47 protein-coding genes and 2 pseudogenes (2 of these 49 running past the window's edge) are annotated in these 57671 nt (G+C 59.1%); 26 read left to right on the forward strand and 23 right to left on the reverse strand.

Features of this window, described 5'->3' with window-relative positions; translation table 11 throughout:
* Positions 1 to 754, forward strand: partial view of an electron transfer flavoprotein subunit beta gene (etfB, locus tag H7698_RS08190; RefSeq protein WP_194691082.1) — the 3' portion only. It extends 17 nt beyond the left edge of the window; 754 of the gene's 771 nt are visible here — the last part of the coding sequence; its start codon lies off the left edge, out of view; the stop codon is at positions 752 to 754.
* A 753-nt stretch (positions 755 to 1507) separates the two neighbouring features.
* Here etfB and gbcA read toward each other — a convergent pair.
* Positions 1508 to 2803 carry a glycine-betaine demethylase subunit GbcA gene (gene gbcA / locus H7698_RS08195; RefSeq protein ID WP_162436194.1) on the reverse strand — a complete coding sequence of 432 codons (1296 nt, stop codon included), beginning with the start codon at positions 2801 to 2803 and terminating at the stop codon, positions 1508 to 1510.
* A gap of 281 nt (positions 2804 to 3084) precedes the next feature.
* Here gbcA and gbcB point away from each other — a divergent pair, with 281 nt between their 5' ends.
* The gene (gene gbcB / locus H7698_RS08200) at positions 3085 to 4185 is read left to right on the forward strand and encodes a glycine-betaine demethylase subunit GbcB (RefSeq protein WP_162436195.1); all 1101 of its coding nucleotides are present in this window, start codon (positions 3085 to 3087) and stop codon (positions 4183 to 4185) included.
* A 124-nt stretch (positions 4186 to 4309) separates the two neighbouring features.
* Here gbcB and H7698_RS08205 read toward each other — a convergent pair whose 3' ends face one another.
* Together H7698_RS08205 and H7698_RS08210 are read right to left on the reverse strand one after the other, a co-directional pair.
* Positions 4310 to 5134: an SDR family oxidoreductase gene (locus H7698_RS08205; protein ID WP_194691083.1), complete on the reverse strand. Its 825-nt coding sequence runs from the start codon at positions 5132 to 5134 to the stop codon at positions 4310 to 4312.
* A 253-nt stretch (positions 5135 to 5387) separates the two neighbouring features.
* Positions 5388 to 6428: a threonine aldolase family protein gene (locus H7698_RS08210; protein WP_162436197.1), complete on the reverse strand. Its 1041-nt coding sequence runs from the start codon at positions 6426 to 6428 to the stop codon at positions 5388 to 5390.
* Positions 6429 to 6559: 131 nt separating this feature from the next.
* On the opposite strand from H7698_RS08210, the gene H7698_RS08215 reads away from it, so the two are divergent.
* The 8 genes from H7698_RS08215 (at position 6560) to fdhA (ending at position 16692) form a co-directional block, all read left to right on the forward strand.
* Positions 6560 to 7276, forward strand: a complete 717-nt coding sequence (locus tag H7698_RS08215) for a TraX family protein (RefSeq protein ID WP_194691084.1) — start codon at positions 6560 to 6562, stop codon at positions 7274 to 7276.
* Positions 7277 to 7580: 304 nt separating this feature from the next.
* Positions 7581 to 8834 (forward strand): serine hydroxymethyltransferase, encoded by a 1254-nt coding sequence (glyA, locus tag H7698_RS08220; RefSeq protein ID WP_162436199.1) that lies wholly within the window; start codon positions 7581 to 7583, stop codon positions 8832 to 8834.
* A gap of 23 nt (positions 8835 to 8857) precedes the next feature.
* Positions 8858 to 10108 (forward strand): sarcosine oxidase subunit beta, encoded by a 1251-nt coding sequence (locus H7698_RS08225; protein WP_007947735.1) that lies wholly within the window; start codon positions 8858 to 8860, stop codon positions 10106 to 10108.
* 14 nt (positions 10109 to 10122) lie between these two features.
* Positions 10123 to 10452 (forward strand): sarcosine oxidase subunit delta, encoded by a 330-nt coding sequence (locus H7698_RS08230; RefSeq protein ID WP_162436200.1) that lies wholly within the window; start codon positions 10123 to 10125, stop codon positions 10450 to 10452.
* On the forward strand, positions 10449 to 13466 hold the full coding sequence (locus H7698_RS08235) for a sarcosine oxidase subunit alpha (protein WP_194691085.1): 3018 nt from the start codon (positions 10449 to 10451) through the stop codon (positions 13464 to 13466). The genes H7698_RS08230 and H7698_RS08235 overlap by 4 nt, the downstream gene beginning before the upstream one ends.
* Before the next feature lie 129 nt (positions 13467 to 13595).
* On the forward strand, positions 13596 to 14228 hold the full coding sequence (locus tag H7698_RS08240) for a sarcosine oxidase subunit gamma (RefSeq protein WP_194691086.1): 633 nt from the start codon (positions 13596 to 13598) through the stop codon (positions 14226 to 14228).
* 202 nt (positions 14229 to 14430) lie between these two features.
* On the forward strand, positions 14431 to 15288 hold the full coding sequence (purU, locus tag H7698_RS08245) for a formyltetrahydrofolate deformylase (protein ID WP_194691087.1): 858 nt from the start codon (positions 14431 to 14433) through the stop codon (positions 15286 to 15288).
* A gap of 204 nt (positions 15289 to 15492) precedes the next feature.
* On the forward strand, positions 15493 to 16692 hold the full coding sequence (gene fdhA / locus H7698_RS08250) for a formaldehyde dehydrogenase, glutathione-independent (RefSeq protein ID WP_007947729.1): 1200 nt from the start codon (positions 15493 to 15495) through the stop codon (positions 16690 to 16692).
* Positions 16693 to 16735: 43 nt separating this feature from the next.
* Here the strand turns inward: fdhA and H7698_RS08255 are convergent, their stop codons facing one another.
* A complete protein-coding gene (locus tag H7698_RS08255) occupies positions 16736 to 17872 on the reverse strand; it encodes an RHS repeat-associated core domain-containing protein (RefSeq protein WP_194691088.1) in 1137 nt (378 codons plus the stop codon).
* A 44-nt stretch (positions 17873 to 17916) separates the two neighbouring features.
* The gene (locus H7698_RS08260; protein ID WP_194691089.1) at positions 17917 to 18894 is read right to left on the reverse strand and encodes an RHS repeat-associated core domain-containing protein; all 978 of its coding nucleotides are present in this window, start codon (positions 18892 to 18894) and stop codon (positions 17917 to 17919) included.
* A gap of 294 nt (positions 18895 to 19188) precedes the next feature.
* Here H7698_RS08260 and H7698_RS08265 point away from each other — a divergent pair, with 294 nt between their 5' ends.
* Complete coding sequence (locus H7698_RS08265; protein WP_194691090.1) at positions 19189 to 19743, forward strand: DUF2780 domain-containing protein; 555 nt, start codon at positions 19189 to 19191, stop codon at positions 19741 to 19743.
* A gap of 1 nt (position 19744) precedes the next feature.
* Here the strand turns inward: H7698_RS08265 and H7698_RS08270 are convergent, their stop codons facing one another.
* A complete protein-coding gene (locus H7698_RS08270; protein ID WP_194691091.1) occupies positions 19745 to 20632 on the reverse strand; it encodes an acyltransferase in 888 nt (295 codons plus the stop codon).
* A 208-nt stretch (positions 20633 to 20840) separates the two neighbouring features.
* Between H7698_RS08270 and rloA2 the strand changes: the two genes are divergently transcribed.
* On the forward strand, positions 20841 to 21347 hold the full coding sequence (rloA2, locus tag H7698_RS08275; protein WP_162436209.1) for a retropepsin-like aspartic peptidase RloA2: 507 nt from the start codon (positions 20841 to 20843) through the stop codon (positions 21345 to 21347).
* A gap of 8 nt (positions 21348 to 21355) precedes the next feature.
* Here rloA2 and H7698_RS31325 read toward each other — a convergent pair.
* Positions 21356 to 22183 (reverse strand): annotated as a pseudogene (locus tag H7698_RS31325) (RHS repeat-associated core domain-containing protein); the annotation flags it as partial.
* A 615-nt stretch (positions 22184 to 22798) separates the two neighbouring features.
* Positions 22799 to 23119: pseudogene (locus H7698_RS08285) on the reverse strand (RHS repeat-associated core domain-containing protein); the annotation flags it as partial.
* Between the two features lie 172 nt (positions 23120 to 23291).
* Between H7698_RS08285 and creB the strand changes: the two are divergent.
* The 3 genes from creB to creD all read left to right on the forward strand — a co-directional run bounded on the left by creB (position 23292) and on the right by creD (position 26959).
* Entirely contained in the window at positions 23292 to 23972 is a 681-nt protein-coding gene (gene creB, locus H7698_RS08290; RefSeq protein WP_194691092.1) for a two-component system response regulator CreB, read from the forward strand.
* On the forward strand, positions 23972 to 25390 hold the full coding sequence (gene creC, locus H7698_RS08295) for a two-component system sensor histidine kinase CreC (RefSeq protein WP_194691093.1): 1419 nt from the start codon (positions 23972 to 23974) through the stop codon (positions 25388 to 25390). The genes creB and creC overlap by 1 nt, the downstream gene beginning before the upstream one ends.
* 198 nt (positions 25391 to 25588) lie before the next feature.
* Positions 25589 to 26959 carry a cell envelope integrity protein CreD gene (gene creD / locus H7698_RS08300; protein WP_194691094.1) on the forward strand — a complete coding sequence of 457 codons (1371 nt, stop codon included), beginning with the start codon at positions 25589 to 25591 and terminating at the stop codon, positions 26957 to 26959.
* A 257-nt stretch (positions 26960 to 27216) separates the two neighbouring features.
* Here the strand turns inward: creD and H7698_RS08305 are convergent, their stop codons facing one another.
* Positions 27217 to 28287: an RHS repeat-associated core domain-containing protein gene (locus H7698_RS08305; RefSeq protein ID WP_194691095.1), complete on the reverse strand. Its 1071-nt coding sequence runs from the start codon at positions 28285 to 28287 to the stop codon at positions 27217 to 27219.
* A gap of 525 nt (positions 28288 to 28812) precedes the next feature.
* Here H7698_RS08305 and H7698_RS08310 point away from each other — a divergent pair.
* Entirely contained in the window at positions 28813 to 29163 is a 351-nt protein-coding gene (locus H7698_RS08310) for a DUF6124 family protein (protein WP_194691096.1), read from the forward strand.
* Between the two features lie 326 nt (positions 29164 to 29489).
* On the opposite strand, the gene H7698_RS08315 is transcribed toward H7698_RS08310, so the two are convergent.
* The 8 genes from H7698_RS08315 to H7698_RS08350 all read right to left on the reverse strand — a co-directional run bounded on the left by H7698_RS08315 (position 29490) and on the right by H7698_RS08350 (position 39119).
* Positions 29490 to 30119, reverse strand: coding sequence for a glutathione S-transferase (locus H7698_RS08315; RefSeq protein ID WP_194691097.1), 630 nt, complete (start codon positions 30117 to 30119; stop codon positions 29490 to 29492).
* A gap of 377 nt (positions 30120 to 30496) precedes the next feature.
* Entirely contained in the window at positions 30497 to 30676 is a 180-nt protein-coding gene (locus tag H7698_RS08320) for a hypothetical protein (protein WP_194691098.1), read from the reverse strand.
* Positions 30673 to 31803 carry a PepSY-associated TM helix domain-containing protein gene (locus H7698_RS08325; protein WP_162436218.1) on the reverse strand — a complete coding sequence of 377 codons (1131 nt, stop codon included), beginning with the start codon at positions 31801 to 31803 and terminating at the stop codon, positions 30673 to 30675. Before H7698_RS08325 ends, H7698_RS08320 begins: the two co-directional genes overlap by 4 nt.
* Before the next feature lie 72 nt (positions 31804 to 31875).
* On the reverse strand, positions 31876 to 34305 hold the full coding sequence (locus H7698_RS08330) for a TonB-dependent siderophore receptor (RefSeq protein WP_194691099.1): 2430 nt from the start codon (positions 34303 to 34305) through the stop codon (positions 31876 to 31878).
* 378 nt (positions 34306 to 34683) lie between these two features.
* Positions 34684 to 35655 (reverse strand): FecR domain-containing protein, encoded by a 972-nt coding sequence (locus tag H7698_RS08335; RefSeq protein ID WP_194691100.1) that lies wholly within the window; start codon positions 35653 to 35655, stop codon positions 34684 to 34686.
* Complete coding sequence (locus H7698_RS08340; RefSeq protein WP_162436221.1) at positions 35652 to 36170, reverse strand: RNA polymerase sigma factor; 519 nt, start codon at positions 36168 to 36170, stop codon at positions 35652 to 35654. The genes H7698_RS08335 and H7698_RS08340 overlap by 4 nt, the downstream gene beginning before the upstream one ends.
* 304 nt (positions 36171 to 36474) lie before the next feature.
* Positions 36475 to 37182 (reverse strand): 3'-5' exonuclease, encoded by a 708-nt coding sequence (locus H7698_RS08345; RefSeq protein ID WP_194691101.1) that lies wholly within the window; start codon positions 37180 to 37182, stop codon positions 36475 to 36477.
* Positions 37179 to 39119 (reverse strand): putative nucleotidyltransferase substrate binding domain-containing protein, encoded by a 1941-nt coding sequence (locus H7698_RS08350; RefSeq protein WP_194691102.1) that lies wholly within the window; start codon positions 39117 to 39119, stop codon positions 37179 to 37181. Before H7698_RS08350 ends, H7698_RS08345 begins: the two co-directional genes overlap by 4 nt.
* A 253-nt stretch (positions 39120 to 39372) precedes the next feature.
* Here H7698_RS08350 and H7698_RS08355 point away from each other — a divergent pair, with 253 nt between their 5' ends.
* Positions 39373 to 39819 carry a response regulator gene (locus H7698_RS08355; RefSeq protein WP_162436224.1) on the forward strand — a complete coding sequence of 149 codons (447 nt, stop codon included), beginning with the start codon at positions 39373 to 39375 and terminating at the stop codon, positions 39817 to 39819.
* 223 nt (positions 39820 to 40042) lie between these two features.
* Here H7698_RS08355 and H7698_RS08360 read toward each other — a convergent pair whose 3' ends face one another.
* Positions 40043 to 42220 (reverse strand): malate synthase G, encoded by a 2178-nt coding sequence (locus tag H7698_RS08360; RefSeq protein WP_194691103.1) that lies wholly within the window; start codon positions 42218 to 42220, stop codon positions 40043 to 40045.
* Positions 42221 to 42755: 535 nt separating this feature from the next.
* Between H7698_RS08360 and H7698_RS08365 the strand changes: the two genes are divergently transcribed.
* Positions 42756 to 43274 carry a glycine cleavage system protein R gene (locus H7698_RS08365; protein WP_123410579.1) on the forward strand — a complete coding sequence of 173 codons (519 nt, stop codon included), beginning with the start codon at positions 42756 to 42758 and terminating at the stop codon, positions 43272 to 43274.
* Between the two features lie 229 nt (positions 43275 to 43503).
* Here H7698_RS08365 and rarD read toward each other — a convergent pair whose 3' ends face one another.
* From rarD to H7698_RS08390, 5 genes are all read right to left on the reverse strand, one after another.
* Positions 43504 to 44391, reverse strand: coding sequence for an EamA family transporter RarD (rarD, locus tag H7698_RS08370; RefSeq protein WP_194691104.1), 888 nt, complete (start codon positions 44389 to 44391; stop codon positions 43504 to 43506).
* 203 nt (positions 44392 to 44594) lie between these two features.
* Positions 44595 to 45569 (reverse strand): serine/threonine protein kinase, encoded by a 975-nt coding sequence (locus tag H7698_RS08375; protein WP_194691105.1) that lies wholly within the window; start codon positions 45567 to 45569, stop codon positions 44595 to 44597.
* Between the two features lie 197 nt (positions 45570 to 45766).
* Positions 45767 to 47668 carry a PhoX family protein gene (locus H7698_RS08380; protein ID WP_194691106.1) on the reverse strand — a complete coding sequence of 634 codons (1902 nt, stop codon included), beginning with the start codon at positions 47666 to 47668 and terminating at the stop codon, positions 45767 to 45769.
* A 224-nt stretch (positions 47669 to 47892) separates the two neighbouring features.
* Positions 47893 to 48657, reverse strand: a complete 765-nt coding sequence (locus H7698_RS08385) for a TOBE domain-containing protein (protein ID WP_194691107.1) — start codon at positions 48655 to 48657, stop codon at positions 47893 to 47895.
* 182 nt (positions 48658 to 48839) lie between these two features.
* Entirely contained in the window at positions 48840 to 49580 is a 741-nt protein-coding gene (locus H7698_RS08390; RefSeq protein WP_194691108.1) for a ComF family protein, read from the reverse strand.
* Positions 49581 to 49672: 92 nt separating this feature from the next.
* On the opposite strand from H7698_RS08390, the gene bioB reads away from it, so the two are divergent.
* The 8 genes from bioB to H7698_RS08430 form a co-directional block, all read left to right on the forward strand.
* Complete coding sequence (gene bioB / locus H7698_RS08395; RefSeq protein WP_194691109.1) at positions 49673 to 50728, forward strand: biotin synthase BioB; 1056 nt, start codon at positions 49673 to 49675, stop codon at positions 50726 to 50728.
* 170 nt (positions 50729 to 50898) lie between these two features.
* Positions 50899 to 52077 carry an 8-amino-7-oxononanoate synthase gene (gene bioF / locus H7698_RS08400; protein WP_194691110.1) on the forward strand — a complete coding sequence of 393 codons (1179 nt, stop codon included), beginning with the start codon at positions 50899 to 50901 and terminating at the stop codon, positions 52075 to 52077.
* A complete protein-coding gene (locus H7698_RS08405; RefSeq protein ID WP_194691111.1) occupies positions 52070 to 52801 on the forward strand; it encodes an alpha/beta fold hydrolase in 732 nt (243 codons plus the stop codon). Before bioF ends, H7698_RS08405 begins: the two co-directional genes overlap by 8 nt.
* A complete protein-coding gene (gene bioC / locus H7698_RS08410) occupies positions 52794 to 53606 on the forward strand; it encodes a malonyl-ACP O-methyltransferase BioC (RefSeq protein WP_194691112.1) in 813 nt (270 codons plus the stop codon). The genes H7698_RS08405 and bioC overlap by 8 nt, the downstream gene beginning before the upstream one ends.
* Positions 53603 to 54283 carry a dethiobiotin synthase gene (gene bioD, locus H7698_RS08415; RefSeq protein WP_162436234.1) on the forward strand — a complete coding sequence of 227 codons (681 nt, stop codon included), beginning with the start codon at positions 53603 to 53605 and terminating at the stop codon, positions 54281 to 54283. Before bioC ends, bioD begins: the two co-directional genes overlap by 4 nt.
* A 107-nt stretch (positions 54284 to 54390) precedes the next feature.
* Positions 54391 to 54687, forward strand: a complete 297-nt coding sequence (locus H7698_RS08420; protein ID WP_162436235.1) for a pyrroloquinoline quinone biosynthesis protein PqqE — start codon at positions 54391 to 54393, stop codon at positions 54685 to 54687.
* A 278-nt stretch (positions 54688 to 54965) separates the two neighbouring features.
* Positions 54966 to 56771 (forward strand): phenylacyl-CoA dehydrogenase, encoded by a 1806-nt coding sequence (locus tag H7698_RS08425; RefSeq protein WP_162436236.1) that lies wholly within the window; start codon positions 54966 to 54968, stop codon positions 56769 to 56771.
* Positions 56772 to 57111: 340 nt separating this feature from the next.
* On the forward strand, positions 57112 to 57671 hold the 5' portion of the coding sequence (locus tag H7698_RS08430; protein WP_162436237.1) for a GGDEF domain-containing protein. The gene runs 730 nt beyond the window's last position; only the first 560 of its 1290 coding nucleotides appear in the window; it begins with the start codon at positions 57112 to 57114; the stop codon falls past the right edge of the window.

The following is a 57671-nucleotide window of genomic DNA, read 5'->3' on the forward strand; positions in this document are numbered from 1 at the left end:
CAGCCTGGTGTCCATCGGCGCCCACCCGACCTCCGGCCGGCCACGTCGCGCCGAACAGGATGCGCGAGCGGTGGAGCTGGGTCTGCAACTCGCTGGGGATAACCTGCAAGTGCTGCATGCCGGTGACGTCGCCGAGCCTGCGCTGCGTGCGTATCTGGGCATGGGGCTGGACCAGTTGCATGTCCTGGAACAGCCGTTGGGTGCCGACGCGTTGCCGGCGTTAACTGCCTATTTGCGGGAGGCTGGCGCGCAAGTCGTTCTGACCGGCAGCCAGGCGGAAACCGGCGAAGGCTCCGGCATGTTGCCGTTCCTGCTGGCCGAGAATCTGGGTTGGCCGCTGGTGGTGGGGCTGGCTCAGGTGGAATCCATCGACGGGGGTTCGGCACTTGTTCTGCAGGCGCTGCCCCGTGGTCAGCGTCGTCGCTTGAAAGTGCGTTTGCCGTTTCTGGCGACTGTGGATAACGCTGCGCCCAAACCTCGGCAAAGTGCTTACGGGCCAGCGCGCCGGGGTGTTCTGCAGGCCGATGATGTCGAAGTGATCGACGATGAACTGCTCGCGGTCGCTACCCTGCAACCGGCGAAATCAAGGCCGAAACGCTTGAAGGTGATCAAGGCCAAGAGCGGCGCCGACCGGATGAAGGCTGCAACGGCCAAGGCCAGTGGTGGCGGTGGCCAAGTGCTTAAAGGTGTGACCGCACAAGCGGGTGCCGAGGCGATCCTCAAGCTGCTGATCGAAGAAGGCGTGGTTCGCTAACCCTCCACCGACATTAAAGCTGGCGAGGACTGCGTCCTCGAACGCCGCCTCGCGGGCTCGGCAGCTGCTACAGGATCGGGTTTCCAGTTGGGGTTTACCTACGCCCTATAAACCGCTTCTGTGGATAACGCTGCCTCACTTCCCCACACTTACCCCCGATCTCTGTTGGCGCTTCTGTGGATAAGATGTTCGCTGTCTGCTGGAGGCTATATAAACAAGGGGTTACAGGCTTTTGATTAAAAAACAACCAATCAGCCTGTTTAGGTGTGAAATCTCGTTGAAAGCCTGATGTATTAAGGGTTTTAGCGGTTTTCCACAGTGCCCGCATAGTTGCCCCCAAAGTCTGTTGGCGCTTCTGTGGATAAGGTGTTTGCGGTCGTCTACAGGCCACGTCATGTGTGGCTTTCAGGGTTGTGATCAAAAAATAATCAATCGCCGTTCAAAACCGTAAATGTTAATAAGTCACGGATTTTCTTCGGATTGTGTGGAGAAAGTTTCAGGCAGATGCACACTTGTCCCCATTAGCTGTGGGTGGAGGTGTGGATAACTTGTTCGTGGAAGGCTGCGAGGTGCGGTGCGTATAGGCCTGAACGGAATAGGTCATATTTCGTACAGTTCTACAGAGTGGTAGGTTGTCGGGAAGTGAGGTGTGGGCAGGTAAGCCGCCATCGCGAGCAGGCTCACTCCTACAGGGGACCTTTGGCATACCGAAGATCAAATGTAGGAGTGAGCCTGCTCGCGATGCTTTTGCCGTTAACCTTGAACCGGTACTCCCTTGAGGTAAGGCGCAGGCTCTGCCCCCAGATTGCTCAGCAACCGTTCGCTGTACCAATCCACGAAGTTCACCACGCCAAACTCGTAGGTCTTCGAATAAGGCCCAGGCTGATAGGCCGTGGAGTTGATCCCGCGCTGGTTTTCTTCGGCCAGACGGCGGTCCTGGTCGTTGGTTGCATCCCAGACCTGACGCATGCGGTCGACGTCGTAATCCACGCCTTCAACGGCGTCCTTGTGCACGACCCACTTGGTCGTGACCATGGTTTCCTGAGCGCTGATCGGCCACACCGTGAAGACGATGATGTGATCGCCCATGCAGTGGTTCCACGAGTGCGGCAAATGCAGGATGCGCATCGAGCCCAAATCCGGGTTCTTGATGCGGCCCATGAGTTTGGCGCAGCCCTGTTTGCCGTCCAGGGTCATCGACACGGTGCCTTTAAGCAGCGGCATGCGCACGATGCGGTTACGCAGGCCGAAGCTGGCGTGGGCGTAAGGAATCTTCTCGGCTTCCCAGGCAGCGGAAGAAGCAGCGACGTGGTCCTTGAACGCCTGATCGGCGCGTGGATCGGTGACGTCGTCCCATTCCAGCAGGGTCTTGAGCAGTTCCGGGTGCGACGCGTTGCAGTGGTAGCACTCGCGGTTGTTTTCCAGCACCAGTTTCCAGTTGGCTTTCTCCATCAAGGTGGTGGTGATTGCCACCTTGGTGTTCTCCATGTCGTACGGTTCCATGTAATGGCTCAGCGTCGACAGGAAGTCATCAATGGCGGGCGGGTTCTCCGACAGGCTGATGAAGATGTAACCGCCGGCCGTTTTCACGTTCACCGGTTTGAGGCCGTATTGCTTCATGTCGAAGTCGGCGCCCATTTCGGTGCCGGCGAACAACAGACGACCGTCCAGCTCGTAGGTCCACTGGTGGTAGTGGCAGACCAGCTTGGCGACCTTGCCTTTTTCACTGGTGCACAGGCGCGAACCGCGGTGGCGACAGACGTTATGGAACGCATGCACCACGCCTTCAGCGCCGCGAATCACGATGATCGGGTTTTTGCCGACCTGCAGGGTCAGGTAATTACCCTTGGTCGGGATCTCGCAGGTCATGCCGGCGATCAACCACTCTTTCTGGAAGATCTCCTGCATGTCGATATCAAACAGCCGCTCGTCAGAGTAAAACGGCTGCGGCAGCGAGTAAGTGCGTTCGCGCTCCTGGAGCATTTGCGCGGTGGCCTTGCGTGCGGGTTCCAGCGGATCGCCCAGGCTGATTTTTGCGGTGACGTCCATCGATATGATCCTCAAGGCCTTTCTGTGAGGCCGGCGAAAGTGGCTGATACGGTTGCTACGCAAGACACAAACAGCATTTATCTGTTGAGGCGAGTGTGGGGCCGGCGCTACCCGGAACCTTATCCATGGGCGACATGGCCCAATCTGTTCCCGACGCGCAACCCCCGGTAGTTGGGGGCTGGTCGCGATAAGTATGTGAATGTCGCAGATAGGTAAATGGGTGGTTCGCGCTATACGCAGAATCGCCAACATAAGGCCGAGCATCGGCGGTGGAGAACAGCATGTCCAACAGCTTCCTGAATCCGGTAACGACCCAGACCTGGGCCAATGGTCGACACATCGTCCGTTGCGTCAAAGTCATCCAGGAAACCTGGGACGTGCGCACCTTCTGTTTCATGGCCGACCAGCCGATTCTGTTCTTCTTCAAGCCGGGGCAGTTCGTCACCCTGGAGCTGGAAATCGAGGGCGTGCCGATCATGCGCTCATACACTATTTCGAGCTCGCCGTCGGTGCCTTACAGCTTTTCGGTGACCATCAAGCGCGTGCCGGGGGGCAAGGTGTCCAACTGGTTGCACGACACCCTGCATGAAGGTCAGGAACTGGCGGTGCACGGACCGGTCGGTCTGTTCAATGCCATGGACTTCACCGCGCCGAAAGTGCTGTACCTCAGCGGCGGCGTCGGCATTACACCGGTGATGTCGATGGCACGCTGGTTCTACGACACCAACGGCAACGTCGACATGGTGTTTATCCACAGCGCTCGTTCGCCCAAAGACATCATTTATCACCGCGAGCTGGAGCACATGGCGTCGCGGATCGACAACTTCAGCCTGCACCTGATCTGCGAGAAGCATGGTCTTGGCGAGCCCTGGGCCGGTTATCGCGGGTACCTGAACCACAAGATGCTCGAACTGATGGCGCCGGACTTCATGGAGCGCGAAGTGTTCTGCTGCGGGCCGACGCCGTACATGAATGCGGTCAAGCGCATGCTGGAAACGGTTGGTTTCGACATGTCGCGTTATCACGAGGAATCCTTCGGCGCGACGCCACCGGAAGCTCGGGCCGATGCGGTGGAGCAAGCCGAGATAGCGGCGGATGCGCCTGAAGTCGATCTGGCGGATCTGCACCAGGTGGAGTTCATTGCTTCCGGGAAAAGCATTCGTGTGGCGCCCGGGGAAACCGTGCATGCGGCAGCCGCCAAGCTCGGCCTGCTGATTCCGAAAGCCTGCGGGATGGGGATCTGTGGGACATGCAAGGTGTTGAAACTGGGCGGCGAGGTGGAGATGGAGCACAACGGCGGCATCACCGAGGAAGACGAGGCCGAGGGTTATATCCTGTCGTGCTGCAGCGTGCCAAAAGGGGATGTGCGGATCGAGTTCTGACACCCACCGAATCTCCCCTGTAGGAGCTGCCGAAGGCTGCGATCTTTTGATCCTGATCTTAAAAACAAGATCAAAAGATCGCAGCCTCGTTTCACTCGACAGCTCCTACAAGGGTGTGGGTATCTCAGTCAACAAACAGATCCGGCATCAGCTTTTCGATAGAGTCCGGTTCAAACCGATAACCTTCAAAATCCTTCACTCCGTTTTCTCTCAGAATCTCTTCATCAATCAGCAGCCGTCCAGTCATGCTGCGATTAACGCTGCTCAAAATCACATGCGCCGCATCCGCCATGATCGCCGGCGTTCGTGCGTGTTTGAAGGACTCGCGCGAACCCAGCTGAAATTCGATGGCTGCCGTCGCGATCATCGTCTGCGGCCATAGCGAGTTGACGCTGATACCGTAATTCTTGAATTCCTCGCTCATGCCCAGCGTCAGCATGCTCATGCCGTATTTGGTCACGGTGTAGGGGCTGTATTGAGCGAACCACTTGGTGGCCAGGTTGAGTGGCGGTGACAGGTTGAGGATGTGGCCGCTGCTCTTTTTCAAATAGGGCAGGGCGGCCTGACTGCACAGCAACACGGCGCGGGTGTTGATCTGGTGCATCAGATCAAAGCGTTTGAGTTCGATGTGCTGAACGCCGGTCAGCTTGATTGCGCCGGCATTGTTGATCAGCGCATCAATACCGCCGAAATGTTCGTTGGCCTGGGCCAAGGCTTCACGCACCGCCACTTCATCGCGCACATCCACCTGCAAGGCCAGCGCCTTGCCTCCCGCCGCTTCGACTTCCTTCGCGACGCTGAAAATCGTGCCCGGCAGCTTCGGATGCGGCTCGGCGCTTTTGGCCGCAATCACAATATTGGCCCCGTCCCGCGCGGCACGCAGCGCGATTTCACGACCAATCCCACGGCTGGCACCGGTGATGAACAGGGTTTTGCCTTTTAGTGACATGCGTACGCTCCTGGTTATTGTTGTCTGAGCGGAGGGCTCGACAAACAATGTAGACGATGGAGCTGACGCAGGCTGGGAGTAGAGGAGCGCCCTTGTGGCGAGGGGATTTATCCCCGTTGGGCTGCGAAGCGGCCCCAAATACTGAGAATGCGGTCTGTCTGGCAGACCGCATTGGCTGGTATTACGACGGCTGCGCCGCCGAACGGGGATAAATCCCCTCACCGCACGGTATTTGGGTAGCTGCTCGAAGGGATCAGCGGGACATGACTTCGCGGATATCCGCCGCCAGTTCCCGTACGCGTTCTTCTTCGGTATCCCACGAGCACATGAAGCGTGCGCCGCCGTTGCCGATGAAGGTGTAGAAGCGCCAGCCTTTGGCAGTCAGGGCGGCGATGGCCGGTTCCGAGAGTTGCAGGAATACGCCGTTGGCCTGCACCGGGAACATCAGTTCCACGCCCGCAATGTCGCTGACCAGTTCGGCCAGCAACTGCGCGCAGTGGTTGGCGTGGCGGGCGTATTTGAGCCAGGCGTCGTTTTCCAGAATCCCGACCCACGGCGCCGAGAGAAAGCGCATTTTGGACGCCAGCTGACCGGCCTGTTTGCAGCGGTAGTCGAAGTCTTCGGCCAGTTTGTGGTTGAAGAACAGAATCGCTTCACCCACCGCCATGCCGTTTTTCGTGCCGCCGAAGCACAACACGTCGACGCCGGCCTTCCAGGTCAAGTCGGCTGGCGAGCAGCCCAGAAATGCGCAGGCGTTGGAGAACCGCGCGCCGTCCATGTGCAGGTTCAGGCCGAGCTCTTTGCAGGTGACGCTGATGGCGCGGATTTCTTCGGGGGTGTAGATGCTGCCGACTTCGGTCGCCTGGGTCAGGGTCACGACGCGCGGTTTCGGGTAGTGGATATCCTGGCGTTTGAGCGCGACTTCGCGGATCGATTCCGGGGTCAGCTTGCCGTTTTCAGTGCGGGCGACGAGCAGCTTGGAGCCGTTGGAGAAAAACTCCGGCGCGCCGCATTCGTCGGTTTCGACGTGGGCGGTTTCCGAGCAGATCACGCTGTGGTAACTCTGGCACAGCGATGACAGGGCCAGGGAGTTGGCGGCGGTGCCGTTGAAGGCGAAGAACACTTCGCAGTCGGTTTCGAACAGTTTGCGGAATTGATCGGAGGCGCGAGCTGTCCACTCATCGTCGCCGTAAGCGCGTTGGTGGCCGTGGTTGGCCTGTTCCATGGCAGCCCAGGCTTCAGGGCAGATACCGGAATAGTTGTCGCTGGCGAATTGTTGGCTCTTGTCGGTCATGGCCGGCTTCCGTGTGCGAGGCTCTTATGGTGAAGGGCTTCGTGGTCAATGATGGTGCGCACTTTACCGAAGATCGTCCGGGGAGCACACGCGATGTATCTGTCAGAAAAATACAATGACGATGGGCAATTATGCACATGACTCAACGGGACGGGGCACTCGATCTGCTCAAGTGGCTGGCGCTGTTGAGCATGGTGCTCGATCACCTGCGATATGTCGGTTACTCCGTTGATCTGCTGTATGTGCCGGGGCGGTTGGCGTTCCCGTGGTTTTGTCTGGCGATGGCGGCGAACCTGGCTCGGGCGCGTGCAATGACGCAGGACGGCCAATGGCGATACCTCGGTTGGCTGCTGCTGTTCAGCGCCATCAGTGAAATACCCTACCGCATGTTCATGCCGGATCCCGACACCTTGAACGTGATGCCAACGTTGGTGTTGGGGTTGTTGGTGGCGCGGGGCTGGCAGCACAACACGCTGCAGACGCGGCTGCTGGCGGTCGGTGCCGTGGTGCTGGCGGCCCTTTTTCCGGAGCGACTGATGTTCGGTTTCTTCGGCGTGCTGCTGCCGCTGGCGATGTTGCTGGTGATCAGGCGGCCCTGGTATTTCAGCCTGTTGCCGGGGGTTGTATGCCTCGCTGCCAATCAATGGGAGGTGCTGTATCACTCTGCCCGGTTCGGTAACAGTGCGGCCATCCTTGGCATCGCCGTGTGTCTGGTCGCGCCATTGATCGGGTTGTTCTTGTTGCGACATGCCAGGCATCTCCAACCACCGCCAATGCGCCGCTGGGCGTATGCGCTTTATCCCGCGCATTTCCTGGCGCTTCTGGCCTTGCGCCAACTCTTGGACTGACCTTCCCCCGTGGCGAGGGGATTCTCCCCGTTGGAGCGCGTAGCGGTCCCTTGGTATTTCCCCCCTATCCCCGTCGTTGACTGACTTTGCGACTGCTTCGCAGCCGAACGGGGATAAATCCCCTCGCCACGTCGAGCTGCCCGCTTCAGGTCATTTCCCGCCATGTCGTAAACGCACCTTTGCGTGGCGTCCGTAGGCATTTGGCCTGTCTGCGCCGGTCATACCATCGCATTCAAAGGGCACTGCCGAAAGGTAAGTGCCTCACCGAGACGAATGGCGCACCACCGCCGCTGGGAGAGACGCGATGTTCAGCAAGCAAGACCAGATCCAGGGTTACGACGATGCACTGCTGGCGGCGATGAATGCCGAAGAGCAACGTCAGGAAGATCACATCGAGCTGATCGCGTCAGAGAACTACACCAGCAAACGCGTCATGGAAGCGCAAGGCAGTGGCCTCACCAACAAATACGCCGAAGGGTATCCGGGCAAGCGCTACTACGGTGGCTGCGAGCACGTGGACAAGGTTGAAGCCCTGGCCATCGAGCGCGCCAAGCAGCTGTTCGGCGCCGACTATGCCAACGTGCAACCGCACTCCGGCAGCCAGGCCAACGCTGCTGTTTACCTCGCGTTGCTGAATGCAGGCGACACCGTGCTGGGCATGAGCCTGGCCCACGGCGGTCACTTGACCCACGGCGCCAAAGTCAGCTTCTCCGGCAAGCTCTACAACGCAGTGCAGTACGGCATCGACACCACCACCGGCCTGATCGACTACGACGAAGTCGAGCGCCTGGCGGTCGAGCACAAGCCAAAAATGATCATCGCCGGGTTCTCGGCTTATTCGAAGACCCTGGACTTCCCGCGCTTCCGTCAGATCGCTGACAAGGTCGGCGCGTACTTGTTCGTCGACATGGCTCACGTGGCCGGTCTGGTCGCCGCTGGCCTGTACCCGAACCCGCTGCCGTACGCCGATGTGGTCACCACCACCACCCACAAAACCCTGCGCGGTCCACGTGGCGGTCTGATCCTGGCCAAGGCCAACGAAGAGCTGGAAAAGAAATTCAACGCTGCCGTGTTCCCCGGCGGTCAGGGCGGCCCGCTGATGCACGTGATCGCCGGTAAAGCGGTGTGCTTCAAGGAAGCGCTGGAGCCGGGCTTCAAGGCCTACCAGCAACAAGTCATCGACAATGCCCAGGCCATGGCCGGCGTATTTATCAAACGCGGCTACGATGTAGTGTCCGGCGGCACCGATAACCACCTGTTCCTGGTCAGCCTGATCCGTCAGGGCCTCACCGGCAAAGAGGCGGATGCAGCCCTCGGTCGCGCCCACATCACTGTGAACAAGAACGCCGTGCCGAATGATCCACAGTCCCCATTCGTGACCTCCGGCCTGCGCATCGGCACCCCGGCGGTGACCACGCGCGGCTTCAAGGTGACGCAGTGTGTCGAGTTGGCCGGCTGGATCTGCGACATCCTCGACAACCTCGGCGACGCCGATGTCGAGGCCAATGTTGCCCAGCAGGTTTCGGCTCTGTGCGCGGACTTCCCGGTTTATCGCTGAGTGCGGTTTTGGAGTAAATGACTATGCAACGGTACTCAGGCTTCGGCCTCTTCAAACACTCCCTCAGCCATCACGAAAACTGGCAGAAGATGTGGCGCACGCCGACCCCGAAAAAGGTCTATGACGTGGTCATCGTCGGCGGTGGCGGCCACGGTCTGGCGACCGCTTACTACCTGGCCAAAGAGCACGGCATCACCAACGTGGCCGTAGTCGAGAAAGGCTGGCTGGGCGGCGGTAACACCGCGCGCAACACCACCATCGTTCGATCCAACTACCTGTGGGACGAGTCGGCGCACCTGTACGAACACGCGATGAAACTGTGGGAAGGCCTGTCCCAGGACCTGAACTACAACGTGATGTTCTCCCAGCGCGGCGTCTACAACCTGTGCCACACCCTGCAGGACATCCGTGATTCCGAACGTCGGGTCAGCGCCAACCGCCTCAACGGCGTCGACGGTGAACTGCTCGATGCCAAGCAAGTGGCCGACGAGATTCCGTACCTCGACTGCTCGAAGAACACCCGCTACCCGGTGATGGGCGCGACCGTTCAGCGTCGCGGCGGCGTGGCCCGTCACGATGCCGTGGCCTGGGGTTTTGCCCGTGCCGCTGACGCCTTGGGCGTGGACCTGATCCAGCAGACCGAAGTGATCGGTTTCCGCAAGGAAAACGGTGTGTGCATCGGCGTTGAAACCAACAAGGGCTTCATCGGCGCCAAGCGCGTTGGTGTGGTCACTGCCGGTAACTCCGGGCACATGGCCAAGCTCGCCGGTTTCCGCCTGCCGATCGAATCCCACCCGCTGCAAGCGCTGGTGTCCGAGCCGATCAAGCCGATTATCGACAGCGTGATCATGTCCAATGCCGTGCACGGTTACATCAGCCAGTCCGACAAGGGCGACCTGGTGATCGGCGCCGGTATCGACGGCTACAACGGCTACGGCCAGCGCGGTTCGTACCCGGTGATCGAGCACACCATCCAGGCCATCGTCGAGATGTTCCCGGTGCTGTCGCGCGTACGCATGAACCGGCAGTGGGGCGGCATCGTCGACACCACGCCGGATGCCTGCCCGATCATCTCGAAAACCCCGGTCCCGAACATGTTCTTCAACTGCGGTTGGGGCACCGGCGGCTTCAAGGCTACACCTGGCTCGGGCAACGTATTTGCCGCGAGCCTGGCCAAGGGTGAAATGCACCCATTGGCCGCACCTTTCTCCATCGACCGTTTCCACAACGGTGCGTTGATCGATGAACACGGCGCTGCTGCGGTTGCCCACTAACAGGAGAAATACCCATGTTGCATATCTTCTGTCCTCACTGCGGCGAGCTGCGCTCCGAAGAGGAATTCCACGCATCCGGCCAGGCGCACATCCCGCGTCCACTGGACCCGACGACCTGCACCGACGAGGAGTGGGGCGACTACATGTTCTTCCGCGATAACCCTCGCGGTCTGCACCACGAACTGTGGATTCACGCCGCCGGTTGCCGCCAGTACTTCAACGCGACCCGCGACACCGTGACCTACGAGATTCTTGAGACCTACAAGATCGGCACCAAGCCACAATTCACCGACAAGACCGATAGCCCGAAAGCGGCCACGACGGCTCTGGGAGAGAAGGTATGAGCCAGATCAATCGCCTGTCCAACGGCGGACGGATCGACCGCAACAAAGTGCTGAGCTTCACCTTCAACGGCCAGACCTACAAAGGCTTTGAAGGCGATTCCCTGGCTGCCGCCCTGATCGCCAACGGCGTCGACATCATCGGCCGCAGCTTCAAGTATTCCCGTCCACGGGGCATCTTCGCTGCCGGTGCCGAAGAGCCGAACGCGGTGCTGCAGATCGGTGCCACCGAAGCCACGCAGATCCCGAACGTGCGTGCCACGCAACAAGCGCTGTACCAAGGTTTGGTCGCCACCAGCACCAACGGCTGGCCGAGCGTGAACAACGACATGATGGGGATTCTCGGCAAGGTTGGCGGCAAGCTGATGCCACCGGGCTTCTACTACAAAACCTTTATGTACCCGCAATCGTTCTGGATGACGTACGAGAAGTACATTCGTAAGGCTGCCGGCCTTGGCCGCTCGCCGACCGAGAACGATCCGGACACCTACGACTACATGAACCAGCACTGCGACGTGCTGATCGTCGGCGGTGGCCCCGCAGGCCTTGCCGCAGCATTGGCGGCGGCCCGTAGCGGCGCCCGCGTGATCCTCGCCGATGAACAGGAAGAGTTCGGCGGCAGCCTGCTCGACTCCCGCGAAAGCCTCGACGGCAAACCGGCCGTGGAATGGGTTGCCAGCGTCATCAACGAATTGAAAAACACCCCGGACGTGCTGCTGTTGCCCCGTGCTACGGTCAACGGTTACCACGACCATAACTTCCTGACCATTCACGAGCGCCTGACCGATCACCTTGGTGACCGCGCACCGATTGGCCAGGTGCGTCAGCGTATCCACCGTGTTCGCGCCAAGCGCGTGGTCCTGGCGACCGGCGCTCACGAGCGTCCGCTGGTTTACGGCAACAACGACGTGCCGGGCAACATGCTCGCCGGCGCTGTGTCGACTTACGTGCGTCGTTACGGCGTGGCACCGGGCAAAAAACTCGTGCTGTCGACCAACAACGATCACGCCTACCGCGTGGCGCTGGATTGGCTCGATGCCAGCCTGCAAGTCGTGGCCATCGCCGATGCTCGCAGCAATCCTCGCGGTGCACTGGTTGAGGAAGCACGCGCAAAAGGCATTCGCATCCTGACCGGCAGCGCCGTGATCGAAGCCCGTGGCACCAAGCGCGTGACCGCTGCTCGCGTGGCGGCGATTGATGTCAAAGCACACGCAGTGACCAGCCCGGGTGAGTGGCTTGATTGCGACCTGGTCGTTAGTTCCGGCGGTTACAGCCCGGTGGTTCACCTGGCTTCGCACCTGGGCGGCAAGCCGACCTGGCGTGAAGATATCCTCGGTTTTGTACCGGGCGAAGCACCGCAGAAACGTGTGTGCGTCGGCGGAATCAACGGCGTTTACGGTCTCGGCGATTCCTTGGCAGATGGGTTCGAAGGTGGCGCACGCGCAGCCAGCGAAGCCGGCTTCGGTGCGGTCGAAGGCTCGTTACCGAAAGCCCTCAGCCGTCTCGAAGAGCCGACCCTGGCGCTGTTCCAGGTGCCTCATGAAAAGAACTCTGCACGAGCGCCGAAGCAATTCGTCGACTTCCAGAACGATGTCACCGCTGGCGGCATCGAACTGGCGACCCGCGAAGGTTTCGAGTCGGTCGAGCACGTCAAACGCTACACCGCGCTGGGCTTCGGTACGGACCAGGGCAAGCTGGGCAACGTTAACGGTCTGGCCATTGCCGCCCGTTCGCTAAACGTGACCATCCCGCAGATGGGCACCACGATGTTCCGTCCCAACTACACACCGGTGACCTTCGGTGCCGTGGCGGGTCGTCACTGCGGGCACATTTTCGAACCTGTGCGCTTCACCGCGCTGCATCACTGGCACGTGAAAAATGGCGCCGAGTTCGAAGACGTCGGTCAGTGGAAACGTCCGTGGTACTTCCCGAAAAACGGTGAAGACCTGCACGCCGCCGTGAAGCGCGAATGCAAAGCCGTGCGCGACAGTGTCGGCCTGCTGGACGCCTCGACCCTGGGCAAAATCGACATCCAGGGCCCGGATGCGCGTGAGTTTCTCAACCGTATCTACACCAACGTCTGGACCAAGCTCGACGTGGGCAAGGCGCGTTACGGCCTGATGTGCAAAGAAGACGGCATGGTGTTCGACGACGGCGTAACCGCTTGCCTCGCCGACAACCATTTCGTGATGACCACCACCACCGGCGGCGCTGCACGCGTGTTGCAGTGGCTGGAGATCTATCAGCAGACCGAATGGCCAGACCTGAAGGTGTACTTCACGTCGGTCACCGATCACTGGGCGACCATGACCTTGTCCGGGCCGAACAGCCGCAAGCTGCTCAGTCACGTCACCGACATCGACTTGAGCAACGAAGCGTTCCCGTTCATGACCTGGAAAGAAGGCTTGGTGGGTGGCGTGCCGGCGCGGGTTTTCCGGATTTCGTTTACCGGTGAGCTGTCGTACGAAGTCAACGTTCAGGCCGACTATGCGATGGGCGTGCTGGAAAAAATTGTCGAGGCGGGCAAGCAGTACAACCTGACACCGTACGGCACCGAAACCATGCACGTACTGCGGGCCGAGAAGGGCTTCATCATCGTCGGTCAGGACACTGACGGCTCGATGACCCCGGACGACCTGAACATGGGCTGGTGTGTGGGTCGCACCAAACCGTTCTCGTGGATCGGCTGGCGCGGTATGAACCGTGAAGACTGTGTGCGGGATCAGCGTAAGCAGTTGGTGGGCCTCAAGCCGATCGATCCGAACAAATGGCTGCCGGAAGGTGCGCAACTGGTGTTCAACACCAAACAAGCGATTCCGATGAGCATGGTCGGCCACGTGACTTCCAGCTATGCGCACAACTCCCTGGGCTATTCGTTTGCCATGGGTGTGGTGAAAGGCGGGCTGAGCCGGATGGGTGAGCGGGTGTTCGCACCGCTGGCTGACGGCAGCGTGATCGAGGCGGAAATCGTTTCTTCGGTGTTCTTCGATCCGAAGGGTGAGCGCCAGAACGTTTGACACCACAGTCCCCTGTGGGAGCGGGCTTGCCCGCGATGAACGATAACGCGGTGTCACAGGCAGACCGAGTTGCTCCCATCGCGGGCAAGCCACGCTCCCACAGGAAATTGAATTCAGGAAAGGTGCTTTATGACCGCAGCCAATGTTTACCAACAACGTCCAACCACCGGGGCCAAGGCCGAGTCGTCGCTGCACCATGCCGACCTCGCCAGCCTGGTGGGCAAAGGGCGCAAAAACGCCGGTGTGATCGTGCGTGAGAAAAAACTGCTTGGCCATCTGACCATTCGTGGTGATGGACACGATGCGGCATTCTCTGCCGGCGTGCACACGGCCCTCGGCATTGAACTGCCAGGCGCCCTCAGCGTGATCGTCAAAGGCGAAACCAGCCTGCAATGGATGGGGCCGGATGAATGGCTGCTGATCGTGCCAACCGGTGAAGAATTCGCTGCCGAACAAAAACTCCGCGAAGCGTTGGGCGATTTGCACATTCAGATTGTCAACGTCAGTGGCGGCCAGCAGATCCTCGAACTGAGCGGCCCGAATGTGCGTCAGGTGCTGATGAAATCCACCAGTTATGACGTGCACCCGAACAGCTTTCCGGTGGGTAAGGCGGTGGGTACCGTGTTTGCCAAATCACAGCTGGTGATTCGCCATACCGCTGAAGACACCTGGGAACTGCTGATTCGCCGCAGTTTCTCGGATTACTGGTGGTTGTGGTTGCAGGATGCTGCCGCTGAGTATGGGCTGAGTGTTCAGGCTTGATTCACTCTCTTAAGGACGAGGGGCTGTTGTGGCGAGGGGATTTATCCCCGTTGGGCTGCGAAGCAGCCCTTAAACCTCACCACTCGTTATCCCGATTTGTTTGAATCGACTTTTTTGGGGCTGCTTCGCAGCCCAACGGGGATAAATCCCCTCGCCACAGGTTTTGTGTGAACACCTAATTTGCAGCAGGAGTCACCGCACTATGAGCCGCGCACCAGACACATGGATTCTGACCGCCGACTGCCCAAGCGTCCTCGGCACTGTGGATGCGGTGACCCGCTTTCTGTTCGAGCAGGGCTGCTACGTCACCGAGCACCATTCCTTCGATGACCGCCTCTCCGGGCGGTTTTTCATCCGCGTCGAATTTCGCCAGCCCGACGGCTTCGACGAGCAGTCGTTCCGCGCTGGTCTGCAAGAACGCGGTGCAGCCTTCGGCATGATCTTCGAACTGACCGCGCCGAACTACCGGCCGAAAGTGGTGATCATGGTCTCCAAGGCCGATCACTGCCTCAACGATTTGCTTTACCGCCAGCGCATCGGCCAGTTGTCGATGGACGTGGCCGCCGTGGTCTCCAACCACCCGGACCTCAAGCCGTTGGCCGACTGGCATCAGATTCCGTATTACCACTTCCCGCTGGACCCGAACGACAAGCCGTCCCAGGAACGTCAGGTCTGGCAGGTCATCGAAGAGTCCGGCGCCGAACTGGTGATTCTCGCCCGCTACATGCAGGTCCTTTCGCCCGAGCTGTGCCGCAAACTCGACGGCAAGGCGATCAATATCCATCACTCCCTGCTGCCGGGTTTCAAGGGCGCCAAGCCTTATCACCAGGCGTACAACAAGGGTGTGAAACTGGTGGGCGCGACGGCGCATTACATCAACAACGACCTGGATGAGGGCCCGATCATCGCCCAGGGCGTGGAGGCGGTAGACCATAGCCATTACCCGGAAGATTTGATCGCCAAGGGGCGGGATATCGAGGGGCTGACGTTGGCGCGGGCTGTTGGGTATCACATTGAGCGAAGGGTGTTTTTGAACGCCAATCGCACGGTCGTTCTTTAGATGGCTATCGCTGGCAAGCCAGCTCCCACAGGTTTTGTGTCGTTTACAAATCCTGTGCTCACCCCATCCACTGTGGGAGCTGGCTTGCCAGCGATGGCGGCATAACAGACAACACAAGGCTTACAGGCAACACCCAGAGCAAACAACGCGCCGCCCATTGATGGCGACGCGATCGCTACATAAAAACAACAGCGAGGTGAAAGCATGTCTGGCAATCGTGGTGTGGTGTATCTCGGCAATGGCAAAGTCGAAATACAGAAAATCGACTATCCAAAAATGCAGGACCCGCGCGGCAGGAAGATTAATCACGCCGTCATCCTGCGCGTGGTGTCCACCAACATCTGTGGTTCCGATCAGCACATGGTGCGCGGTCGCACCACCGCCCAGACCGGCCTGGTCCTGGGCCACGAAATCACCGGTGAAGTGATCGAGAAGGGCAGCGACGTCGAAAACCTGCAAATCGGTGACCTGGTCTCGGTGCCGTTCAACGTCGCGTGCGGGCGCTGCCGTTCCTGCAAAGAGATGCACACCGGCGTTTGCTTGAGCGTTAACCCGGCGCGTCCTGGTGGCGCTTATGGCTATGTCGACATGGGCGACTGGACTGGCGGCCAGGCTGAATACGCGATGGTGCCGTACGCTGACTTCAACCTGCTGAAACTGCCGGACCGCGATCGCGCGATGGAAAAAATCCGCGACCTGACCTGCCTCTCCGACATCCTGCCCACCGGTTATCACGGTGCAGTGACTGCCGGCGTTGGTCCAGGCAGCACTGTGTACATCGCAGGTGCCGGCCCGGTCGGTCTGGCGGCTGCCGCCTCTGCTCGCCTATTGGGCGCTGCCGTGGTGATCATCGGTGACGTCAACACCGTCCGCCTGGCGCACGCCAAGGCTCAGGGTTTCGAAATCGCTGACCTGTCCCTGGACACCCCGCTGCACGAACAGATCGCCGCACTGCTGGGTGAGCCGGAAGTGGATTGCGCCGTCGACGCCGTGGGCTTCGAAGCACGCGGTCATGGTCATGATGGCGTGAAGCACGAAGCGCCTGCGACTGTGCTCAACTCGTTGATGGGCGTGGTGCGTGTTGCGGGCAAAATCGGTATCCCTGGGCTGTACGTGACAGAGGATCCAGGTGCCGTGGACGCTGCCGCGAAAATGGGCAGCCTGAGCATCCGCTTCGGTTTGGGCTGGGCCAAATCCCACAGCTTCCACACTGGGCAGACGCCAGTGATGAAGTACAACCGTCAATTGATGCAGGCGATCATGTGGGACCGCATTCATATCGCGGACATCGTGGGTGTGGAAGTGATCAGCCTGGATGACGCGCCGCGAGGGTATGGCGAGTTTGATGCGGGCGTGCCGAAGAAGTTTGTGATTGATCCGCATAAGTTGTTTAGTGCGGCGTAAGAGGTTTTTAACGAAACAAAAGGGCGACTTGATGTCGCCCTTTTTAATTCTGAAATCTGATGGATAGAAAGTTGTACCTGAAGTAATCGCTCGCTTCAATTATTGGGTCATAGGGGTTGTGCTTATGAATGGTTAAACTTATGTCGGGATAATCTTCGTTATAAAATTCGTCTGCGTCGGATTTGAATTTTTTATAATAGTCTTCTATCTGATCTACTGGATTAAACGTGTTTACCTTTGTTTGTATCGTGCCTACATATCCTTTTGTCTGCTTTTTCGTGAGAGTGCTGAGATTTGCTGCGAATGAATGGATGCCGCCACTTCCTGAATAGCATGCGATAACTCTTACATTATCAAACTGTTCGAAGTCTATTCCTTGTGCTTTGGCTGCTGAATAAAAATACTCGGCGCTCCATAATTTGCCATTTACTTTTAATCCAGAACTTCTGTTGGGCGATGGTTTGTTGCCGTGGGCTAAGAAGTTAAGGCGTTTTTTTCCCTTGTACATATCCTCGAAGCTGATAGCGCCTTCACCTATTCGGTGGATGTTTTTCAAGTACCCAGTCCGTGGTACATGGATGATATTACTGGGTTGGGCCGGTTTGCTCATATTCGCTATTTTGTTCAAGTTTGATCTGACTAATGTCCAGCTATGCCCTCTTGGATCTCGACGATTAACTGGATCCCCCACACAATATGCGTACGCGTTCAGCCCTCCCTTCCCAAAAGGACTCCAACTGTCCGGGCTGTTAAACCGCATCAACACCGGGTTAAACGCCCGATGCCCGTTCCCCAGTAAATAGTGCCCGGTCACCGGATCCGGCCGTTCTCCGTTGAAACCAAGAAGGCTGAGTAGGCCGCTGGCTAAGGGGCGGTGACCGTAGGGTGTGTAAGCGATTGATCGGGTAGCGGATGTGTCGAGTACGTTCAGCACCGAGCGCTGTTGATCGGTGGCCATCAGGCTGGTTTCTACGGAGTGAGTTTTGCGCTGTTGTTGCGCCAGCAGCTGGTCTTCATGCTGCATGATTGAGCGCTTTAACGTGTCATTGATCTCGGTGGCCAGGCGATTATTTTGATAAAAGCGCCGGAGGTTTTCCTGCCCAGACAATGTGCAATCGACCAGTCGGTCCAGAGGGTCATAGTGGTAGCGGCAAAGCAGCGTTTTACTGTAAGTCTGCATGGTGGCTGACCCCCTGAAGTGGACTGATGCAAAGATTCTTTGTCTCAATCGCGGACGAACTGATTCAAAAACACTATTGAATCGAGCGGGCTCGATCGCCTTTGTCTATTATTCCAAGTTTGGTTTAATACCATCGTCAACTCTTCTTGTGTTGCCTCGTACGGTGCAATCTGGAAAACACTTTCAAGATCTAACCAATCCTCAGGTCCCAGATTTGGATATGCCGGAACGGGAGGCTCTGGGATCGCCGACTGCGACCGGCTGCGAAGCTGAGGCACGTCCGGTGTTTGATTTCGGTGGGCTATGATACTTATATCCGATAAGCGAGAGCGTTGATCTATGGTGCCGGTCCGCGATGCGACGGTACCGATAGAAGAACTGCTTCCAGCCGGTCTGTTTACGGCGGCTATATTCGTGGGGGCGCGCGATTGTGTAAGGCGCGTAAATGCGCCCCATAGCCAGTTAAATGCTCCTGAAATAGACCAGTGCCCATTTGGGTCTCGTCGACTCACCGGATTACCCTCGCAATAGCTATACGCGTTCAGCCCCCCCTTCCCAAAAGGACTTAAGCTGTCCGGGCTATTGAACCGCATCAACACCGGGTTAAACGCCCGATAGCCATTCCCTAGCAAATAATGCCCGGTCACCGGATCAGGCCGTTCGCCGTTGAAGCCGAGCAAGCTAAGCAAGCTAAGCAAGCCGCTCGATAATGGGCGGTGGCCGTAGGGTGTGTAGGTTACTGGCCGAGGAGTGGTCGCATTGAGTGCGCTCAATACAGATCGCTGTTGGTCGGTGGCGAGCAGACGCGTTTCCATGGCGTCAGTCTGGCGCTGCTGTTGCGCCAGCAGGTGATCGTCGTGCTGCATGATCGAGTGTTGGACGGTGCTATTGATCTCTGTGGCCAAGCGATCCTTCTGATAAAAGCGCCGGGCGCTTTCCTGTCCAGACAGTTTGCAGTCGACCAGCCGATCGAGAGCGTCGTAGTGATAGCTGCAAAGCGGCGTTTTACTGTGGGTCTGCATGGGCGTTGGCTCCCTGGAGTGGGCATCGATCAGGGATAAACAGTGACCTAATCCACTGGTATTGGGTACTAGCAGAACTGTTAGGGTCGACGCGCTTTCAGGTCTCCCGGGGCCTTCGTCGCAGCATCAAAACTTGCCATTCATCGCATAGCATCCGGGGTTTCACACTTCCTATACGTACGCTGCGTGAAAATGGATACATGGCCGAGGAACATGCCCGCTGATGCCCGGTCCAATCGGCAGTTTTTTCCGTTCCTGAGTGGGCGGTTTTTCATGACGCAAGAGGATGTCTGGATGAAGATTTCACGCGGTTTTGCACTGGCTTCGCTGATGAGTCTGGCGGCCAGCCCGGTCTTTGCTCAGTTCAGCCTGAACGATGCGGCCAATGCCATTTCAGGCATGAAGGGTGATAACGCAGCGACAGCGGCAGCACCGACTCCGGAAACGGCGGACCTGTTGGGTGCGCTTAGCCAGTTGAACGTGACGCCGCAACAGGCCGTGGGCGGTACCAGCGCGATGTTGGGGTTGGCGAAAAATCAATTAAGCTCGACTGATTATTCCGAGTTGGCCAAAAGCGTGCCGGGAATCGACAAGTTGTCCGGTGGTGGACAGTTGGGCGCGCTCGCCGGGTTACTTGGTTCGTCGGGCAAATCGGCGGGTCTGGAAAACGCCCTCGGCAATGTGAAGGACACCAATGACCTGAACAATGCGTTCAGCGCGTTGGGCATGGACGGCGGCATGATCGGCCAGTTTGCCCCGGTGATCCTGCAGTACCTCGGTCAGCAGGGCGTTGGCGGTTCGCTGCTGCAAAGCCTGGGCGGAATCTGGGGCGCCGGCACCGGCACTTGATTCAACGGCGTTCGGCGCGCAATGCGTCGATACGCTGATCTTTTTCGATCCAGAGCTGGTTGACCCAGTTCTGGATTTGTACGCGAAACACCGGATCGTTTTCGTAATCGCCTTGCCACAGGGCAGGGTCGAGTTCGCGGGTCTTGATGTCGATGATGACCCTTGGCACGTTGCCGCTGATCAAATCCCAGAACCCCGGAATCTTTTCCTGCGGATACACGACGGTCACATCGAGGATGGCGTCCAGTTGTTCACCCATGGCGGCCAGCACAAATGCCACGCCACCCGCCTTGGGTTTGAGCAGGTGCGTGAACGGCGATTGCTGCTGACGGCTTTTCGCCGGCGTAAATCGTGTGCCTTCCAGGTAGTTGACCACCGTAACCGGCTGGCGCTTGAACAGCTCGCACGCGGCTTTGGTGATCTTCAGATCCTTGCCCGCAAGCTCGGGATGTTTGGCCAGAAAGGCCTTGGTGTAGCGTTTCATGAACGGGTAATCGAGAGCCCACCACGCCAGCCCCAGAAACGGTACCCAGATCAGTTCTTTCTTGAGGAAGAATTTGAAGAACGGCGTGCGTCGGTTCAGCGTCTGGATCAAGGCCGGAATGTCGACCCAGGATTGATGGTTGCTGACCACCAGGTAGGAGGTATCGCCCCGCAGATCGTCGCCACCACGAATGTCCCATTGGGTGGGGATGCACAGGCGGAAGATCAGCTTGTCGATTTCGGCCCAGGTCTCTGCGATCCACATCACCGCCCAGGAGGCGACATCGCGAAAGCGGCCAGGCAGGACAAGTTTTAACAAGGCGAACACCATCAGCGGTCCGATCAGGACGAGGGTGTTGAGCAACAGCAGCAGGGTGACGAAACAGCCGGTGAGCAGGCGGCGCATAAGTAACTCTTGGAATCATTTGGGCGCGCCATGATAAGCAGCTTCGGGCGACAGGCCAAATCGGTGACGACGAATGTTTCACTTTTGGCTGGGTATGCTTTGCTCAAGTGTTGTGTTGAATGTGCCAGCGATGCGGCCTCACGGGCGAACGAATAACTCACAGACTGTCTAAAATCCCGCTGCCCACCTTTCCAAGGAAGCCCATTACGTGAAATCCCTTCTTGCACTGCTTTCCCTCGTGGCCCTGCCGGTTCTGGCCGCCGAGCCGACGCTGTACGGTCGTTACGAATACATTGCGCTGCCGGAAATCGGTGGCGAAGTGCTCAAGGCCAAGATGGACACGGGCGCCCTGACCGCGTCGCTGTCGGCCAAGGACATCGAAATGTTTACCCGTGATGGCGATGAGTGGGTGCGTTTCCGTCTCGCCACCAAGGACGCCAGTAACAAGGTTTACGAACACAAGATCGCGCGGATCAGCAAGATCAAGACCCGCTCGGAAGAGGACGCGGATGACGATGAAGCGACCGCGCCGACCAAGCGGCCAGTGGTTGATCTGGAGCTGTGTCTGGGTAACGTCAAGCGTACGGTCGAGGTCAATCTGACGGATCGCAGCAGCTTCAACTATCCGTTGCTGATCGGGGCGAAGGCGCTGCGTGAGTTTGGGGCAGCGGTGAATCCGGCTCGGCGGTTTACGGCGGATAAGCCGGATTGTTGATCGGGTGATTATTTTCGTCCTCCGGTTCTGATGGTTCTTTGGACTTGCGCATTGGGGGGCGTTTTCAATTCGGAATTCATTGCCCAATAAAGTTTCGCGTGAGTACCGGTTAGATCTGTGGTGAATTGGGAAATAACAAAGTCACTGACCGGATCGTTTCGTTTCGATGCATAGAAAGCCTCCATGTCATCGAGTGAGTCCGGGATCTGTCCCAGTGATTTTGTCCTGCGATTCATCAGGTTGCTTCTCGGTTGATGGGAAGCGCCTTGCGTTGCGGATGGCGCTGGCATATTTCTTTTGTTTGCTAGGCCAAACTTCTTAAGTGCGGCGGCTTCAGCATCGATTTCTCGTTGTGTGAATGCGTTGATGTCGATATCAGCGCTCTTGGCTGGAGTTGAGGGAGGCGGTCCGCTTTTCGCGGAGCTAATATGGCTCATAACGACTTTTTTCGACGTCGGCGAGATCTTAGGTCTCATTGCTTTCCATCCAAGACCGTACTTCGCGAGAGCTGTACCAATTCCCAAGATATGCCCGGTAGGATCAGTTCGATTGCGAGGATCCCCCCCGCAATACGCATACGCATTCAACCCACCGTCCCCAAACGGACTCCAACTGTCCGGGCTGTTGAACCGCATCAATACCGGGTTGAACTGCCGATATCCATTGCCCAAATGATAATGCCCGGTCAGCGCGTCCGGCGGTTCGCCGTTGAACCCCAGCAGGCTGAGCAAGCCATTTTCCCGTGAACGATGACCATAGGGCGTATAGGCGATAGACCGACGTCCGTTCCCATCCAGGGTGTTCAACACCGACTGCTGTTGATCGGTCGCCAGCAGCATTGTTTTTCGAGTGGGCAGAGGCATTGCTGATCTCCTTTAAAAGATTCTGATATTGGGTGTCCAAGCATCAATCCTGTATCAGCGCCTGCCTCCTGGCATAACTGTGAGGTTGACGCTCATTGCCGTCCATGACGGCAAACTGACTGATGCCGGTCATCAGTTGCAACGCATGGGAGATCATCATGGGTTTCGGACCTGCTTGTTCTGAATGGTGGGTTCGGGAAGTTTCGAGGCGTCGATTTTTAGTTTTAAGAAATCACTATCACCTCGTATCACAAACTTATTTCGCGTACGTACTGGTCTCCCCGCCGGTACCGGGTCGGGTACAGGCAGCGTGACACCATTGTTGTCAGGTGTAATGGGTTGTCCTTTGTTGACTGCTAGTTCAAGGGCCCTGCGAAACTGGACATCTGTAGTACTCGGGAGGGTGCGTGGATTTTTTACTTGCGTCGTTGGTGTGATAGATCCGGTCCCGGGAAGATCGGAGCTACCGGCAATAATTGTTTTGATATCTGCCGTTGGAGGTGCAGCAACCTCCGGAATCTTCAAAAGGTTTTTTCCGGGAGACGCTACCTCGGTGGCAGAGGCCGTTAGTTTTATTAAGGGTTTAAACATATGCCCGGTTCGGTCATTTCGGTTGACTGGCTCCCCCCCGCAATACGCATACGCATTCAACCCACCGTCCCCAAACGGACTCCAACTGTCCGGACTGTTGAACCGCATCAACACTGGGTTGAACTGCCGATAACCATTCCCCAAATGGTAATGCCCGGTCAGCGCGTCCGGAGGTTCGCCGTTGAACCCCAGCAGGCTTAGCAAGCCATTCTCCGGTGAACGATGCCCGTAGGGCGTATAGGCGATGGAACGAGGCCCGTTCTCGTCCAGAGTGTTCAACACCGACTGCTGTTGATCGGTCGCCAGCAGCATTGTTTTTCGAGTGTGCGCGGACATCGCTGATCTCCATAAAAGATCCCAATAGCGGGTGTCTCAGCATCAACCCTTTACCGACCCCTGCCTACTATCAGAACTGTTAGGTTCACTGCCGATTGACGCCCAACCCACCTTGGTTCACCGTTCGACCATTCCTTAGCCGCGCCCGGATGCCATGCCTCATATCCTGATTGTCGAAGACGAAGCGGCGATTGCCGACACCCTGATTTTCGCCTTGCAGGGCGAGGGCTTTACCACCTCTTGGGTGAGCCTCGGCGCGGCGGCGCTTGAGCATCAGCGCCTGACGCCGGCCGATCTGATCATTCTCGACATCGGGCTGCCCGACATCAGCGGCTTTGAAACCTGCAAGCAACTGCGGCGCTTCAGCGACGTGCCGGTGATGTTCCTCAGCGCCCGGGATGGGGAGATCGATCGGGTGGTAGGCCTTGAGATCGGTGCTGACGATTACGTCGTCAAACCATTCAGCCCCCGTGAAGTGGCAGCGCGGGTCCGGGCGATTCTCAAACGCATGGTGCCGCGAGCGGTGCCCGAGGCGACATCGGCCTTGTTTCACGTCGACAGCGAGCGCGTGCAGATCAGCTATCGCGAGCAACCGCTTAGCCTGACTCGCCACGAATTTCGTCTGCTGCACTGTCTGCTGGATCAGCCCGAGCGCGTATTCAGTCGTGAGCAGTTGCTGGATGCGCTGGGTGTCGCGGCCGATGCCGGTTACGAGCGCAGCATCGACAGCCATATCAAGAGCGTGCGCGCCAAATTGCGGCTGGTGAAGGCTGATGCCGAGCCGATCCAGACACATCGTGGCCTCGGTTACAGCTACAGTCCGGGGCGCAGCTGATGCGGCTGGGGATACGGATTTTCCTGGTCTTTGTACTGTTTATCGGGCTGACCGGTTACTTCGTACTCAGCACCGTCATGGAAGAGATCCGCCCCGGTGTGCGCCAATCCACCGAAGAAACCCTGGTCGATACGGCCAACCTCATGGCCGAAATTCTGCGTGATGACTTCAAGGCCGGCACCCTCAATCAGAACCGCTGGCCACAACTGCTCAAGGCTTATGGCGAGCGGCAACCGAAGGCGAGTATTTGGGGATTGCCGAAAAATCAGGTTAACCACCGGATCTATGTCACCGACGCCAACGGCATTGTGGTGCTGGACTCCAGCGGGCTGGCGGTGGGCCAGGATTACTCACGCTGGAACGACGTCTACCTGACCCTGCGCGGCGAGTACGGCGCGCGTTCTACTCGCAGCGATCCGCAGGATGCCAGCTCGTCGGTGATGCACGTGGGCGCGCCGATCCGCGACAACGGCCAGATCATCGGCGTGGTCACCGTCGCCAAGCCCAACAGCTCGCTGCAACCGTATGTTGATCGCACCGAACGACGGCTGCTGATCTACGGCGCCGGTTTGATCGGCCTCGGCCTGTTGTTCGGCGCGCTGTTGTCGTGGTGGCTGAGCGCGGCGCTACGTCGTTTGACGGTGTACGCGCAGGCCGTCAGTGAAGGCCGGCGAGTCGAGGTGCCGCACTATCGCGGTGGCGAGCTGGAGCAACTGGCGACAGCGGTGGAACAGATGCGCACGCAGCTCGAAGGCAAGGCTTACGTGGAGCGGTATGTCCATACGCTGACCCATGAACTGAAGAGCCCGCTGGCGGCGATTCGGGGCGCGGCGGAGCTGCTGCAAGGCGAGATGCCGTTAGCGCAGCGGCAGCGGTTCGTCGGCAACATCGACAGCGAAAGCGTACGGATGCAGCAGTTGATCGAGCGCTTGTTGAACCTGGCGCAGGTGGAACAACGGCAAGGGCTGGAAGAGCGGGTAGCGGTGCCGTTGGCGGGTTTGGTGGATGAGCTGTTGAATGCGCAGGCGGCGCGGATCGAGGGCAAACAGTTGCGCGTCGAACAGCGAATTGCCCCGGAACTTGAACTGCACGGTGAGCCTTTTTTGTTGCGTCAGGCGCTGGGGAATTTGCTGGAGAACGCGCTGGATTTCACACCGGTTCAGGGCGTGCTGCGATTCAGTGCCGAGCGCATTGGGGGGCAGATTGAGTTCAGGTTGTTCAACCAGGCTGACCCCATTCCCGACTATGCGTTGCCGCGATTGAACGAGCGTTTTTACTCGCTGCCGCGTCCGGACAGCGGACGTAAAAGTACGGGGTTAGGGCTCAATTTTGTCGAGGAGGTGGTGAAGCTGCATGGTGGTGGTTTGACGGTCGGGAATACCGAGGGCGGCGTGCAGGTGATTTTGCGTCTGCCCTAGAGCCCTTAAAGATCGCAGCCTGCGGCAGCTACTACAGGGGATGGTGGTGGGCCTGGGGGGCTGGCTTTGACAAAAATCCTGAGCTGTCGAGAGAAACGAGGCTGCGATCTTTTCGAATTCCACACACTCTCCATATTCCTCACATAAAACCCCCATACAGCCAACCCAGACTCTCCCCATCCAAACAAGGAGAGTCCCATGAACCGAAGCCTGACCCTGAAACTCGGGGCCATTGCCCTGTTGATTCTGTTGTTGCTCATTCCATTGCTGATGATCAGCGGCGTGATCCAGGACCGCCAGCAACTGCGCGATGGCGTGCTCGAAGACATCGCCCGCAGTTCCAGTTACAGCCAGCAGCTCAGCGGTCCGCTGATGGTGGTGCCGTATCGCAAGGTGGTGCGCACCTGGAAACTCAACGAGAAAACCAACCAACGCTATCAAGACCTCAGTGAAGAGCGGGGTCGTCTGTACTTTCTGCCGGAACATTTCGAGCTCAATGGCCAGGTTGAGACGGAATTGCGTAAGCGGGGGATTTACGAGGCGCGGCTGTTCCATGCCGACAATCGCATCAGCGGGCACTTCTCGTTGCCGGCGCAATTGGGCATCAAGGAAGACTTCAGCGATTACCAGTTCGACCAGCCCTTTCTGGCCGTCGGGATCAGTGACATTCGCGGCATCGAGAACGCGTTGAAACTTGAGCTGGGCGGCCAGCGTCTGGACTTCGTTCCGGGCAGCCAGGTGCGCTGGTTGGGCGAGGGCGTGCACGTAACGCTGCCTGCTCTGGACGCCAAAGCGCCGACTGAACTGACTTTCGGTTTCGACCTGCGCCTGCAAGGCACCGGTCAGTTGCAGGTTGTACCGGTGGGCAAGACCAGCAAGGTGTCGCTGGCTGCCAACTGGCCGCATCCGAGTTTCGTCGGCAACTACCTGCCGGCCCAGCGGGAAGTCACCGATCAGGGCTTCACTGCCCATTGGCAGACCTCATTTTTCTCCACCAATCTGCAAGAAGCGATGAACAGCTGCGTCTCCGGCAAGAACTGCGAAGTGTTCAATAGCCGCAGCTTTGGCGTGAGCTTTATCGACCCAGTGGACCAGTACCTGAAAAGCGATCGGGCGATCAAATACGCGCTGCTGTTCATCGTCCTGACATTCGCCGGGTTCTTCCTCTTCGAGGTGCTGAAAAGCCTGGCGGTGCACCCGGTGCAATATGCGCTGGTGGGGGTGGCATTGGCGTTTTTCTATCTGCTGCTGTTGTCGCTGTCCGAACACATTGGTTTTGCCTTGGCGTATCTGTTGTCGGCCGGTGCCTGCGTGTTGTTGATCGGGTTCTATGTCTGCCATGTGCTGCGCAGCGTGCGTCACGGGTTGAGTTTTTCAGCGGGGCTGGCGGCGTTGTATGGCTTGCTCTATGGCTTGTTGAGCGCCGAGGATTACGCGTTGTTGATGGGCTCGCTGTTGCTGTTCGGGTTGCTGGGTGTGTTTATGGTGCTCACGCGCAAGCTGGATTGGTATGGGGTGGGGCAGAAGACCGCCAAGCCGCTGGCGTTTGATATCGGAGCGGTGGAATGAGCCGGTCACTGGGGTTGCGTGAGGATCAGCGGGAAGGGCGGGTGTTGGCGACGCTGATTTTTCGATTGTTTCCGGTGGATCCGGTGCGGTGCCATCGCGAGCAGGCTCACTCCTACAAGGGATCTCGGGTGGACACAACGGTCGTGTACGCCACAGATCAAATGTAGGAGTGAGCCTGCTCGCGATGAGGGAGGTAAAGCCAACGAAGATTCAGACCTTCGAAGTTGTATCCAGCATTGGCGGCTATTGCGGAATCACTAATTACCGCGCACATCGTCTCTGCGGCTAGAAATGAAATCAAAGCCAGTCGAATCGTAAGACGGCGCAGCGGGTTCAGGTCGTCGCGAACCAGCAGGTGGAGGGGCGTCAGGCCGTTGCGGAGGAGATGAAGTAGGAACTGACATCCGCTGAATACTACTAGGCCGTGTCGAAGCCGGTGGAGGTATCTGGCTGCCGGCGACAGGTGACGAGAGGAGTGTGCCATCCGGTGACATGCCCCGCGCAGCATAAAAAGCCGTGCGGGCCCCGTTGTCTTGCTGAGGACCTGTCATCGTCGGCTGCCGAAAACCATGGTAGTCATCGAGTGCTTCCTGACGGTAGAGATTTCTTATTTCGGGGGGCGCGGGACGATACATGTCGGGTATGACCCGATCATATGAACTCTGCGGAATAGGTGCGCCTGGAACTGGAGCTTCAACATTTACGGTGGGCCGAGTGAACGTTCGAGGCGCTTGCGGTCTAGGTGCGGGAGTCGGCACTCTCCGTTGGGCCGGAGGAGAGAAATCCCAAGGGTTTCTCCAATGCCCGCTTGGATCACTGTAATTAGCGGGATCTCCTTGGCAATAAGCATACGCATTCAACCCTCCCTCCCCAAACGGACTCCAACTGTCCGGGCTGTTAAACCGCATCAGCACCGGGTTGAACTGACGATACCCACTGCCTAAATGATAATGCCCGGTCACCGGGTCTGGCCGCTCGCCGTTGAACCCGAGCAAACTGAGTAAGCCATTCTCCAGAGGACGATGACCGTAAGGCGTGTAGGCAAGGGGATTGGGCCGATGTGCATCGAGCGCGTTCAATACTGAACGTTGTTGATCGGTTGCCAGCAGCGTGGCGGCGATCTTGCCGTCTTCGCGCTGCTGCTGTGCCAACAGCTGATCTTCGTGCTGCAGGATGCTTCGATGCACACCGTCTTGTATTTCAGTGGCCAGGCGAGTTTTGCAGTAATAGCGCTGGGTGGGTTGTTCGAAGGGAGTGCAGTTGGCCAGCCGATCAAGCGGGTCGTAGTGGTAGCGGCACAAAAGGGTTTCGCGATTGGGAGTAGGCATTGACTGGAGCTCCTTGCAAAGGTCGAAAAAGCCGAGCCTTCAGCATCATTCCTTTCCCCGTCCTTGCCTACCTATCAGATCTGCTAGGGTTTTGATCGCATTGGAATCAAACCTCAAACATTGTCGCCAGCATCGATCCCGTTGTTGGTCCGCATGGGGTATTTCTCGCGTCGGAAAGTAAGTTTTCCTACAGGAAAAACTGGCCTCCTACAGCGCCAATCCCTTCCTTTTGCAGGACGTTTCCTAGATTATTCCGCACGCTTGCGCCGACAGATTTCCGTGCCTAACCTCCGTCCGTCACTGCTTGTCAGTGATCGGGTTTAGTCGCCTGGCTATCACTTGGCGTACAGCGCTACCTTTGTTCAGGTGTTTTCTATCGCCTGAAATCTATGGTGGCTGTGCGCAGGGCACCTTCGGGTGCGCCGGGTTCCAGGTGACCGGTCGACTAACCTGTGCACAGCCGCCACCCCTTCTCGTTTAGTCGCGAAATCGGTTGGCTCCTACTATCACCCTGGAGTTTTACCAATGAAAAAACCGGTCCCCGATCCACCCTCAAATTCAACCAGAAATGACGATTTGCTCAGAGACCGCTCCGCCCTCTACCGTGCAATCGATTTCTACCTGACCGGCGAACAACCGTCGGCACCGGATGAACTGCGGTTCTACAACGTCAGCAACGACGTGAGCTTTGAAGACACCCAACTCTATATCGCTGACCTGCTGCGCTGTGCTTCGGTCACGGCCTATCAATGTGGTGACCACCTGAAAGGCGCAGACAGGGCGATGGTGTTCTCGATCTGGCACTTGCTGGAGATAGCCAAAGCCATGGTTGATCGGTCGATTGATTGTTTGGGGATGAAGCAGACCCCGGACTGACTCGAGTCATTGGTGGTTATTGAGGCCGCTATCGCGAGCAGGCTCACTCCTACAATAGATCCACAGCGCCTACATGATTTGTGTATGACGCGATCCAATGGGCGAGCCTGCTCGCGATGAGGGCAGTGAGAACACTGTTTTGGTGATGGTTCAAATAAATGCCGCCACTATGTTCTTTCTTTAGCCGTTGCCTACTACCAGAACTGTTAGGGCCAAAGTGTGAAGATCAAAAGATCGCAGCCTTCGGCAGCTCCTACAGGGAACGCATTCCAGGTAGGAGCTGCCGAAGGCTGCGATCTTTTGAGGTCAAATTAGCCAGCGTAGATCTATACCTTCGGCATTGTCGCCAGCATCGAAGGCCGTTGGCTCACCTCGAAATACCAGTCCGCCAGCTTCGGATTTGCCACACGCCAGTCCAGATTCGGGTGGCGCAAATCCAGATAACCCAACGCGCACGCGACGCTGATTGCGGCCACATCAAAATGGCTGGTCAGCTCGGCAATCGCGTCCGCTTCCAGCATGGTCAACGCCCGGCGGATTTTGTCGCGCTGGCCGTCCAGCCATTCGTCCCACTGTTTTTCCGGCGCGCGCAGGGCCAGTTCGTAGCGGGTCAACACCGCCGCGTCCATGATTCCGTCGGCCATGGACGCGAGGGTCATCCGCCGCCAGCGGGCCGAGCCTTCACGGGGGATCAGTGGGTTGCCGACATGCTGGTGATCGAGGTAATCGAGGATCACCCGGCTGTCGTGGATAACGCTGCCATCGGCCAGGCGCAGGGCGGGGATTTTGCCCAGGGGGTTGTCTTCGATGAGGGTCAGGTCCGGGCTGACCGGAGTGAGTACGCTGGATTGCAGCGCCACGCGGTTTTGCTGACCGGTTTCGTGGAGCAGCACCATGACTTTGCGAACGAAGGGCGAAAGAGGGTTGTGGTACAGCGTCATGCTCGGGGTGGACATGGTGGCGTCTCGTTCGATGGTAGTGACGGCAGCATAGCGCGTTGGGGTGGCAGCTCAAGATTGCACGACGTGCTGTGGTTTGGGCTGACGCACGACGGTCCAGACGATGAGATTTCTGTAGCAGCTGCCGAGCCTGCGAGGCTGCGTTCGGCTGCGCAGCAGTCGTAATCCGGGAAACCAGGTTTGCCTGAAAGAACGTGGTCTCAGGTTTTACGACTGCTGCGCAGCCGAACGCAGCCTCGCAGGCTCGGCAGCTGCTACAGGGGCAGTCGCAGGCTCGGCAGCTGCTACAGGGGCAGTCGCAGGCTCGGCAGCTGCTACAGGGGCAGTCGCAGGCTCGGCAGCTGCTACAGGGGCAGTCGTAGGCTCAGCGGCTGCTACAGGGGGTTCAGTAATCCACGCAGGGCGATGATGGCGGGGATGCCCAGGCCGAGCCAGCTCAGGGCGTCCCAGACGCCATCGCCCAACAACGCTGCGAACAATCCGGCAGCACTGAACAGACCGATGACCGTGGGAAGGGCGAAGACTTTCCAGAAGTTCGACTGACGCGGCCTCATGCTTGGGCCTGCGCAATGTCCGCCACGGGTTTCGCTGCTTTGCGGCGCACGACCCAGAGGTAAACCCCACTGCCGAGAACGATGATGGTCAACACGTCCAGCGTCGCCCAGAGGATTTTCATCGGCATGCCGCCGTAATCACCGAAGTGCAGCGGCTGCGACATCCCCATGGCGTCCATGTACCACGGTCGCTCGGCCACGGCGGTGACTTGCAGGGTGCTGGCGTCGATCAGCACCGGCGTGAGCAGGTGGGAAGTGAGGTGCGTACTGCCTTTCATGAACACGGCGTAATGGTGTTCGCTGGAAAACCGGGTGCCCGGGAACGCAATGAAATCGGGTTTCATGCCCGGTGCGACTTCCTTGGCAATATCGAGCAGGCGTGTCGCCGGCGCCAGTTGTGTCAGTGGTGGCGCGTCACGGTAAGGCGCGACCATCGCGCTGAGGGTGTCGGTGCGCCACGCAGCAATCAGCAGGTCCGCGCAGGCACTGATAACGCCGGTCACGCCGACCACCAGCGCCCAGGTCAGGGTCACGACGCCGATCAGGTTATGCAGGTCGAGCCAGCGCAAGCGGGTGGATTTGTCCTGGCGCACGGTGGCGAATTTCAACCGGCGCATGAACGGCAGGTACAGCACCGCACCGGACACGATCGCCACGACAAACAGTATCCCCATGAACGCCAGCAGCAACTTGCCCGGCAGGCCGGCGAACATGTCCACGTGCAGGCGCAGCATGAACATCATGAAGCCGCCGTTGGCCGACGGCATCTCCAGCGCTTCGCCGGTGCGCGCGTCGAGCATGAAGGTATGGGACGAGTTCGGCTCGGTGCCGGCTGTGGCCGCCATGATGGCGATCATGCCGTTTGGGTCTTCGTCGTCGTAACCGAAGTACTGCATGACCTCGCCAGGACGATGTTTCTCGGCCGCCAGCACCAGTTGCTGCAGATTGAGCTGGGGTGTGTCGGCCGGCATTTGCTTGAGTTCGGCCGCATCGCCGAGCAGGTGATCGATCTCGTGATGAAAGATCAACGGCAGGCCGGTCAGTGCCAGCATCAGCAGGAAGACCGTGCAGATCAGGCTGGTCCAGGTGTGGACGAACGACCAGCGGCGGATTGTTTTACTTTTCATTTCCAGACCTTCAAAAATACCAAAGCCGTCCATGGAGGACGGCCGGGTCTTGGGGTGTGTCAGGTCAGCCCGTTACCACTTGTAGGTTGCACTGGCGACGACGCTGCGCTGGTCACCGTAGTAGCAGTAGAAACTGTCACAGGTGGAGATGTAATCCTTGTCGAACAGGTTGGTCGCATTCAGTGCCAGCGACGCACCTTTCAAGCTGTTGTCCAGACGGCCGAGGTCGTAGTGAACAGCGGCGTCGAACACGGTGTAGGCATCAGCCTTGCCCAGCTCGGTGTTGGCCTGATCGCCGTAGGTGTTGCCGGTGTAGCGAACGCCTGCGCCGACGCCGAAGCCGTCCAGCACGCCGTTGTGCCAGGTGTAATCGGTCCACAGCGAAGCCTGTTGATTGGGCATCAGTTGCAGGCGATTGCCCTTGAACGTGCCGTTCTGTACTTCGGACTTGGCCAGGGTGTACGCGGCGATGACCTTGAGGTTGTCGGTCACGTCGGACACGGCTTCCAGTTCCAGGCCTTTGACTTTGACTTCACCGGTCTGGCTGGTGATCGACACGTTGTCCGAGTTGATCGTGGTGACGGAGACGTTTTTCTGGGTCAGGTCATACACCGCCGCGGTCAGCAGGGTGTTGCTGCCAGGCGGTTGGTATTTGATGCCCAGTTCCCATTGCTTGCCTTCGGTCGGTTTGATCGAGTCGGTTGGCGAGGCGGTGGCGTTGCTGGTTGGCTGGAACGATTCGGCGTAGGACAGGTAGGGCACGACACCGTTGTCGAACACGTAGCTGATCGCCGCGTTGCCGCTGAAATTCTTGTCCCGCTCGGTGTTGGTGGCGTCGCCTTTGTTGAAGAATTTGGTCCCGGTGTGGACCCAGTCCTCACGTCCGCCCAGAGTCAGGCGCCATTGGTCCAGGGCCATCTGGTCCTGAACGTACAGGCCGGTCTGGTTGGTCTTTTGATCGTAATCGTAGTACGCCGTCGAGCGAGGTGGCCGAACGATCGGCAGGCCGTAGATCGGGTTGTTGACGTTGGTGGTCAGGCCGTCACCGTAAATCGAGGTGTAGTGGGTGTTGGTGCGCTGGTGATCGAGGCCGATCAACAGGGTGTGAAGGACGTCGCCGGTGGCGAAGTCGGCCTGGAAGTTGTTGTCCACGGCGAACTGGCTGATGTCCTCATCGACGCTGGTGCTCGTACGGCCAACGTTACCGTCGGCATCGACCTGGGTGAACGGGTAGGCGCCAGGGGTGAGGGTCTGGAACGACAGGTCCGACTTGGTGTAGCGCAGGTTTTGCTTGAACTGCCAGACATCGTTCAAGCGATGTTCAAACGCGTAGCCCAGGGCGTAGTAGGTGCGGTCGTAGTATTCCCAGTCCGGGTCGCCCAGGTTCTTGTGATGGGAAATATCACCGAGGGGCGAACGGATTTTGGTGCCTTGCACTGGCAGGAACTGGCTGGTGATGCCGGTATCGTCGCGGGTGAACTGGGTCAGCAGGGTGAATCGGGTGTCGTCGTCGATGTTCCAGGTCAGGCTTGGCGCAATGTTGTAGCGCTTGTTGTCGACGTGGTCGATCTGCGTACCGCTGTCGCGGATGACACCGCTCAGGCCGTAGAGGAACTGGCCTTCGTCATCAATTTTGCCGGTGCTGGCGAAGTTGATCTGGCGGTGATTGTCACTGCCATATTGCACTTCGATTTCATTGCTCGATTCGGCGCTGGGGCGGCGGCTGACCATGTCGAGCAAACCACCCGGCGGGGTCTGGCCGTACACGGACGAGGCCGGACCACGCAGCAGGGCGAGGCGATCAAGGTTCCAGGTTTCCTGTTTCGGGTTGGCGTACACGCCTTTAGGCAGGGGCAGGCCATCGAGGAACTGGGTCGGTTCGAAGCCACGCACGCGCAGCCAGTCGGCACGGGTGTCGCTGCCGTAACTGCTGGCGACGATTCCGGGCATGTAACGCACGGCGTCATCGATGTTCTGGACGTTGCGATCGTCCATCTGCTGGCGCGTCGCGACCGAAATCGAGCGCGGTGCTTCAACCAGTGCGGTGTCGGTCTTGGTGCCGGCGGCGGTGCGAGTGGCCAGGTAACCCTCCACCGGGCCCCAGGCGCTTTCCGTGTTTTCCACACCCATGATGCTGGTTGTCGGCAAGTCCATCACGCCCTCGGGCACGGCCACCAGGCTGAAGGTGCCGGCGCTGCTTTGTTCCAGTTGCAGACCGGTGCCGCGCAAAGCTTCGCGCAGGGCGCCCGTAGCGTCGAACTGGCCTTTGACCGGTGCCGAAGTTTTGCCCGCTGCCAGCGATGGGTTCAGTGACAGGGCAAGACCGGCCTGGCTGGCGATCTGGTTGAGCGTGCTGGCCAAGGGAGCGGACGGCAGGTTGTAGGCGCGAACGCTCGACGCCTGATCGGCGGCCATCAGCTGAGCGCTAAGCAGAGGGGCACCGAGTGCAATGGCGATAGCCAGCAAACCGGGGCGCAACAAGGTGTCTAGCGAACGGGGCATACAGCGGCTCCTGAAGGGGAATACTTCTCAATTGCCTAGGTGCCGAACGAGAATCCAAAAGTGATAGGGCTGGATGAAATAATTTCGATTCATTAAACAAATCTTGTGGTGAGGCTTACGACCTCATCGCGGGCAAGCCCGCTCCCACATTGGATCAGCTGTGAATACAACTTCTGTGCCTGGCACCAATTCTCTGTAGGAGTGAGCCTGCTCGCGATGGCGGAGTGTCAGTCACCATTGATGTAGAGGTGATGGCCCCATCGCGAGCAGGCTCGCTCCTACATTGGAATTGCTACGAACTCGATCGCTGCGCCTGGCACATATCCACTGTGGGAGCGTGGCTTGCCCGCGATGGCAATAGACCTGTCGACACAAAACTCAGGGCTTGGCTTCAGCCTTCGCCACCGTCACCCACCATTGGGTGTGCTGTTCGATCTGCACCGGCAACGTGGGTAGCAGCGCACTCAGGGCCTTGTCCGTATCGTTCAGCGGGAAGCTCCCGGTGATGCGCAAATCAGCGACCTCGGGCGCGACGCCAAGGTGTCCACGTCGGTAGCGACCGAGTTCATGGATCAGGTCTTCGAGCCGTGCGTTGTCCACGACCAGCATGCCGCGGGTCCAGGCATCGGCACCGAGGTTGAGCGCGAGGATCGGGCCGAGGCCGTTATTGCGCATCAGCACTTGCTGGCCCTCACGAAGGATCTGCTCTTCGGGATTCGACTGCGGATGCGCGGCGACTGCCGACTTCAATACGCTCAGGCGTGTGCCGTCTTCCTCGCGCTTGACCAGGAAACGCGTGCCCAGTGCGCGCATGCTGCCTTCGCGGGTTTCAACGATGAAAGGCCGGGCATCGCCGTGGCCTGTCTCGATGAGGATTTCCCCTTCCTGCAGGACAATCAGTCGTTGCTTCTCATCGAAGCGTACGTCCACGGCGCTGTGGGTGTTGAGGTTGATCAGTGTGCCGTCGGCCAGGTGCAAGGTGCGCTGCTCACCCGTGGCGGTGCGCTCATCCGCCAGCCAATAGTCGAGCGGCAGGTAACGCTCCCCGGCGAACAATGCCAGGCCAACCACAGCGACAATACTGGCCAGGCCGCTACCGAGCTTGCGCACCCGGCGGCGAATACCTTCGCGCGATTGCAGCAACGCGGTGCGAGCCGGGCCGCTGGCCGCGCTGAAGCGCTGATCGAGCATGCCCAGCTGGCGCCAGGCGCGAGCGTGTTCTTCGTGGGCGGCGTGCCATTTGGCAAATTCTTCGCGCTCCACCGGGTTGCCGGAATCCAGGGATAATTGCCAGGCAATGGCCGCATCCAGCACCTGCGCCGAGACGGGTTTGGAGCTGACCGGGCTCATACCGGCTCACCATAAAGCGCGATGTAGCACTGACGGATGCCTTGGGCCAGGTACTGACGCACGCGGGGGACCGAGACACCCAAGCGTTCGGCGATCTGCGCGTGGCTGAGGCCGTCGAGGCGGTTATAGAGGAAGGCGGCGCGGGCCTTGCTGGACAGTTTGCCGAGTAGGCGGTCGATGTTTTTCAGGTCTTCGAGGATGAGCTGCTGCTCTTCGATCGAAGGGTGTTCGCCTACAGGAATCAGCATCAGCTCGGTGAGATAAGCCTGTTCCAGTGCCGCGCGACGGAAATAGTCGAACAGCAGGCCTTTGGCAATCGCGACCAGGAAGGCCCTGGGCTCGCGTGGCTCTTTGAGTTCATCGCGTCCGAGCAGCCGGACGAAGGTGTCCTGGCTCAGGTCTTCGGCCCGTTGCGGACAAGCCACGTTGCGTCGAAGCCACGCCAACAGCCAGCCGCGATGGTCGCGATATAACGCGCCGACGAGGTTGTTGTGGGGGCTTTGAACTGACGACACGCAGCATCACCGATTGGGAAGGGTTAACTAACGAGAATAGTTCGCGATTGTGTCAGAGGCGGGGGAGGTAAGCAATTGGCGCTGGTCGGGTGGGAATGTTCCTGTTCAAGCGCCCGACGCTATCCCTTGTAGCTGCTGCCGAACTTGTGGCGAGGGGGTTTAGCGAAACGTCGCACCGCCCCGTTCGACTGCGCAGCAATCGCAAAGATTTTGGGGCCGCTACGCGACCCAACGGGGCGGTGCGACGTTTCGCTAAATCCCCTCGCCACAAGTTCGGCAGCTGCTACAGGGATCCTGGTTATTGTCAGAAGGACGGTGCTTGCTGCCGGCGCTTCCATTGGCTCAACCGCTGCTGCAGGTTCAACGGGCTATGAATCTGTTGCTGCCGTGCGCGGCTGAAGAGGATCAGCGCCAGTTCTGCGGTGGCCAGCGCGTCGGCGCTGGCATTGTGTCGCTCGAAGACTTCGAGCTTGAACTGGTCAATCCACTCATCCAGCCCGGCCTCGCGGATGTTCGCCTGCGGACACAGCAGCGGGGCGATGTCGGCCACATCCAGAAACGTATGCTGCAACTTGTAGCCCAGATGATCTTTCAGCGCCCGCCCCAGCATGTGCTGGTCAAACGGTGCATGAAAGGCCAGCACCGGGCTGTCGCCCAGGAACTCCATGAAATCGACCAGCGCCTCGGCCGGGTCACTGCCGGCTGCAATCGCGCTCGGCCCCAGGCCATGAATCAGCACGCTGGGGGCCAACTTCAAGTCGGCGCATTGCAACGTGCGCTCGAACTGCTGGCTGAAGTCGATCGCGCCGTCCTCAATCACCACTGCGCCGATGGATAACACTCGATCCTTGTTCAGGTTCAGCCCGGTGGTTTCCAGGTCAAGCACGACCCAACGTTGCTCGCGCAGGCTGCATTCACTCAACCCTGCGACATCTGGCAACTGGCGGATACGCTGTTGCAGTTCACCCGGCAAACTCTGCCTGGCCGGGCGCAGCCATGAAAACAGGCTCATAGCTGATACCGCAGGGTCAGGCTGCTTTGCAGACGCTGGGCCTGGCGCAGGGATTCACGCAGGATGCGTCGATCCAGGTGATTGAGGCTGTCAGGATCGACCCGGTTGGAGTACGGCAAGTTCTCCCGGGTCTGAAGCTGGTGCTGCTGCATTCGGGTCTGCTGAATGAAGTGATACGCCTCTTCATAGGCGGCACCGTCCAGCCGCTCGATCACCTCTTTATCGACCAGTTGGCGGAAACGCTCCAGGGTGTTGTTGGCCTCGATGCCATGAGCCAGCGCCAGCAATCGGGCCCCGTCAACGAACGGGGTGAGCCCCTGGACTTTCAGATCCAGCGTGGCTTTCTCGCCATGCTTGCGGGCCAGTACAAACTCGCGGAAACGTCCTACCGGTGGACGATTGCGCAGGGCGTTTTCGGCCATCATCCGCTGAAACAACCGGTTGTCCGCCACCTGGTCAAGAATCCCGCGACGCAGTTGGTCGCCACTCTGCTCGTCGCCCCACACCACGCGCAAATCGAAATAGATGCTCGAACCCAACAGGTTCTCCGGCGTGGCTTCGCGGATGAACGCCGAAAACCGGCGTGCCCATTCGGCCCGGGACAAACACAGCTCAGGGTTGCCGGCCATGATGTTGCCTTTGCACAAAGTAAAACCGCAAAGCGCCAGGCTCTGGTTGATCTGATGCGCGATGGGCAGCAGCTTGCCGCGTATTTCTGCCGCGTGGGCGGCGTCACGGGCTTCAAACAGAATGCCGTTGTCCTGATCGGTGTGCAGGGTTTGTTCGCGGCGACCTTCGCTGCCAAAACACAGCCAACTGAACGGCACGCCGGGGTCGCCTTTCTCGGCCAATGTCAGTTCGATCACCCGGCAAACGGTGTGATCGTTGAGCAGGGTAATGATGTGAGTGATCTGGGTCGAAGACGCGCCGTGGGCCAGCATGCGCTCAACCAGTTGGCCGATCTCGCCGCGCAACGCCACCAGGTTGTCCACGCGTTGCGCGCTGCGGATCGTGCGGGCCAGGTGCACCAGATCGACCCGTTGCAGGGAAAACAGGTCCCGTTCCGACACCACACCACACAGGCGCTGGTCCTTGACCAGGCACACATGGGCGATGTGTCGTTCGGTCATGGCTATGGCCGCGTCAAAAGCACTGTGGTCTGGCGAAAGATGAAACGGCGCCTGGGTCATGTGCCGTTCGATGGACTCACTGAAATCGTTGATGCCCTCGGCCACCACATGGCGCAGGTCGCGCAGGGTGAAAATGCCCAGCGGCGTTTTGTGCTCATCCACGATCACGATGCTGCCGACCTGCTGTTCGTGCATCAGGGTCACGGCTTCACGAAGAGGTGTGGCCGGGCTGCACGTCACCGGATGGCGCATGGCCAATTCACCCAGTCGGGTGTTCAGGGAATATTGAGTGCCGAGGGTTTCCACGGCTTTTTGCTGGACTTGCTGGTTGACCTGATCCAGCAGGCTGCTGACGCCGCGCAGGGCAAAGTCGCGAAAGGTGCTGGAAAGCGCGAACAGTTTGATGAACGCCAGCTTGTTCAGTTGCAGGCAAAAGGTGTCTTCGGCCGCGAGGTGTTCGGTGCGCGTCGCTCGTTCACCCAGCAGCGCCGCGAGCGGGAAACATTCGCCGGTGGTGATTTCAAAGGTGGTTTCGGTTCCGCCCTTCGCGGTGTGGGGACGTTCACCCACGACCCGGCCTTGTTTGACGATGTAGAAATGTTCAACGTCGCCATCGGCGGGCTTGATAATGCTTTCGCCAGGGCCATAGAAACGTAACTGGCATTGCTCTACCAGATAGGCCAGGTGGGCATGTTCCATCTGATTGAACGGCGGGAAACGCTGAAGGAATTGCAAAGTGCCCTGGATGTTCTGCAACACCGCGGTTTTCCCTGCCTGTGTGAAGGCGTCCGCTTTACTCATAACCATTACCGCAGTCTTTTTTTGAATTGTTGTTGTCGGATGACTCAGCCATGGTCGACCCCTATCCGCAGGGTGCCCATTGGACGTAAGTCTAGGTAGGCAAATGGTGTGAGCAAATGTCGGAGAAACCCTACGCAACTGTGGGAAAAATCCCACCGTTCCCCTATTGGAAATATTTCCGACGAAGTGCACATTGAACGTCTTCCTGGCGATGTCTCACCACTGGGCCAGGAACGATTTTGAAACTTTTGAGATAGCCATGTCTGACCACGATATTTTGAGTGACGCCGAGCGCGAGGCGCTAAGTGCCGTCATGCTAGAACCCGATCTGCCGCCGCAGCGAGTGCTGATCGTTGACGACGATAAAGACGCACGCGAGTTGCTGTCGGAGATCCTTGCATTGGACGGCATTCGTTGCATGACGGCAGCCAGTGGTGAAACCGCACTCAAAATGTTGAGCGAGAAGCCTTCGATTGGCCTGGTGATTACCGATCTGCGGATGGGGCATGTCGATGGCCTGGACCTGATTCGCCAGGTGCGTGAGTCGGTGAGGGCGGCGTTGCCGATCATCATTGTGTCCGGCGATGCCGATGTGAAAGACGCTATCGCGGCGATGCATTTGAGCGTGGTGGATTTTTTGCTCAAGCCCATCGATACCGGCAAGTTGCTGGGGTTGGTGAAGCATGAGTTGGGGATGGAGCCTTAGCGCTTAAGGCTTTTGTGGCGAGGGGATTTATCGGAATGCCGCACCACCCCGTTCGGCTGCGAAGCAGTCGTGAATTGGCGAATGCGAGTGTTCCGAAAGGATTATAGGGGCCGCTCCGCGACCCATCGGGGATAAATCCCCTCGCCACGATTGTTCGTATTCTCAAACAAAAAGGCCCTGATCTTTCGATCAGGGCCTTTTTTTGTCCGGCATCAGCGCTCAGTTACAGGCCATTGGCAGCCTTGAACTCGCGACGACGACGGTGCAGCACCGGCTCGGTGTAGCCGTTTGGCTGCTTGGTGCCTTCTACCACCAGTTCGACGGCTGCCTGGAAGGCAATGTTGCTGTCGAAGTTCGGTGCCAGTGGACGGTACAGCGAGTCGTTGGCGTTTTGACGGTCAACCACGGGCGCCATGCGCTTGAGGCTTTCCATGACTTGCTCTTCGGTGACGATACCGTGGCGCAGCCAGTTGGCGATGTGCTGGCTGGAAATACGCAGCGTTGCACGGTCTTCCATCAGGCCGACGTCATTGATGTCCGGCACTTTCGAACAACCGACGCCCTGGTCGATCCAGCGCACCACGTAACCGAGAATGCCCTGGGCGTTGTTGTCCAGTTCGTTCTTGATCTGTTCCGCGGTCCAGCTCGGATTTACGGCCAGCGGGATGGTCAGGATGTCGTCCACCGAAGCGCGCTCACGCTTGGCCAGTTCGGCTTGACGGGCGAACACGTCGACCTTGTGGTAATGCAGCGCGTGCAGCGCGGCAGCGGTCGGCGATGGGACCCAGGCGGTGTTGGCACCGGCCATCGGGTGAGCGATTTTCTGTTCGAGCATCGCGGCCATCAGGTCGGGCATTGCCCACATGCCTTTACCGATCTGGGCGCGACCTTGCAGGCCGGTGCTCAGGCCGATATCGACGTTCCAGTTCTCGTAGGCGCCGATCCATTTTTCAGCCTTCATGTCGGCCTTGCGCACCATCGGGCCGGCTTCCATGGAGGTGTGGATTTCGTCGCCGGTGCGGTCGAGGAAGCCAGTGTTGATGAACACCACGCGCTCGGCGGCAGCCTTGATGCAGGCCTTGAGGTTGACCGTGGTACGGCGCTCCTCGTCCATGATCCCGACTTTCAGCGTGTTGCGCGGCAAGCCCAGCACGTCTTCGATACGGCCGAACAGCTCGTTGGTGAAAGCCGCTTCTTCAGGACCGTGCATCTTCGGCTTCACGATGTAGACGGAGCCGGTACGGGTGTTTTTGCGCGACGTGTTGCCGTTGAGGTTGTGCATTGCCGCGAGGCAAGTCACCAGGCCATCGAGAATGCCTTCCGGCACTTCGTTGCCCTCTTTATCGAGGATCGCGTCGATGGTCATCAGGTGACCGACGTTGCGCACGAACAACAGCGAGCGACCGTGCAGGCTCAATTCGCTGCCGTCGACACCGGTGTAGGTGCGGTCGGCGTTCATGGTGCGGGTGAAGGTCTTGCCGCCCTTCGTGACTTCTTCCGAGAGGTCGCCCTTCATCAGGCCGAGCCAGTTGCGGTAGATCACCACTTTGTCGTCAGCATCGACGGCGGCGACGGAGTCTTCGCAGTCCATGATGGTGGTCAGCGCGGCTTCCATCAGGATGTCTTTGACACCGGCGGCATCGGTCTGGCCAACCGGGGTGGTGGCATCGACCTGAATTTCAAAATGCAGACCGTTGTGCTTCAACAGGACCGCGGTCGGTGCCGCAGCATCGCCGTGGAAGCCGATCAGTTGGGCATCGTTGCGCAGGCCGGTGTTGCTGCCGCCTTTCAAGGCAACCACGAGCTTGCCATCGACAATCTTGTAGCCGGTGGAATCGACGTGGGTGCCGGCTGCCAATGGTGCCGCTTCGTCAAGGAAGGCGCGAGCGAAGGCAATGACCTTGTCACCGCGAACCTTGTTGTAGCCTTTGCCTTTTTCCGCGCCGTCAGCTTCGCTGATGGCATCGGTGCCGTAGAGGGCGTCGTACAGCGAACCCCAGCGGGCGTTCGAAGCGTTGATGGCGAAACGCGCATTCATCACCGGTACCACAAGCTGTGGACCGGCCATGCGGGCAATTTCGTCATCGACGTTTTGCGTCGTTGCCTGGAAATCGGCCGCTTCTGGCAGCAGATAACCGATGTCTTGCAGGAAGGCTTTGTAGGCCACGGCATCATGGGGTTGACCGGCACGGGCTTGGTGCCAGCCATCGATACGAGCCTGGAAATCATCGCGTTTGGCGAGTAGGGCTTTGTTCTTCGGCGCCAGGTCATGAATGACCTTGTCGGCACCGGCCCAGAACTTATCGGCGGTGAGGCCGGTACCGGGAATGGCTTCGTTGTTAACGAAGTCGAACAGGACTTTGGCGACCTGCAGGCCACCGACTTGAACGTGTTCAGTCATTGCTTGCCTCACTCTGCTCAGCTATTTCGCTTTTCAGCTCTTCAATTATGACAATGAAGCCTCTGGCCATTTAAACCACAAACCCGTTCACCAGTACATGCCATTGCGGGCGGCTGGGAGTTGGTCCAATCAACGGCTTGGGGCCTTGCTGACGGGGCTTTCAGGGTTGCGACTGCGCCTTGGCAGACATCGATCCAACGTTATGTAGTGCGCGCTGCGGCATACTACATGATGAATTGCGGTTGTGAAAATTAGACTAATTACGTCGTTCTGCGACCCCATGACGCATTGCGGTCGCGTCGGGGAACGGGATGTTCTCAAAAAACCATCGGATTGTTCCAGTTAAATATCAGAAGTTGTACACGATTTGTTTTTTCAGTTTGTTCATCGCTGCATTCAATCGCGGGCAAGCCCGCTCCCACAGGTCCTGCGCAATCCTTGTGGGAGTGGGCTTGCCCGCGATGGCGGCAGACCTGTCAGCGCAGAATCTGCCCTTGCCTATACTTCCTTTTCTATAACAAAAGAGGGCTGCGCCATGGACCACCTCGTACTCACTGTTTTCGCTCCGGACAAGGCTGGGCAGGTCGAGCGCATCGCCCAGTGCATTGCCGAGCATGGCGGCAACTGGCTGGAAAGCCGTATGTCGCGCATGGCCGGCCAGTTTGCCGGGATTCTGCGGGTGGGCGTGCCAGCGGAGGCCTACGATGAATTGGTGGATGCCCTGCAGGCGTTGTCGGCCCATGGCATTCGCGTGCTGATTGCCGAGAGCGGCATTGAACAATCCTGCACCTGGAAGCCCATCGCGATGGAGTTGGTCGGTAATGATCGTCCGGGCATTGTGCGGGACATCACCCGGTTGCTCAGTGAGCAAGGCGTCAATCTGGAGCGGTTGGTGACCGAAGTGCGTCCGGCGCCGATGAGCAGCGAACCGCTGTTCCACGCCGAAGCGATTCTGGCCGTACCCCTGACGCTGTCTTTGGATGTATTGCAGTCGCGCCTGGAAACCCTGGCTGACGATCTGATGGTCGAATTGGTGTTGCGCAGCGAGCCCTGAAAGGAATAGTCAAAAAAGGTTATCCAAGTTAAACGTGCACCTGCCTGTGGATAACCTGTAGAGACAGCCCGCCAGCCCACGCGGGCCGGGCTTCTTCAAGACTTGATCAAAAAACCAGCAGTTTCAACAAGTTGCGCACAAACGCCGGGGATCACGCTGTGGATAACCTTGGGGCAGATAGTCGCAGGCCACGTGATTCGTGGCCTGTAGAGGTTTGTGTGTTTTTTGATCAGCGGCGGCGACGAAGACTTATCCACGCATCAATGCTGTAGACCGCCAACCCCGCCCAGATAAAGATGAACGCCACCAGCGTGCTGGACGACAGGTGTTCGTCGAACAGCAAGACGGCCTGCAGCAGCACCAACGTCGGCGCCAGGTATTGGAGAAATCCCAGCGTCGTGTAGGGCAAATGCCGTGCGGCGGCGTTGAAACAGACCAATGGCACCAACGTGACCGGACCTGCGGCCACCAACCACCAGGCTTGCGATGTGGTCCAGAACTCGGCTTGAGCGCTGCTCGCGGCGGGATTGAACAGCAACCAGGCCACCGCAATCGGCACCAGCATCCAGGTCTCGACCACCAGGCCGGGCAGGGCTTTGACCGGGGCTTGCTTGCGGATCAGGCCGTAGAAGCCGAAGGTCAGCGCCAGCACCAGGGATACCCAGGGCAAGCTGCCGACTTGCCAGACCTGCTGTGCCACGCCTACTGCTGCCAGGCCCACCGCCAGCCATTGCATGCGCCGTAGCCGTTCGCCGAGGATCAGCATCCCCAGCAGCACGTTAACCAGCGGATTGATGTAGTACCCCAGGCTGGCTTCCAGCATGCGCCCGTTGTTCACCGACCAGACGTAGGTCAGCCAGTTGGCCGCGATCAGTGTGCCGCTCAGCGCGAGGATTGCCAGTCGACGCGGGTTCTCGCGCAGCTCGCGCCACCAGCCTGGATGCTTCCAGACCATCAGCAGTAATGCGCCGAACAGCGCGGACCAGAGCACCCGGTGGATGATGATTTCCACGGCTGGCACGCTGGCGATGGCTTTGAAGTAGAGCGGGAAAAGTCCCCAGATGATGTAGGCGCTCAGGCCCAGGATGTACCCGCGACGCGGGTTGGCGGCTTGCATGAAGAATCCTTGCTTAGGCAGCTAACAAAGAGGGGATTGTAAGGAGGTTTGTCCGCAGATGTCCTGCCTGAATAGTTTGGGGCGGTGAACACAGAACCTGTGGGAGTGAGCCTGCTCGCGATGGCGGTTTCCTATTCAACGCATCGGTGACTGAGCCACCGCTATCGCGAGCAGGCTCACTCCTACAATTAGATTTGTGTTGGTCAGAACAGCTTCAGCGGTTCTTCATTCAGCGCAGATAGTTGCTCGCGTAATGCCAGCACCTGGTCTCCCCAATACCGCTCGGTACCGAACCACGGAAAGCTGTGGGGGAAGGCCGGGTCATCCCAGCGACGGGCGAGCCAGGCGCTGTAGTGCATCAGACGCAATGCTCGCAGCGGTTCGATCAGCGCCAGTTCCCGTGGATCGAAGTCGTGGAATTCGTTGTAGCCATCCATCAGCTCCGACAGCTGTCCGAGACATTCCTGGCGATCGCCCGCCAGCATCATCCAGATGTCCTGTACGACGGGGCCCATTCGGCAGTCATCAAGGTCCACGATGTGGAACATCTCGTCACGGCACATCATGTTGCCGGGGTGGCAATCGCCGTGCATGCGGATGTTCTGGTGCGGCGTGGCCTTGTAGACCTCCTCCACGCGCTTGAGCAGGTCGCGCGCAACCGATTCGTAGGCTGGCAGGAGGCTACGGGGTATGAAGTTGCCTTCCAGCAAGGTGTTCAGCGAATCATGGCCGAAGTTTTTCACGCCCAGTGCTTCGCGGTGTTCGAACGGTTTGGTAGCGCCTACAGCGTGCAGTCGACCCAGCAGTTGCCCCAGGCGATAGAGCTGATCGAGATTGCCCGGCTCCGGCGCGCGGCCACCACGACGGGGGAACAGGGTGAAACGGAAACCATTGTGTTCGTGCAGGCTGGCCCCGTTGTGGATCATCGGCGCGACCACGGGTACATCGCATTCGGCGAGTTCGAAGGTGAACTGGTGTTCTTCGAGAATCGCTTCGTTGGTCCAGCGCTGAGGGCGGTAGAACTTGGCGATCAGCGGCTCGGAGTCTTCGATGCCGACTTGGTACACGCGGTTTTCGTAGCTGTTGAGCGCCAGAATGCGGGCGTCGCTGAGAAAACCGATGCTTTCGACGGCATCGAGCACGAGATCTGGGGTGAGGGTTGCAAACGGGTGGGCCATGCTGACTCCTGCGCGCAGCAGGCTGCCGCGTCCGGCCAAGCATGGTAGCGCAGACGGGGCGTGTTTAGGGGTTGGGTTGAGGTGTGGGTTGTCCGGGCTGACGCTATCGCGGGAAAGCCTTGCTCCCACGGGTCACGCGCCAATTTCAACATGGCACATATCCCGTGGGAGCAAGACTTGCCCGCGAAGAGAGTCGATCAGGCGCCGACGATGCCGCCATCTTCGCGGGAAATGGCCATCACCGAAGACCGGGGTTTGCCGTTCGGCAGGTGTTCAGGGAACGTCGAGCCACCGTTCTCCCCTGGATGTTGAATCCCGACGAACAGGGTTTTCTGGTCCGGCGAGAAACTGATCCCCGTGACCTCGCAGCCAATCGGCCCGACCATGAAGCGGCGGATTTCGCCGGTCACCGGGTCGGCACAGAGCATTTGGTTGTTGCCCATGCCGGCAAAATCACCGGCGTTGCTCGAATCACCGTCGGTCAGAATCCACAACCGGCCAGCCTTGTCGAACCCCAGACCATCCGGACTGTTGAACATGTTCTGCGGCGTAATGTTCGTGGAACCACCCTTCGGCGAGCCCGCGTGAACCCCCGGATTACCGGCGACCACAAACAAATCCCAGCTGAAAGTTTTCGCGCCGTGATCATCACGGTCGGTACGCCAGCGCAGGATTTGCCCGTAGACGTTCTTCTCGCGAGGGTTCGGCCCACCCACCGGTTGACCGTCTTCGCCGCGTTTGGCGTTGTTGGTCAGGGTGCAGTAGACCTGGCCGTCATTGGGGCTGACGACAATCCACTCCGGGCGGTCCATGCGCGTGGCTTTGACGACGCTGGCAGCGAGGCGTGCGTGGATCAGTACTTCGGCCTGATCGGCAAAGCCGCTGCTGGCATCGATGCCGTTTTTGCCGTGGCTCAGCTCGATCCACTCACCCTTGCCTTTCGGGTGATCGACATTACCGTCGCCCGCGTCGAAGCGCGCCACGTACAGGGTGCCGTGGTCCAGCAGGTCGCGGTTGGCTTTAGGGGATTTGTGGTTGATCTTGTCGCGGCTGACAAATTTGTAGATGAATTCGCCGCGCTCGTCGTCGCCCATGTACACCACGGCATGCCCTTCAGCGGTTTCTGCCAGTGCGGCGTTCTCATGTTTGAAACGACCCAGCGCCGTGCGTTTGACCGGGGTCGACTGAGGATCGAACGGGTCGATCTCCACCACCCAGCCGTGACGGTTTAGTTCGTTGGGATTCTTCGCCATGTCGAAGCGTGGATCGTGGGGGTGCCAGTTGATTTCTTTGCTGGTGGCCACCACGCCGTAGCGCTTTTGCGCGGCATCGAAGGTTTGCTCGGCGTTGGTGCTGCCAAAGCAGTCGGTGAAGTTTTCCTCGCAGGTCAGGTAGGTGCCCCACGGTGTCTTTCCGTTGGCGCAGTTCTGAAACGTGCCGAGGACGGTTTTGCCTTGAGGGTCGGCGCTGGTTTTCACCAGGGCATGGCCGGCAGCGGGACCGCTCAGGCTGATCGGTGCATTGCCATGAATGCGTCGGTTGTAGCGCGAGCCCTGGACGAAATGCCACTGGCCGTTCTTGCGCTGCACTTCGATCACCGACACGCCTTCGCAGGCCAGCGCCTTGTGCACTTCATCGGCCGACTGCGGCATGCCGCCGTGGGGATAGAGGTAGCGGTAGTTGGTGTATTCGTTGTTGATCGCCATCAGTGCCCGGTCGTGTTCGCCGGGAAACTCGAACAGGCTCATGCCGTCGTTGTTGTCGCCGAACTGGACTTCCTGCTGCTGGGCTGTGCCGTTGCCACTGGGGTCGAACGCCGGGCCATCTTTGTGCAGAGGCTGGCCCCAACTGATCAGCACCGAGGATTTGTAACCTGGCGGCAGGCTGATGGCGTCGTTGGTGGCGGCGGGAATGCTGTCAAAACCCAGAAGCTTGCTGGTGCCGGCGCTGACGCTCGCGGCCAGCACGCTGCGACTCAGCAGGTTGCCGCCCATGAACATGGCGGCGCCGCAGAGGGCGCCGGCGCTGATGAAGCCACGACGGCTGAGACCGACCATCTTTTCGAGGTCGGTGGATTGATTGTCTTCTAATAGGCTCACATCAGGCTCCCTGCTGGTTTTTGCAGACACCTTAAAGACGGTCGATGAAGGTTTTGTTGCAGTGGCCAAAGCGTGATCCTGTAGCAGCTGCCGCAGGCTGCGTTCGATTGCGCAGCAATCGCAAAACCTGCCACTGCGATTCTGTATGGATGTTCGGTGGCTTGATGGCGATCGCTGCGCAATCGAACGCAGCCTGCGGCAGCTGCTACAAGGCTGGCGTATGACTACAGGGGCGTTCCTAAAAGGACATTCGACGGTGCGAATTGCACTTGCACGGGTGCGCCGAGGGTCAGGCCAAGCGTGCGCAAGTGAAATGGCTCGGCCAGTGCGCAAAGTGTCTGGCCGTTCGGCAGGCCGATTCGGACTTCGCTGGGGCCATCTTCGGCGTCGAGGATTTCTTCGAGGATGCCTTGCAGGCAGTTGTTTCCAGGTGCTGTCGGGTGGTCGATGGCGAGCAGCTCCAGCCATCCGGCCTTGATCAGTGCCACCACTTCGGTGCCGGTTTCCAGCTCCAGGCGCAGGGTGCTGTCGTGGGTGATCTGCGTATCAATGATCAAGCCGGCGGCCAGTTCCAGCCGGATCCGGTCGTTACGTCCCTGAGCATCGATCGCGACGACTTTGCCGTGCAACTGATTACGGGCGCTGGTTCTGAGCATCAGGCGACCGAGCAGGTCCAGGTCGCTCGCATCTTCAGCGGCTTCGAGTACCTGAGCCTGCAAGGCTTGCAGCTTTTGATACAGGCGCAGCACGCGTTCGCCCTCGCTGGACAACTTCGCGCCACCGCCGCCCTTGCCGCCGACACTGCGTTCCACCAAGGGCTTTTGCGCGAGGTTGTTCAGCTCGTCAATGGCGTCCCAGGCGGCCTTGTAACTCAGGCCCGCGCTTTTCGCGGCGCGGGTGATCGAGCCTTGTTCGGCGATGTGCTGCAGCAGGGCGATGCGCTGCGGACGGCGGACAATGTGCTGGGACAATAACGACGGCATGGACATGGTTCGGCGCTTTGGGTTGTGGCGATGCAAAGGACGTTGGCGGCTTGCGGTGCGGGAGTCAAGTCAGGCTGTGATCCTGTGGGAGTGAGCCTGCTCGCGATTGCGGTGTGTCGGTCGCATCAATGTTGACTGACCAGCCGCCATCGCGAGCAGGCTCGCACACAGGGGGCTATGTACTCAAATCAACCAGCATCACCGGGTTTGGGAGTGCGGGCCAGGCAGTAGACGTCGACCCGTGCAGCGCCAGCCTCGATCAGCAAACGAGCGAGGGCGTGGGCCGTGGCGCCGGTGGTCAAGACGTCGTCGACCAGGGCCAGGTGGCGCCCCTTGATTGCGGCATCCTGCGTCAAGGCGAAGGCGTTGCGCAGGTTCTTTTTACGGGCATCGGCCTTCAGGTCCTGTTGCGCGCTGGTGTCCTGAGTGCGCAGCACCAGCCGCTCATCACAGGGAATGCCGAGGCCGGTGCTGAGCCAGTGTGCAAGCATGGAGGCCTGGTTGAAGCCGCGCTGACGCAGGCGTTTTGTGGACAACGGCACAGGGACCAGGGCATCCGGGCGCGACAAGTCTTCATCGAAGCGATGTTGCAGGAATTGCACGAGAAGTTCGCCGAGCAGGCGGCCAAACGGCCACTTCGCGCTGTGTTTGAAGCGAGTGATCAGTGTGTCGACGGGAAAACTGTAGGCCCATGGCGTCGCAACCCGTTGGAAAGCGGGAGGTTGCTTCAGGCATTGACCGCACGTCATGCCCGCGAACGGTAAAGGCAGGGCGCAGGTTTCACATTGATCGCCCAGCCACGGCAGCTCGGTTTCGCAGGCCATACAGATGGGCGCGTTGTCTTCGGAGGCTTCGTTGCAGAGTAAACACGACTGTTCGTTTTTTAACCAGATGTAAACCGGCCTGTCGTAACATGGTTGACAGCTCATCGCTCTTCCTTAAATATGCCGAACATCCGTGTCGCGCCTGTGGGTATTACGTTCCCCCAGTCGCTCGCCAAGCATAAAACAAGGAAACGCCCATGAGCGCCAGCACCACTGCAACCCTGCGTCATGACTGGTCTTTGGCCGAAGTCAAAGCACTCTTCGTTCAGCCATTCAACGACCTGTTGTTCCAGGCGCAGACGGTGCACCGTGCGCATTTCGACGCAAACCGGGTCCAGGTGTCGACGTTGCTGTCGATCAAAACCGGTGCCTGCCCGGAAGATTGCAAATATTGTCCGCAGTCCGGTCACTACAACACCGGCCTGGAAAAAGAAAAGCTGATGGAAGTGCAGAAGGTCCTTGAGGAGGCCGCACGCGCCAAGGCCATCGGTTCGACCCGTTTCTGCATGGGCGCGGCGTGGAAACACCCGTCGGCCAAAGACATGCCGTACGTGCTGGAGATGGTCAAAGGCGTGAAATCCATGGGCCTGGAAACCTGCATGACCCTCGGTCGTCTCGATCAGGACCAGACCGAAGCGCTGGCCCAGGCCGGCCTCGACTACTACAACCACAACCTCGACACCTCGCCGGAGTTCTACGGCAGCATCATCACCACTCGCACCTACGGCGAGCGCCTGCAAACCCTGGCCTACGTGCGTGATTCGGGGATGAAAATCTGCTCGGGCGGCATTCTCGGCATGGGCGAATCCCTCGATGACCGTGCGAACCTGCTGATCCAGCTGGCCAACCTGCCGGAGCATCCGGAGTCGGTGCCGATCAACATGCTGGTAAAAGTGGCCGGCACTCCCCTTGAAAACGCCGAAGATATCGACCCGTTCGACTTCATTCGCATGCTGGCCGTCGCGCGCATCCTGATGCCGCAATCCCACGTACGCCTGTCCGCTGGCCGCGAAGCGATGAACGAGCAGATGCAAGCCCTGGCATTCTTCGCCGGTGCCAACTCGATTTTCTACGGCGACAAACTGCTGACCACCGCCAACCCTCAGGCCGACAAGGACATGCAACTGTTCTCGCGCCTGGGCATCTTGCCGGAAGCCCGTGAAGAGCACGCGGACGAGGTGCATCAGGCCGCGATCGAGCAGGCGCTGGTTGAGCAGAAGAGCAGCGAGCAGTTTTATAACGCCGCTGTTTAATCGACGCTGAACCTTGTCGGCGCGCAAGACACTGTGGGAGCGGGCTTGCCCGCGATAGCGATCGCCAAGTCGACATCTTTGTTGAATGTGATGCCGCCATCGCGGGCAAGCCCGCTCCCACAGGGATTGTGTGCACCTTGATCTATCCCATCTGACCGCCCGAGGCCTGCATGTCTTTCGATCTCGCCGCACGCCTTGCTACCCGTCGTGCCGAAAACCTCTATCGCCAGCGTCCATTGCTCGAAAGCCCTCAAGGCCCGGAAGTGGTGGTCGATGGCCGGCCTTTGCTGGCGTTCTGTAACAACGATTACCTGGGGCTGGCCAATCACCCACAGGTCATCGAAGCCTGGCGCGCGGGCGCTTCGCGCTGGGGCGTGGGTGGCGGCGCTTCGCACCTGGTGATCGGCCACAGCGGCCCGCATCACGCACTGGAAGAAGCGCTGGCCGACTTGACCGGTCGTCCCCGTGCGCTGCTTTTCACCACGGGTTACATGGCCAACCTCGGCGCGGTTACTGCGTTGGTGGGGCAGGGCGATACGGTGCTGGAAGACCGGCTCAATCACGCGTCCTTGCTGGATGCCGGGCTGTTATCTGGCGCACGTTTCAACCGCTACCTGCACAACGATGCCGTGAGCCTGGCCAAACGCCTCGAAAAAGCCACCGGCAACACGTTGGTAGTCACCGATGGCGTCTTCAGCATGGACGGCGATCTCGCCGATTTGCCGGCGCTGGCGCGGGAAGCCAAGGCCAAAGGCGCGTGGCTGATGGTCGATGATGCCCACGGTTTTGGGCCGCTGGGCGCCCATGGTGGCGGGATCGTCGAACATTTTGGCCTCAGCCAGGACGACGTGCCGGTCTTGGTTGGCACCCTGGGCAAGGCCTTCGGAACGGCCGGGGCTTTTGTGGCAGGCAGCGAAGACCTGATCGAAAGCCTGATCCAGTTCGCTCGCCCCTACATCTACACCACCAGCCAGCCACCAGCCCTGGCCTGCGCGACGCTGAAAAGCCTCGAGCTTTTGCGCACTGAGCATTGGCGGCGTGACCACCTGAAAACCTTGATCCGCCAGTTCCGCCACGGTGCCGAGCAGATTGGATTGGAACTGATGGACAGCTTTACCCCGATCCAGCCGATCATGATCGGCGACGCAGGTCGTGCGGTTCGCCTGTCACAGTTGCTCCGCGAGCGCGGACTGATGGTGACCGCGATCCGTCCACCGACCGTGCCCGCTGGCAGCGCACGACTGCGGGTGACCCTGAGTGCCGCGCACAGCGAGGCGCAGGTACAGCTATTGTTAAATGGACTGGCCGATTGTTTTGCACTACTGGGACCGGAGCCAAGCCATGCGTAATCGACTGATTCTGCTGCCGGGCTGGGGCCTCGGGGTTTCTCCGCTGGAGCCCTTGGCCGCCGCGTTGCAGGGACTGGATGAGCACCTGCGGGTCGAGATCGAGCCGTTGCCAGAGTTGGAGTCCAGTGATCTTGAAGAATGGCTGGATGAGCTCGACTCATCTGTGCCACAGGACGCCTGGCTCGGCGGTTGGTCCCTCGGCGGCATGCTCGCGTCCGAGTTGGCCGCGCGGCGAGGGGATCGCTGCTGCGGTCTATTGACCCTGGCGAGCAACCCCTCGTTTGTAGCCCATGAGCAGTGGCCCAGTGCGATGCCCGGTGAAACCTTCGATGCGTTTCTGGCGGGTTGCAACGCTGACCCACGAATGACTTTGAAACGCTTCTCGCTACTCTGCGCTCAAGGCGCCGAGGACTCACGCGGGCTGTCGAGGCTGATGCTGGGCGGCGCGCCGCATACGGCTTCGTCAGTGTTGATGAGCGGCCTGGAACTGCTGGCACAACTGGATACCCGCGCAGCGTTGCAGGCGTTTCGGGGCCCGCAATTGCATTTATTTGCGGGCATGGACGCGCTGGTTCCAGCCGAAGCGGCGAGCGATTTGCTGACGTTGCTGCCAGATGTCGAAATTGGTCTGATTGAACAGGCCAGTCACGCGTTTCTTCTGGAGGACCCTCACGGTGTGGCGGGGGCGATCCAGGCTTTTTTGCATGAGTGCGGTGATGACTGATCTCTCTCTTCCCAACCTTCCCCAGGGCTTGCCCGACAAACGTCAGGTGGCAGCCTCTTTTTCCCGCGCGGCGGCGAGCTATGACAGCGTTGCCGAGTTGCAGCGTGATGTGGGTAGCCAGTTATTGAGTCGCTTGCCCGAAGGTTTTTCACCTGATCGCTGGCTGGACCTGGGCAGCGGCACAGGCTATTTCAGCCGGGCGCTCGGCGGGCGGTTTCCTGCAGGTGAAGGGGTGGCGCTGGACATTGCCGAAGGCATGCTCAATCACGCACGGCCTTTGGGTGGCGCCACGCATTTCATCGCGGGGGACGCAGAGCGGTTGCCGCTGCAGGATTCAACCTGTGACCTGATCTTCTCCAGCCTCGCGGTGCAGTGGTGCGCGGATTTTGCTTCGGTGCTCGGTGAAGCCCATCGGGTGTTGAAACCGGGGGGGATTTTCGCGTTTGCTAGTCTGTGCGTGGGTACGTTGTTCGAGTTGCGCGACAGTTGGCGGCAGGTGGATGGCAGGGTGCACGTCAACCGTTTCCGTGAGTTCGAGGTTTATCAGCAATTGTGCGCTGACAGCGGACTGAGGATAGGGAGTCTGCAAGTTCGTCCGCATGTGCTGCATTACCCGGACGTGCGCAGCCTGACCCATGAGCTCAAGGCATTGGGTGCGCACAACCTGAACCCCGGTCGGCCGGGTGGTTTGACCGGTCGGGCGCGAATCCTCGGTTTGATCGAGGCTTACGAGCAATTTCGTCAGGCCGAAGGTCTGCCCGCGACTTATCAAGTGGTCTACGCCGTTCTGGAGAAACCCTTATGAGTGCAGCCTATTTCATCACCGGTACGGACACCGATGTCGGCAAGACCACCGTTGCCGCCGGTTTACTTCACGCCGCGCGCTCGGCAGGCATGAGCACCGCAGCAGGCAAACCGGTGGCGTCCGGCTGCGACGTGACGCCCAAGGGTTTGCGCAATTCGGATGCACTGGCGTTGCTGGCGGAATGCTCGCTGCCAATGACCTACGTGCAAGTCAATCCGGTCGCGTTCGAACCGGCGATCGCACCGCATTTGGCCGCCAGGGAAGCTGGCGTGGCGTTGACCGTGCAGTCCTTGTTGGTGCCGATGCGGCAGATTCTGGACATGCAGGCGGACTTTACCCTGATAGAGGGCGCTGGCGGTTGGCGTGTGCCGCTGGCGGATCAGGACAACCTGTCGGACCTGGCCATCGCGCTGGGCCTGCCGGTGATTCTGGTCGTCGGCGTGCGGTTGGGTTGCATCAACCATGCGCTGCTGACGGCTGAAGCCATTGCGCGGGACGGTCTGCAACTGGCGGGGTGGGTGGCCAATATCATCGATTCCAAGACGTCGCGCCTGGAAGAAAACCTGGCGACCCTGGCCGAACGAATCCCTGCGCCGTGCCTGGGTCGAGTGCCCAAGCTCAAGTTGGTGACTGCAGAAGCGGTGGCCGAGCATTTACAGCTGGATCTGCTGGACTAGGTTTTGGCTATGACAAGGCACTGTGCCATTAGAGTTTTTGTCGGGCCTTTTACCCGTGTGTCTGCTTCAATGCCAGTTGTTGATCCTTCCCAAGGACGAGTTCTCCCATGGAAATCTCAGGAAACACCGCTTTTTATGCCGGTCTGAGCACTGTTCAGGCTGGGCAGAGTCGCGTCGACCAAGCTGCCGGGCAAATCGCCAGCGCCACCGTCGACCGTTCGGTGGTCAGCCAGTCGTCCGACGTTCAGGTCGATCGTTTGCGTGGCGTTGACCGCGCTCAGCAATCGGACCTGGCCAGCGACGCTGTGGAGATGGCTCAAGGCAAGCTGCAACTCGAACTGGGGGCAAAGGTGGCCAAGGCTTCCGATGAAATGCTCGGCACGTTGATCGACACTTACGCCTGATTCTTTCGCTGTATCCGCACCCTCGACGCCGCGCTTGTTCGCGGCGTTTTTCTGCGTAAGTCCTTCTCGCTCAACTAATCTTTTCTCTAGCGTCCGTTGCTCCATCAACCGCCGTACACGGCTGCGCGTGCGCAATGCAAAAGCCGTGATGACGAACGGCAAAAGATCGACGCTTGACAAGATTTGGTCGTAAACGTATGTTTCAAACAACTGTTTGACCGTCACAACAAATCATTACGGTCGTTCATTCCCGGTTACATCAGCAGAGGTTTATCGCTATGCCTGACTACAAGGCCCCCTTGCGTGATATTCGCTTCGTTCGTGACGAACTGCTCGGCTACGAAGCGCACTATCAGAGCCTTCCGGCTTGTGCGGACGCAACTCCGGACATGGTTGACGCCATTCTCGAGGAAGGCGCCAAGTTTTGTGAGCAGGTACTGGCTCCGCTGAACCGCGTGGGTGACACCGAAGGCTGCACCTGGAGCGAGTCCGGCGTTAAAACCCCGACTGGCTTCAAAGAGGCCTATAAGCAATTCGTTGAAGGCGGCTGGCCAAGTCTGGCTCACGACATCGAGCACGGCGGCCAAGGCCTTCCGGAATCGCTCGGTCTGGCCGTCAGCGAAATGGTTGGTGAAGCCAACTGGTCGTGGGGCATGTACCCAGGCCTGTCCCACGGTGCGATGAACACCATCAGCGAGCACGGCACGCCTGAGCAGCAAGAGGCTTACCTGACCAAGCTGGTTTCCGGCGAATGGACCGGCACCATGTGCCTGACCGAACCGCATTGCGGCACCGACCTGGGCATGCTGCGTACCAAGGCTGAACCTCAGGCTGACGGTTCCTACAAAGTCTCCGGCACCAAGATCTTCATCTCGGCCGGCGAACACGACATGGCCGACAACATCGTCCACATCGTGCTGGCACGTCTGCCGGATGCACCGGCTGGCACCAAAGGCATCTCGCTGTTTATCGTTCCCAAGTTCATGCCGAACGCTGACGGTTCGATCGGCGCTCGCAACGCCGTGACCTGTGGTTCCCTGGAACACAAGATGGGCATCCACGGTAACGCCACCTGCGTAATGAACTTCGACGCGGCCACCGGTTTCCTGATCGGCCCGGCGAACAAAGGCCTGAACTGCATGTTCACCTTTATGAACACCGCTCGCCTGGGCACCGCGTTGCAAGGTCTGGCGCACGCCGAAATCGGCTTCCAGGGCGGCTTGAAATACGCTCGTGATCGTCTGCAGATGCGTTCCCTGACTGGCCCGAAAGCGCCGGAAAAAGCCGCTGACCCGATCATCGTTCACCCTGACGTACGTCGCATGCTGTTGACCATGAAGGCGTTCGCCGAAGGCAACCGCGCGATGGTTTACTTCACCGCCAAGCAAGTCGACGTGGTCAAGTACGGCGTGGACGAAGAAGAGAAGAAGAAAGCTGACGCACTGCTGGCCTTCATGACGCCAATCGCTAAAGCCTTCATGACCGAAGTCGGATTCGAGTCCGCCAACCATGGCGTACAAATCTACGGCGGCCACGGTTTCATCGCTGAATGGGGCATGGAGCAGAACGTTCGCGACAGCCGCATTTCGATGCTGTACGAAGGCACCACCGGTATCCAGGCACTCGACCTGCTGGGCCGTAAAGTGTTGATGACCCAAGGCGAAGCGCTGAAAAGCTTCACCAAGATCGTCCACAAGTTCTGCCAGACCAACGAAGGCAACGAAGCGGTCAAAGAGTTCGTCGAGCCGTTGGCTGCGCTGAACAAAGAATGGGGCGAGCTGACCATGAAGGTCGGTATGGCGGCCATGAAAGACCGCGAAGAAGTCGGCGCGGCGTCCGTGGATTATCTGATGTACTCCGGTTACGCCTGCCTGGCCTACTTCTGGGCTGACATGGCGCGTCTGGCTGCTGAGAAACTGGCTGCCGGCACCACCGAAGAGGCGTTCTACACCGCCAAGCTGCAGACTGCGCGCTTCTACTTCCAGCGCATCCTGCCGCGTACCCGCACTCACGTGGCAACCATGCTGTCGGGCGCTAACAACCTGATGGACATGAAAGAAGAGAACTTCGCGCTGGGCTACTAAGCCTTAACGCAGTCGTTCAAAAAACCGCTGCTCCTTCGGGAGCGGCGGTTTTTTTTTGCCGGTAACGTTCCGACGCTGCAGTCGCAAAAAACCGAGGGCGGTCGAAAAGTCGATCTGCTGACTGACCACGTTTTTTATCGCGGTGCCGCGATCTGCCGGGCAAGGCGCTTTCCGGGACATGGAGGTTGGCAGCGATTGCGCTCCGCATGCGCGCCTGGCCACTGGTTGAAACATGCCGTCTAAAAAAACCGTACTAAATCACTCAGAAAGTCCCGGCATCTGCCGTTACAAGGAGAGGGCACAATGCCATCAATCGATGTGACGGTCGGAGCTTTTACCCTTGCCGCGTTCTTCCGCTGTACGTTTCAGTCATTTTTTGCCGTCGTTGGTGCTTTTGCTGGCAGGGCTCGCGGCTGCCTACGTTAAAGACCTCAATGTCTTCTTCACCTCGCTGTTCAACGTATTGCCAACGCTGGTGCTGTTGCTGGGCGGGGCCTACTGCGCGGTTTATCGCCGCCAGCGCGAATTGTTCCTGATGGTCACGGTGTACATCGCCTACTACTTGCTGGACGCGCAGACCGACTATTACCGCGACAACGGCAAGGTACGTGATGACGCCGCGGTGATTTTTCATCTGGTGTGCCTGCTACTCCCTCTGATGTTCGGTGTGTTCGCAGCCTGGCAGGAACGCACCCATCTGTTCCAGGACATGGTGGCGCGCTTCGCCGTGTTGCTGGCCGTCGGCAGCGTGGCGTTGGGGCTGGAGCAGAGTTACCCACAGGCGCTGTTGATGTGGCTGGCTGAAATCCGCTGGCCCGCGCTGCATGGCGCCTGGATGAGTCTGATCCAGCTCTCTTATCCCGTATTCATCGCCATGTTCGTGCTCTTGAGCTGGCAGTA

Origin of the sequence: Pseudomonas sp. p50(2008) (genome assembly GCF_015351605.1) — a bacterium.
Classification (GTDB): domain Bacteria; phylum Pseudomonadota; class Gammaproteobacteria; order Pseudomonadales; family Pseudomonadaceae; genus Aquipseudomonas.

Bases quoted from the DNA above. Each gene is read 5' to 3' on its own strand.
- H7698_RS08255 (WP_194691088.1), bottom strand. From the start codon at position 17,872: ATGCAGACTTACAGTAAAACGCTGCTTTGCCGCTACCACTATGACCCT.
- H7698_RS08320 (WP_194691098.1), bottom strand. From the start codon at position 30,676: ATGAGGCCGCGTCAGTCGAACTTCTGGAAAGTCTTCGCCCTTCCCACG.
- creC (WP_194691093.1), top strand. From the start codon at position 23,972: ATGCGGCTGGGGATACGGATTTTCCTGGTCTTTGTACTGTTTATCGGG.
- H7698_RS08310 (WP_194691096.1), top strand. From the start codon at position 28,813: ATGAAAAAACCGGTCCCCGATCCACCCTCAAATTCAACCAGAAATGAC.
- H7698_RS08325 (WP_162436218.1), bottom strand. From the start codon at position 31,803: ATGAAAAGTAAAACAATCCGCCGCTGGTCGTTCGTCCACACCTGGACC.
- gbcA (WP_162436194.1), bottom strand. From the start codon at position 2,803: ATGGACGTCACCGCAAAAATCAGCCTGGGCGATCCGCTGGAACCCGCA.
- H7698_RS08270 (WP_194691091.1), bottom strand. From the start codon at position 20,632: ATGCGCCGCCTGCTCACCGGCTGTTTCGTCACCCTGCTGCTGTTGCTC.
- H7698_RS08305 (WP_194691095.1), bottom strand. From the start codon at position 28,287: ATGCCTACTCCCAATCGCGAAACCCTTTTGTGCCGCTACCACTACGAC.
- H7698_RS08215 (WP_194691084.1), top strand. From the start codon at position 6,560: ATGCACATGACTCAACGGGACGGGGCACTCGATCTGCTCAAGTGGCTG.
- creB (WP_194691092.1), top strand. From the start codon at position 23,292: ATGCCTCATATCCTGATTGTCGAAGACGAAGCGGCGATTGCCGACACC.
- creD (WP_194691094.1), top strand. From the start codon at position 25,589: ATGAACCGAAGCCTGACCCTGAAACTCGGGGCCATTGCCCTGTTGATT.
- H7698_RS08425 (WP_162436236.1), top strand. From the start codon at position 54,966: ATGCCTGACTACAAGGCCCCCTTGCGTGATATTCGCTTCGTTCGTGAC.
- H7698_RS08210 (WP_162436197.1), bottom strand. From the start codon at position 6,428: ATGACCGACAAGAGCCAACAATTCGCCAGCGACAACTATTCCGGTATC.
- H7698_RS08230 (WP_162436200.1), top strand. From the start codon at position 10,123: ATGTTGCATATCTTCTGTCCTCACTGCGGCGAGCTGCGCTCCGAAGAG.
- H7698_RS08385 (WP_194691107.1), bottom strand. From the start codon at position 48,657: ATGTCCATGCCGTCGTTATTGTCCCAGCACATTGTCCGCCGTCCGCAG.
- H7698_RS08260 (WP_194691089.1), bottom strand. From the start codon at position 18,894: ATGCAGACCCACAGTAAAACGCCGCTTTGCAGCTATCACTACGACGCT.
- H7698_RS08365 (WP_123410579.1), top strand. From the start codon at position 42,756: ATGGACCACCTCGTACTCACTGTTTTCGCTCCGGACAAGGCTGGGCAG.
- H7698_RS08375 (WP_194691105.1), bottom strand. From the start codon at position 45,569: ATGGCCCACCCGTTTGCAACCCTCACCCCAGATCTCGTGCTCGATGCC.
- H7698_RS08330 (WP_194691099.1), bottom strand. From the start codon at position 34,305: ATGCCCCGTTCGCTAGACACCTTGTTGCGCCCCGGTTTGCTGGCTATC.
- H7698_RS08405 (WP_194691111.1), top strand. From the start codon at position 52,070: ATGCGTAATCGACTGATTCTGCTGCCGGGCTGGGGCCTCGGGGTTTCT.
- H7698_RS08235 (WP_194691085.1), top strand. From the start codon at position 10,449: ATGAGCCAGATCAATCGCCTGTCCAACGGCGGACGGATCGACCGCAAC.
- H7698_RS08265 (WP_194691090.1), top strand. From the start codon at position 19,189: ATGAAGATTTCACGCGGTTTTGCACTGGCTTCGCTGATGAGTCTGGCG.
- H7698_RS08225 (WP_007947735.1), top strand. From the start codon at position 8,858: ATGCAACGGTACTCAGGCTTCGGCCTCTTCAAACACTCCCTCAGCCAT.
- H7698_RS08315 (WP_194691097.1), bottom strand. From the start codon at position 30,119: ATGTCCACCCCGAGCATGACGCTGTACCACAACCCTCTTTCGCCCTTC.
- H7698_RS08355 (WP_162436224.1), top strand. From the start codon at position 39,373: ATGTCTGACCACGATATTTTGAGTGACGCCGAGCGCGAGGCGCTAAGT.
- H7698_RS08360 (WP_194691103.1), bottom strand. From the start codon at position 42,220: ATGACTGAACACGTTCAAGTCGGTGGCCTGCAGGTCGCCAAAGTCCTG.
- bioF (WP_194691110.1), top strand. From the start codon at position 50,899: ATGTCTTTCGATCTCGCCGCACGCCTTGCTACCCGTCGTGCCGAAAAC.
- H7698_RS08390 (WP_194691108.1), bottom strand. From the start codon at position 49,580: ATGAGCTGTCAACCATGTTACGACAGGCCGGTTTACATCTGGTTAAAA.
- gbcB (WP_162436195.1), top strand. From the start codon at position 3,085: ATGTCCAACAGCTTCCTGAATCCGGTAACGACCCAGACCTGGGCCAAT.
- purU (WP_194691087.1), top strand. From the start codon at position 14,431: ATGAGCCGCGCACCAGACACATGGATTCTGACCGCCGACTGCCCAAGC.
- glyA (WP_162436199.1), top strand. From the start codon at position 7,581: ATGTTCAGCAAGCAAGACCAGATCCAGGGTTACGACGATGCACTGCTG.
- H7698_RS08345 (WP_194691101.1), bottom strand. From the start codon at position 37,182: ATGAGCCTGTTTTCATGGCTGCGCCCGGCCAGGCAGAGTTTGCCGGGT.
- H7698_RS08205 (WP_194691083.1), bottom strand. From the start codon at position 5,134: ATGTCACTAAAAGGCAAAACCCTGTTCATCACCGGTGCCAGCCGTGGG.
- bioB (WP_194691109.1), top strand. From the start codon at position 49,673: ATGAGCGCCAGCACCACTGCAACCCTGCGTCATGACTGGTCTTTGGCC.
- H7698_RS08335 (WP_194691100.1), bottom strand. From the start codon at position 35,655: ATGAGCCCGGTCAGCTCCAAACCCGTCTCGGCGCAGGTGCTGGATGCG.
- H7698_RS08240 (WP_194691086.1), top strand. From the start codon at position 13,596: ATGACCGCAGCCAATGTTTACCAACAACGTCCAACCACCGGGGCCAAG.
- bioD (WP_162436234.1), top strand. From the start codon at position 53,603: ATGAGTGCAGCCTATTTCATCACCGGTACGGACACCGATGTCGGCAAG.
- bioC (WP_194691112.1), top strand. From the start codon at position 52,794: ATGACTGATCTCTCTCTTCCCAACCTTCCCCAGGGCTTGCCCGACAAA.
- H7698_RS08420 (WP_162436235.1), top strand. From the start codon at position 54,391: ATGGAAATCTCAGGAAACACCGCTTTTTATGCCGGTCTGAGCACTGTT.
- rarD (WP_194691104.1), bottom strand. From the start codon at position 44,391: ATGCAAGCCGCCAACCCGCGTCGCGGGTACATCCTGGGCCTGAGCGCC.
- H7698_RS08350 (WP_194691102.1), bottom strand. From the start codon at position 39,119: ATGGTTATGAGTAAAGCGGACGCCTTCACACAGGCAGGGAAAACCGCG.
- fdhA (WP_007947729.1), top strand. From the start codon at position 15,493: ATGTCTGGCAATCGTGGTGTGGTGTATCTCGGCAATGGCAAAGTCGAA.